The organism is Nodosilinea sp. FACHB-141, from assembly GCF_014696135.1.
Taxonomy (GTDB): Bacteria; Cyanobacteriota; Cyanobacteriia; order Phormidesmidales; family Phormidesmidaceae; genus Nodosilinea.
This window is the reverse complement of sequence record NZ_JACJPP010000013.1, coordinates 230075-287745: the sequence shown is the minus strand read 5'-3', so window position 1 is coordinate 287745 and position 57671 is coordinate 230075. Positions and strand designations below refer to the sequence as shown.

50 protein-coding genes (2 of these 50 running past the window's edge) are annotated in these 57671 nt (G+C 57.0%); 23 read left to right on the top strand and 27 right to left on the bottom strand.

Annotation, left to right across the window (positions count from 1 at the left end; translation table 11 throughout):
- The 4 genes from H6F59_RS15110 to H6F59_RS15095 all read right to left on the bottom strand — a co-directional run.
- Positions 1–644, bottom strand: partial view of a CHASE2 domain-containing protein gene (locus tag H6F59_RS15110; RefSeq protein ID WP_190701549.1) — the 5' portion only. It extends 2566 nt beyond the left edge of the window; 644 of the gene's 3210 nt are visible here — the first part of the coding sequence; the start codon lies at positions 642–644; its stop codon lies beyond the left edge, outside the window.
- Positions 645–646: 2 nt separating this feature from the next.
- Positions 647–2302 carry a ShlB/FhaC/HecB family hemolysin secretion/activation protein gene (locus H6F59_RS15105; RefSeq protein ID WP_190701546.1) on the bottom strand — a complete coding sequence of 552 codons (1656 nt, stop codon included), beginning with the start codon at positions 2300–2302 and terminating at the stop codon, positions 647–649.
- A 703-nt stretch (positions 2303–3005) separates the two neighbouring features.
- Positions 3006–3809: an ABC transporter permease gene (locus tag H6F59_RS15100; protein ID WP_190701542.1), complete on the bottom strand. Its 804-nt coding sequence runs from the start codon at positions 3807–3809 to the stop codon at positions 3006–3008.
- A gap of 68 nt (positions 3810–3877) precedes the next feature.
- The gene (locus tag H6F59_RS15095; protein ID WP_190701538.1) at positions 3878–4534 is read right to left on the bottom strand and encodes an ATP-binding cassette domain-containing protein; all 657 of its coding nucleotides are present in this window, start codon (positions 4532–4534) and stop codon (positions 3878–3880) included.
- Between the two features lie 95 nt (positions 4535–4629).
- Here H6F59_RS15095 and H6F59_RS27075 point away from each other — a divergent pair, with 95 nt between their 5' ends.
- Positions 4630–5523 carry a DMT family transporter gene (locus H6F59_RS27075; RefSeq protein ID WP_190701534.1) on the top strand — a complete coding sequence of 298 codons (894 nt, stop codon included), beginning with the start codon at positions 4630–4632 and terminating at the stop codon, positions 5521–5523.
- Between the two features lie 61 nt (positions 5524–5584).
- Here H6F59_RS27075 and lnt read toward each other — a convergent pair whose 3' ends face one another.
- From lnt to H6F59_RS15075, 3 genes are all read right to left on the bottom strand, one after another.
- On the bottom strand, positions 5585–7192 hold the full coding sequence (gene lnt / locus H6F59_RS15085) for an apolipoprotein N-acyltransferase (protein ID WP_190701530.1): 1608 nt from the start codon (positions 7190–7192) through the stop codon (positions 5585–5587).
- Positions 7193–7620: 428 nt separating this feature from the next.
- A complete protein-coding gene (locus H6F59_RS15080; protein WP_190701528.1) occupies positions 7621–8337 on the bottom strand; it encodes a heme oxygenase (biliverdin-producing) in 717 nt (238 codons plus the stop codon).
- Between the two features lie 268 nt (positions 8338–8605).
- Entirely contained in the window at positions 8606–9463 is an 858-nt protein-coding gene (locus tag H6F59_RS15075) for a universal stress protein (RefSeq protein ID WP_190701525.1), read from the bottom strand.
- Between the two features lie 232 nt (positions 9464–9695).
- On the opposite strand from H6F59_RS15075, the gene H6F59_RS15070 reads away from it, so the two are divergent.
- Complete coding sequence (locus H6F59_RS15070) at positions 9696–10115, top strand: thioesterase family protein (protein WP_190701522.1); 420 nt, start codon at positions 9696–9698, stop codon at positions 10113–10115.
- Positions 10116–10263: 148 nt separating this feature from the next.
- A complete protein-coding gene (locus H6F59_RS15065) occupies positions 10264–10770 on the top strand; it encodes a pentapeptide repeat-containing protein (RefSeq protein ID WP_190701518.1) in 507 nt (168 codons plus the stop codon).
- A 99-nt stretch (positions 10771–10869) separates the two neighbouring features.
- Here H6F59_RS15065 and H6F59_RS15060 read toward each other — a convergent pair whose 3' ends face one another.
- Positions 10870–12489, bottom strand: a complete 1620-nt coding sequence (locus tag H6F59_RS15060; RefSeq protein WP_313887220.1) for a radical SAM protein — start codon at positions 12487–12489, stop codon at positions 10870–10872.
- A 364-nt stretch (positions 12490–12853) separates the two neighbouring features.
- On the opposite strand from H6F59_RS15060, the gene H6F59_RS15055 reads away from it, so the two are divergent.
- Complete coding sequence (locus H6F59_RS15055; RefSeq protein ID WP_190701511.1) at positions 12854–13810, top strand: tetratricopeptide repeat protein; 957 nt, start codon at positions 12854–12856, stop codon at positions 13808–13810.
- 123 nt (positions 13811–13933) lie between these two features.
- Here the strand turns inward: H6F59_RS15055 and H6F59_RS15050 are convergent, their stop codons facing one another.
- Positions 13934–14947 (bottom strand): type I glyceraldehyde-3-phosphate dehydrogenase, encoded by a 1014-nt coding sequence (locus H6F59_RS15050; RefSeq protein ID WP_190514686.1) that lies wholly within the window; start codon positions 14945–14947, stop codon positions 13934–13936.
- A 533-nt stretch (positions 14948–15480) separates the two neighbouring features.
- Between H6F59_RS15050 and murC the strand changes: the two genes are divergently transcribed.
- Positions 15481–17010: a UDP-N-acetylmuramate--L-alanine ligase gene (gene murC, locus H6F59_RS15045; RefSeq protein WP_190701508.1), complete on the top strand. Its 1530-nt coding sequence runs from the start codon at positions 15481–15483 to the stop codon at positions 17008–17010.
- A gap of 59 nt (positions 17011–17069) precedes the next feature.
- Positions 17070–17981: a UDP-N-acetylmuramate dehydrogenase gene (gene murB / locus H6F59_RS15040; RefSeq protein ID WP_190701505.1), complete on the top strand. Its 912-nt coding sequence runs from the start codon at positions 17070–17072 to the stop codon at positions 17979–17981.
- Here murB and H6F59_RS15035 read toward each other — a convergent pair.
- The 3 genes from H6F59_RS15035 to H6F59_RS15025 form a co-directional block, all read right to left on the bottom strand.
- Positions 17978–19159 carry an FAD-binding oxidoreductase gene (locus H6F59_RS15035; RefSeq protein ID WP_190701502.1) on the bottom strand — a complete coding sequence of 394 codons (1182 nt, stop codon included), beginning with the start codon at positions 19157–19159 and terminating at the stop codon, positions 17978–17980. The genes murB and H6F59_RS15035 overlap by 4 nt on opposite strands.
- A gap of 88 nt (positions 19160–19247) precedes the next feature.
- A complete protein-coding gene (locus H6F59_RS15030) occupies positions 19248–19904 on the bottom strand; it encodes an HAS-barrel domain-containing protein (protein WP_190701500.1) in 657 nt (218 codons plus the stop codon).
- A gap of 8 nt (positions 19905–19912) precedes the next feature.
- The gene (locus H6F59_RS15025; RefSeq protein ID WP_190514691.1) at positions 19913–20098 is read right to left on the bottom strand and encodes an NAD(P)H dehydrogenase subunit NdhS; all 186 of its coding nucleotides are present in this window, start codon (positions 20096–20098) and stop codon (positions 19913–19915) included.
- A gap of 245 nt (positions 20099–20343) precedes the next feature.
- Here H6F59_RS15025 and recO point away from each other — a divergent pair, with 245 nt between their 5' ends.
- From recO to H6F59_RS15010, 3 genes are all read left to right on the top strand, one after another.
- The gene (recO, locus tag H6F59_RS15020; protein WP_190701497.1) at positions 20344–21183 is read left to right on the top strand and encodes a DNA repair protein RecO; all 840 of its coding nucleotides are present in this window, start codon (positions 20344–20346) and stop codon (positions 21181–21183) included.
- Between the two features lie 47 nt (positions 21184–21230).
- Positions 21231–22703 (top strand): MFS transporter, encoded by a 1473-nt coding sequence (locus tag H6F59_RS15015; RefSeq protein WP_190701495.1) that lies wholly within the window; start codon positions 21231–21233, stop codon positions 22701–22703.
- A 160-nt stretch (positions 22704–22863) separates the two neighbouring features.
- A complete protein-coding gene (locus H6F59_RS15010; protein ID WP_190701492.1) occupies positions 22864–24021 on the top strand; it encodes a glycosyltransferase family 4 protein in 1158 nt (385 codons plus the stop codon).
- Between the two features lie 243 nt (positions 24022–24264).
- On the opposite strand, the gene H6F59_RS15005 is transcribed toward H6F59_RS15010, so the two are convergent.
- The 3 genes from H6F59_RS15005 to uvrB all read right to left on the bottom strand — a co-directional run bounded on the left by H6F59_RS15005 (position 24265) and on the right by uvrB (position 27827).
- A complete protein-coding gene (locus H6F59_RS15005) occupies positions 24265–24570 on the bottom strand; it encodes a hypothetical protein (protein WP_190514695.1) in 306 nt (101 codons plus the stop codon).
- A gap of 240 nt (positions 24571–24810) precedes the next feature.
- Entirely contained in the window at positions 24811–25140 is a 330-nt protein-coding gene (locus H6F59_RS15000; RefSeq protein WP_190701488.1) for a hypothetical protein, read from the bottom strand.
- A 683-nt stretch (positions 25141–25823) separates the two neighbouring features.
- Positions 25824–27827 (bottom strand): excinuclease ABC subunit UvrB, encoded by a 2004-nt coding sequence (uvrB, locus tag H6F59_RS14995; RefSeq protein ID WP_190701484.1) that lies wholly within the window; start codon positions 27825–27827, stop codon positions 25824–25826.
- A 257-nt stretch (positions 27828–28084) separates the two neighbouring features.
- On the opposite strand from uvrB, the gene H6F59_RS14990 reads away from it, so the two are divergent.
- Together H6F59_RS14990 and H6F59_RS14985 are read left to right on the top strand one after the other, a co-directional pair.
- Complete coding sequence (locus tag H6F59_RS14990; protein WP_190514699.1) at positions 28085–28861, top strand: HipA family kinase; 777 nt, start codon at positions 28085–28087, stop codon at positions 28859–28861.
- The gene (locus tag H6F59_RS14985) at positions 28839–29249 is read left to right on the top strand and encodes a DUF3037 domain-containing protein (RefSeq protein WP_190701480.1); all 411 of its coding nucleotides are present in this window, start codon (positions 28839–28841) and stop codon (positions 29247–29249) included. Before H6F59_RS14990 ends, H6F59_RS14985 begins: the two co-directional genes overlap by 23 nt.
- Here H6F59_RS14985 and H6F59_RS14980 read toward each other — a convergent pair.
- A complete protein-coding gene (locus tag H6F59_RS14980) occupies positions 29235–29450 on the bottom strand; it encodes a hypothetical protein (protein WP_190701477.1) in 216 nt (71 codons plus the stop codon). The two genes, H6F59_RS14985 and H6F59_RS14980, sit on opposite strands and share 15 nt — an antisense overlap.
- Before the next feature lie 97 nt (positions 29451–29547).
- Here H6F59_RS14980 and H6F59_RS14975 point away from each other — a divergent pair, with 97 nt between their 5' ends.
- The 3 genes from H6F59_RS14975 (at position 29548) to H6F59_RS14965 (ending at position 33452) form a co-directional block, all read left to right on the top strand.
- Positions 29548–30993 (top strand): PepSY domain-containing protein, encoded by a 1446-nt coding sequence (locus H6F59_RS14975; RefSeq protein ID WP_190701474.1) that lies wholly within the window; start codon positions 29548–29550, stop codon positions 30991–30993.
- Between the two features lie 76 nt (positions 30994–31069).
- Complete coding sequence (locus tag H6F59_RS14970) at positions 31070–32599, top strand: cytochrome P450 (RefSeq protein WP_190701469.1); 1530 nt, start codon at positions 31070–31072, stop codon at positions 32597–32599.
- Positions 32600–32921: 322 nt separating this feature from the next.
- Positions 32922–33452, top strand: a complete 531-nt coding sequence (locus tag H6F59_RS14965) for a universal stress protein (RefSeq protein WP_190701456.1) — start codon at positions 32922–32924, stop codon at positions 33450–33452.
- Between the two features lie 9 nt (positions 33453–33461).
- Here H6F59_RS14965 and H6F59_RS14960 read toward each other — a convergent pair whose 3' ends face one another.
- The 3 genes from H6F59_RS14960 to H6F59_RS14950 all read right to left on the bottom strand — a co-directional run bounded on the left by H6F59_RS14960 (position 33462) and on the right by H6F59_RS14950 (position 35516).
- Positions 33462–33734: an HNH endonuclease gene (locus H6F59_RS14960; RefSeq protein ID WP_190701452.1), complete on the bottom strand. Its 273-nt coding sequence runs from the start codon at positions 33732–33734 to the stop codon at positions 33462–33464.
- A gap of 211 nt (positions 33735–33945) precedes the next feature.
- A complete protein-coding gene (rpsD, locus tag H6F59_RS14955) occupies positions 33946–34554 on the bottom strand; it encodes a 30S ribosomal protein S4 (RefSeq protein ID WP_073610655.1) in 609 nt (202 codons plus the stop codon).
- A gap of 188 nt (positions 34555–34742) precedes the next feature.
- Positions 34743–35516: an amino acid ABC transporter ATP-binding protein gene (locus tag H6F59_RS14950; protein ID WP_190701438.1), complete on the bottom strand. Its 774-nt coding sequence runs from the start codon at positions 35514–35516 to the stop codon at positions 34743–34745.
- A 170-nt stretch (positions 35517–35686) separates the two neighbouring features.
- Here H6F59_RS14950 and H6F59_RS14945 point away from each other — a divergent pair, with 170 nt between their 5' ends.
- On the top strand, positions 35687–37228 hold the full coding sequence (locus H6F59_RS14945; RefSeq protein WP_190701435.1) for an ABC transporter permease subunit: 1542 nt from the start codon (positions 35687–35689) through the stop codon (positions 37226–37228).
- A 78-nt stretch (positions 37229–37306) separates the two neighbouring features.
- On the opposite strand, the gene H6F59_RS14940 is transcribed toward H6F59_RS14945, so the two are convergent.
- Positions 37307–37498, bottom strand: a complete 192-nt coding sequence (locus tag H6F59_RS14940) for a hypothetical protein (RefSeq protein ID WP_190701432.1) — start codon at positions 37496–37498, stop codon at positions 37307–37309.
- 383 nt (positions 37499–37881) lie between these two features.
- Between H6F59_RS14940 and tsaB the strand changes: the two genes are divergently transcribed.
- From tsaB to H6F59_RS14920, 4 genes are all read left to right on the top strand, one after another.
- Complete coding sequence (gene tsaB, locus H6F59_RS14935; protein WP_242021485.1) at positions 37882–38526, top strand: tRNA (adenosine(37)-N6)-threonylcarbamoyltransferase complex dimerization subunit type 1 TsaB; 645 nt, start codon at positions 37882–37884, stop codon at positions 38524–38526.
- 140 nt (positions 38527–38666) lie between these two features.
- On the top strand, positions 38667–40328 hold the full coding sequence (locus H6F59_RS14930; RefSeq protein WP_190702133.1) for an FAD-dependent oxidoreductase: 1662 nt from the start codon (positions 38667–38669) through the stop codon (positions 40326–40328).
- The gene (locus tag H6F59_RS14925; RefSeq protein ID WP_190701429.1) at positions 40325–41752 is read left to right on the top strand and encodes a sensor histidine kinase; all 1428 of its coding nucleotides are present in this window, start codon (positions 40325–40327) and stop codon (positions 41750–41752) included. The genes H6F59_RS14930 and H6F59_RS14925 overlap by 4 nt, the downstream gene beginning before the upstream one ends.
- 94 nt (positions 41753–41846) lie before the next feature.
- A complete protein-coding gene (locus tag H6F59_RS14920) occupies positions 41847–42539 on the top strand; it encodes an SDR family oxidoreductase (RefSeq protein ID WP_190701426.1) in 693 nt (230 codons plus the stop codon).
- A gap of 5 nt (positions 42540–42544) precedes the next feature.
- Here H6F59_RS14920 and H6F59_RS26765 read toward each other — a convergent pair whose 3' ends face one another.
- The 3 genes from H6F59_RS26765 to H6F59_RS14905 form a co-directional block, all read right to left on the bottom strand.
- Positions 42545–42919 (bottom strand): DUF5615 family PIN-like protein, encoded by a 375-nt coding sequence (locus H6F59_RS26765; protein ID WP_190701423.1) that lies wholly within the window; start codon positions 42917–42919, stop codon positions 42545–42547.
- Positions 42916–43149 (bottom strand): DUF433 domain-containing protein, encoded by a 234-nt coding sequence (locus H6F59_RS14910; RefSeq protein ID WP_190701418.1) that lies wholly within the window; start codon positions 43147–43149, stop codon positions 42916–42918. The genes H6F59_RS26765 and H6F59_RS14910 overlap by 4 nt, the downstream gene beginning before the upstream one ends.
- 402 nt (positions 43150–43551) lie before the next feature.
- A complete protein-coding gene (locus H6F59_RS14905; protein WP_190701415.1) occupies positions 43552–44349 on the bottom strand; it encodes a phospholipase D-like domain-containing protein in 798 nt (265 codons plus the stop codon).
- Between the two features lie 495 nt (positions 44350–44844).
- Here H6F59_RS14905 and H6F59_RS14900 point away from each other — a divergent pair, with 495 nt between their 5' ends.
- Positions 44845–45132: a hypothetical protein gene (locus H6F59_RS14900; RefSeq protein WP_190701411.1), complete on the top strand. Its 288-nt coding sequence runs from the start codon at positions 44845–44847 to the stop codon at positions 45130–45132.
- 41 nt (positions 45133–45173) lie between these two features.
- On the opposite strand, the gene cobT is transcribed toward H6F59_RS14900, so the two are convergent.
- The 3 genes from cobT to H6F59_RS14885 all read right to left on the bottom strand — a co-directional run bounded on the left by cobT (position 45174) and on the right by H6F59_RS14885 (position 47928).
- The gene (gene cobT, locus H6F59_RS14895) at positions 45174–46295 is read right to left on the bottom strand and encodes a nicotinate mononucleotide-dependent phosphoribosyltransferase CobT (RefSeq protein WP_190702129.1); all 1122 of its coding nucleotides are present in this window, start codon (positions 46293–46295) and stop codon (positions 45174–45176) included.
- A 136-nt stretch (positions 46296–46431) separates the two neighbouring features.
- Positions 46432–47217, bottom strand: coding sequence for a DUF2232 domain-containing protein (locus H6F59_RS14890; RefSeq protein ID WP_190514715.1), 786 nt, complete (start codon positions 47215–47217; stop codon positions 46432–46434).
- A 6-nt stretch (positions 47218–47223) separates the two neighbouring features.
- On the bottom strand, positions 47224–47928 hold the full coding sequence (locus H6F59_RS14885) for a Crp/Fnr family transcriptional regulator (RefSeq protein ID WP_190514716.1): 705 nt from the start codon (positions 47926–47928) through the stop codon (positions 47224–47226).
- A gap of 335 nt (positions 47929–48263) precedes the next feature.
- On the opposite strand from H6F59_RS14885, the gene H6F59_RS14880 reads away from it, so the two are divergent.
- Both H6F59_RS14880 and H6F59_RS14875 read left to right on the top strand, forming a co-directional pair.
- Positions 48264–55262, top strand: coding sequence for a hypothetical protein (locus H6F59_RS14880; RefSeq protein ID WP_190701408.1), 6999 nt, complete (start codon positions 48264–48266; stop codon positions 55260–55262).
- Between the two features lie 85 nt (positions 55263–55347).
- The gene (locus H6F59_RS14875; RefSeq protein ID WP_190701405.1) at positions 55348–56007 is read left to right on the top strand and encodes a Uma2 family endonuclease; all 660 of its coding nucleotides are present in this window, start codon (positions 55348–55350) and stop codon (positions 56005–56007) included.
- 28 nt (positions 56008–56035) lie between these two features.
- Here H6F59_RS14875 and H6F59_RS14870 read toward each other — a convergent pair whose 3' ends face one another.
- The gene (locus H6F59_RS14870; RefSeq protein WP_190701402.1) at positions 56036–56317 is read right to left on the bottom strand and encodes a hypothetical protein; all 282 of its coding nucleotides are present in this window, start codon (positions 56315–56317) and stop codon (positions 56036–56038) included.
- 870 nt (positions 56318–57187) lie between these two features.
- Here H6F59_RS14870 and H6F59_RS26760 point away from each other — a divergent pair.
- Positions 57188–57671: the start of a calcium-binding protein gene (locus tag H6F59_RS26760; RefSeq protein ID WP_277882426.1), read on the top strand. 968 nt of this gene lie beyond the right edge of the window; only the first 484 of its 1452 coding nucleotides appear in the window; it begins with the start codon at positions 57188–57190; the stop codon falls past the right edge of the window.

The following is a 57671-nucleotide window of genomic DNA, read 5'->3' as shown; positions in this document are numbered from 1 at the left end:
GGTTGGCAAAAGGGCGGCTCGTCCTCAAAGGCCTGTTTGAGCCAGGCTTCGGCGGCCTCCCGAACTGCTCCAATCAGCAAATAGCGCGACTGCCGCTGGTTTTGCACCCAGGTCAGGGCCGCCATCAGGTACTGGGTATGCTGGTGAACAAGGACCTTGCGGTCTTCCAGGGTTTGCACTAGCTGGGCTAGGTACTGGTTGGGGTCATCTAGGCCGTCGCGGCAGCTGATGCGGTTGAGCTTGGCAATTCCGGGGTGAATGTTGCGGCTGGCAGAATGCAGCCCCTTGGTCTGGTAGTCGATCCAGTCGGCTTCAGTACCCTTTGGGTGACGCCGCTGCCAGGTCTCGCGGGAAATCTGCCCCACATGCATGAGGGGAATAATCCGCTTGTTGTAGCGCAGGGCCTGCTCAATCTCCTCGGTGCAGTAGGGCGAGTTGACCGAGTGAGGGCTGATGATAAAAATTAGGTTGTGGGATTTTTCAATGCTTCTGTCGATGTGGGTCTGGTAGTTGACCGCAAAGGGAATGTCGGTTTGATCCAGCCAAACCCGGTAGCCTAGGTCAATTAGCCGCTGGCATAGCGCCACCGCAAAGTCTTTGCTGTCGGGCCGCCCGTAGGAAATAAACGCATCTTGGAGCTGCATAGTTAAAACCGGTAGCGCACATCGAAGTAGACTCTGAGGCCCGAGGGGCGATCGCTGGCCAGCTCGTCCAGCGCAATTAGGGGAATGCCAAAATCAACTCGGGCATCCACGTTCTCCACGGGCGTCATCATCACCCCTAGCCCCGTGCCCAGCAGAAAGTTTTGGTTAGTAGCCCGAAAGTCTCGGTTATGGGCCCACACGTAGCCCAGGTCCAAAAATGGGCTGAGGCTGAGCAGCGCCGACTGATTCTCGTCGCGCAGCAGCGTGATTTGGTCTTCTACCGCCAGGCGCAGACCGTTGTCGCCAAAGCGCCCATTTTGGTAGTAGCCCCGCACCGACTGGGCCCCACCAATAAAAAACTGCTCTGAGCCCAGCAGGCTGCTGGAGGCAAGCTGCACCGCCCCCCGCACCAGCAGCTGGTGGTTGGGCCCCAGCACTTGCAAGCGCTGGACCTGCCCCTGCCAGCTAAAAAATTCGCCGCTGGGGCTGGGGTCTGGCAACAGGGTGGCCCCAAATAACCCCGTACCTAGGCGAAACTGAGACTGCAATCCCCAGGCGCCGCTAGGGTCGCGCCGCAGGTAGTCTTGGCCAAAGCTAACCACACTGGTTACCGTGGGCGGCGTAATTACGCCGCCCAGCAGAGTAGAGCCGTTGCGATAGCGAAACCCGGCAGACAGCGCCAGTTCTTCCCGGAGGGTGCGAATTAGGGGCTGGCGGTACTGGATTTCATAGCTATCGGTAGAGCCGCGGGGCTCCAGCCCAAAGGTGGGGTCGGTGGGGTCGGTGATGCTGTAGCTGCTGGGGGTGGCTCGCAGCAGCAGAGTGCCTTCCTTGGGGTTGAGGGGCACCAGATAAGACAGCTCGTAGGCGTAGGAGCCCCCGGTGGTAGAGCGATAGGCCGAGGCCACCAGGCGATCGCCCCACCCGGCCAAGTTGTTGTACTGCAATGTGCCGCCGGTGCGAAACTCACCGACGCTGCGGGGCGACAGGGTATCGATAGCCAAGCTGCCGCTGACTGGAGGCGCTTCGGTCACCTGCACCGTCAGAATGCTGCCATCGGCCTCCTGGCCCTGACGCAAGCTGGCTTCCACATTGTCAAACAGAGGGTCGCGCTGGAGTAGCTGAAGCTGACCTTCCAGCTGGTTTTGGTTCAGCGGGCGAGTGCCCGCTAGGGCGATGCGCTGCTGCACATAGCTCACCAGGCGATCGGTGCCCACGACGCGAATCTCCTCTAGCCCGCCCTCTACCACCTGAAGCCTGACCACTCCCTCCTGCACCGGCTGGGGCGGCAGCACCGCTTCAGAGGTAATGTAGCCAGCATTTAAATACAGCTGGGTAACGGCATTGGCAGCGGCTTGGAGTTCTTCTAGCGTTAGGGCACGCCCCTCAAAGGGGACCACGGCCTCGGCCAAAACCCTAGGGCTAAAAACTGTGCTGCCCTCTACCAAAATGGTTTTCACTTCAATGGGAGCGGTAGAAGAACCGGCTCCGGGGGCAGGACCGAGGGGGGCTGAATCTAAGCGATCGCCAGCTTCAGCTCGGATGACCGGTGGCCCCAAAGCCGATGGTTCTGGAGCGATCGCCGTCGCCAATCCAGCGCCTAAAATACTCTGAATTAGCCCGGCTACGACAGCAACACCTAAGCCTTGAAACCCCATAGCAGACCTGCAAGTTACTGATAGATGCACTAGCCCCACGCGGTATTAGCGGATTTCCCAGAGCCAGCTTCTCCTCTGGATATAGGCTAGGTTTATTAAACTACCCCGCAGGAGATTTAGGTAATTCTGTTCAGCTAATTCTAAGAATTGGAGCTATGGCTGTAGCCGCATTAGTAAGGAGATTAGGTAGCGCTGAAAATATTCATTTGAAACCTGAGTTCGACAGCTAAAAAGCAGCTGGTGGCAGGGCTGTATGGTTAGGGGGTTGGGGATTAGGCGGCGATCGCAGCCTAAATTACCTCTTTATACAAATCCTTCTAATTACTACCAATCGCGTTTGGCGAGTCTCGCTCACAGAGCCGCTCAAACTCGCGGTAGGAAGTCGTCAACGTTGTAAAAAATTTGGGTTGGGTGGAGGCGTACTAGTCTCAAAGATATGGCTGAGGTGCTTGAAACTCAACATTTTGAGCGTAACCCTCAAGATTGCCTTCAGAGCTTCACTCGTTGTCGAACTCAAATTTCATGTGGAGCATGGCGTTGGTGAGAATTACCAGGGCATCGCAGCCGGCCAGCGCGGCTTGGAGGCGATCGCTCTACATCCCCTAAGTAAAACCCTTCCGTTTTGCCAAACAGATTTTGCACATTTGCCTTGAAACGGGCAAAGCCCTTGGCTACAAACTGCTTGGGCGATCGCCTTTAGTGGCTACTGCTTAGCTTTTTCTAGATAGTCGAGCCGGAGCTGGTGGTCGGGGCTGAGCAGGCGGCGATAGGCCAGCAGCACTACGCCAAAGATCCCCAGGGCGGCTCCGGCGGCGATCATAAATATAATCACGATCTGGTAGCGCACGGCGTCGATGGGGTTGGCTCCAGCCAAAATTTGGCCGGTCATCATGCCCGGCAGGCTGACCAAGCCCATCACCATCATCGAGTTGATGGTGGGTATCATGCCGACGCGAATGGCGTTGCGAACTTGGGGATGGGCGGCTTCCCACCGGGTGGCCCCCAAGGCCAGCAGGGTCTCGACCTGGTCGCGCTGGGTCACCAGCCCTTCCATAAAGCGGTCTAGCCCTAGGGAAATGCCGTTGAGAGTGTTACCCAGCACCATGCCCAGTAACGGGATCAGGTACTGCGGGTCGTACCAGGGCTGTACCCGAATAATGCCGACCATCGCGAAGCCCGTCACCAAGGAGGAGGAGGCCAGCACCGACAGCAGGCTGTGCCAGTAGACGCCCACAAAGCGGCGCTGGGTGCGGTTGACGGCGGCGATACCCGCGATCGCCGTCATCACCAGCGCGATCGCCAAAATGACCAGGGCATTGTCTTGGGTAAACAGCCACTCCAGCACAAAGCCAATCAACAACAGCTGCACCACCATGCGCAGGGCAGCGATCAGCAGCGACTGACCCAGCCCGAGCCGCAACACCGCCGACAGCCCCACATTCACCACAATCAATAGAGCCGCCAGCGCCAGCTGCCCGTAACTAATGGCAATGTAATCGGTTTCCATAGGCCGGGAAGCGGGGTATAGGATTCAGGGCCGCACCTTGCACCTTGCACCTTACACCCTACAGCCGCTTACACAAATTCCCCTAGGTTGAGCTGGCGATCGGTAACTCGACGAATTTGCTCGATGTCGTGGCTGGTGAGTAGGCAGGCGCGGCCGGGATGCTGAAGCCAGTCGCGCAGTAGGGATTCAACCTGGGCTGTGGTCGCGGCATCGAGGGATGCTGTCGGTTCATCCAGCAAGAGCACCCGGGGACTGAGCTGTAAGGCGCGCAACAGGGCCATAATTTGCGCTTCGCCGCCGGAGAGCCGAGCGCCCTGCAAGTTTAGAAAGTCTGGGCCACGTCCAAGCTTTTGCAGCCAGGTCCGAAGGATAGTCGGGTCAAAGCGGCGCTGGCGATAAATGTCGAGGTCAAACACCTGAGTGAGGTTGTCTTGTACGGTGCCGTCGAGGGCGACCGCGCGCTGGGGCACCATCATCACCTGACTACGGTAGGCGGGTAGCCCCCACTCAGACGGAGTTTTGCCCTCAAACCTGACTTCCCCTTGTTGAATTGGGTCGAGCAGCGTCAGGTTGCGCATCAGCAATGTTTTGCCCGCGCCGGAAGGGGCAACCAGACCCACGCAATCGCCAGCTGTCAACTCGAAACTTACTCCGCGCCACAGCCGCCGCTCCAACAGTTGACGACTTAGATTTTTAACCGCCAACAGGGGTTGGTTTGGCTCCATCTTGGGCCTCGTGATCGACAACTTTTGCACTGAGGCTGTTTAGGGCAGCGGCCTCTCTACAATACACAGCTAAGGCTTAGGAAAAGGAGAGCATTGTGGAGCCAGCCCAAAACCAACGACAGCCGACCATCATCGGATTCTCGGCGGTGCTCATGTGGGCTACCCTGGCCCTGCTGACTGACCTGAGCGGCACGGTGCCGCCCTTTCAGCTGACGGCGATGGCGTTTACGATCGCATTCGTCATTGGCCTGGCCGCCTGGGCTCGGTCGGGGGGCAATGTGCTGCGCCACCTGCGGCTACCCTGGCAAGTTTGGGCCTTGGGCATTGGCGGGCTGTTTGGCTACCACTTCTTCTATTTCATGGCGCTGCGCCACGCCCCAGCGGTGGAGGCGAGCCTGATCGCCTACCTGTGGCCGCTGCTGATTGTGTTTTTTTCGGCGTTGCTGCCGGGTGAGCGGCTACGGTGGTTTCACGGGGCGGGGGCGATCGCAGGCTTTCTTGGCGCGGGTTTGCTCGTCACCAAGGGCCAGGGCTTCAGCTTTGATGCCCAATACACCACTGGGTATCTGGCGGCCTTGGTCTGCGCTCTCACCTGGTCGGGCTACTCCATTCTCTCTCGATACTTTGGGGCAATTCCGACCAATGCCGTAGGGGGCTTTTGCGGAGCCACAGCCCTGCTGGCTTGGATCTGCCACGCTCTATTTGAAACAACGGTGGCCCCGGCAGGGTGGGAATGGGTCGCCATCCTTGCCCTGGGGCTAGGGCCGGTGGGGCTGGCCTTCTTCACCTGGGATTATGGCGTGAAGCGCGGCAATATTCACGTGCTGGGGGCACTCTCCTATGCGGCTCCCTTGCTCTCGACACTGCTGCTGATCGCCTTCGGTCGAGCAGAGGCCACAGCGGTGGTGGGATTAGCCTGTGCGCTGATTGTCGGCGGGGCCTTATTAGCGACGCTCGATTTCTTTAGGCCTCAGGCCGGAAAGGTTTGAGTGTTGAATTTTGAGTGCTGAATTTTGAGTTAAGGGGATAATTCAAAACTCAAAATTGATATCAGCGGCGATCGCGCCATCCCAGCACCAGGGTCAAGCCCAACAGCAACGGCGTCAGCCAGTCGCCCCAGCGAATGTAGGGAGTGAGAGTTTGGCGGCGATCGAGGGTAGCGCGGTGAGTGAGATAGATGTGGGGCTCCCCCAGCCAGAGGGTGCGACCGTGGTTGTCGACCAGGCCAGAGAGTCCAGTGTTGGTGACGCGCAGCGCCCAGCGATCGCTCTCCACCGCCCGCAGCGCATCAAATCCGTGGTGCTGCTTCATCATCCACACCGGGTAGGGGTCGTTGTTAGAGGCGGTGACGATGAACTCGCCGCCGTTTCCCACCTGTGGGCGAAACAGACGGCTGTAGGCCGACTCATAACACACACCAACAATGCCCTGGCCAACGCTGGTTTCAAACCGCTGGTCAGATGCCCCTGGCACCAGGTAGCTATCGAGCGGCGACAGGCGACTGATGAGGCGGTCCAGCACCGCCTCAAAGGGCACATATTCTCCTAGGGGCACGAGCTGTACTTTGTTGTAGCGCCCGTAGGTTTGGCCGTCGGGGCGCAGCTCGAGCAGGGTCTGGGTGTACTGCGATCGCCCCTCCACCGGCACCGGCGCAAACGTACCCAACCACAGGGGCACCCCAGCTTGCTCCACCGTGCGAATGATGGCTGCAATTTGGGGCGTATTCGCATTCCACAGCTGCGGCAGCGCCCCTTCTGGTGTCACCACCGCATCTACCCCTTGGGCCACCAGGGAACGGTAGCCGCTGGTGTAGCCCTCTAGCGCCTGACTGACCCCCTGGGGCGTCAGCTTTTCGCGGGTAGGTACATTGCCCTGAATGAGTCCCAATGAGATGGACTGGCTGGTGGGAACGGCCTCTGTGCGGGCATAGAGGATAGCGCCGAGGGTATGACCTAGCAGTACCAGCGCGATTGCGGCGAGGGCAAGGGGGCGTCGGGTAGATGGGTGGATGGGTGGATGGGTGGATGGGGAAGGGCTGCCCAGTAGCTTGGGGACTGGGGAAAAGGCGAGGGCGAGGAGGCCGTTGGTGGCAACCAGAATGGCAGTGATGGCTCCCGGCCCCGACAGACGAGACAGGTGCACAATCCACAGGTTGTTGGGACTTTGGGTGAGGCTGAGGGGCGACCAGTCGAGGGGACTGTGGTTGCGCAGGGCTTCGAGAGCGCACCAGAGTGCAGTCCCAGCAAGCACCAGCCAGAATCGGCGGTGAGGCCAGCGATGGGCCGCCCAGGCAATCGCCCCACCCCAGACAGCAATGCAGACGGAACCCCAGAAGACGATAAAGAGCCAGGAGGAGAGGGCGATCGCCACGCTACTGCCCCAGGGCACCCCCATCCACATCAGCGGGTGCAGGTGGGTAATCCACGCCAGCGAAATGCCGTAGTACACCAACCCCCACAGCAGCCCGTAGGCTGTTGCCAACCCCATCTGCGGCGTTCTCAACACGACCCACCACAGCGGCACCAACCCTACCCAAGCCAGCGGCCAAAGGCTCCACGGCGGCAGCGCCAAAGCCATCAATACCCCGCTGAGAGCAACCAAACCAGCTTGCCCCCAGCTCCAGCCGTAGGCCAAGTTCCGTAAAAACGTTGCTGCCACCTTCATTGCCAACCTCAGCTACCTTCCTCTGCCCAGCTATAGGATTCTCTTAAAAATACCTTTTCAGAAGGTGGGCACTGCCCACCCTACAGTACTGACCAGAGCTGCGAATCAGCTGATTGGCAATACAGAGTTTTAAACCAATGACAAATCGATCCTTTCCGTTGGGTTCAGGGCGGCGGTACGGCCCTGGTCGACGGGGTCTGGGGGCAATCGAAACGCCCCCAGCGGTAGATCTAGCTTTAAGACCAATTGCTCTCCACCAACTTAATGGTGCATTGCTGCGCGTTGGCAAAGCCTCGCCTAGGCGTTATGCACCCTACAGCATATGCCCCAAAAAATTGAGGAAGCGACGGTGAGTCACTTCCTCAATACGGTAGTTGAAAACAGAAACCAACAGTTTGGAATAAACCGGAGATTCTACGATTCTACTCGGCGGTCGCCAGCTCAGTGCTGCCCCGACGACGACGGCTGGTCAGCGTATTAAACAGCATTTGACCGATCGCCTTGATCAAGTTACCTTCCAGCTCCTGGAACATCTGCATGTTGACGCCAAAGGCATCGTTGGCCTCTTCGACAATGCGGGCAACCATGGCATCATCCACCGGGGCCGCATCCATCGACTCACGATACTTGGCCTTAAACGCTTTCTCATCCGAAATTTCGGGGAACTCGTAGAACGCCGTACCCTCGCCCTCAGAGAGGTTCATCGCTCGCTGGGCAATACCCTTGAGAATTTGCCCACCCGACAAATCGCCAATGTAGCGAGTGTAGGAGTGGCTCACTAGCAGCTCAGGCGCGTTGTTGCCCACTTCACGGATGCGATCGACGTAGCGCTGGCCGCCAGGAGTCATCGAAATTTCATTTGCCCAGTTAGGGCCGTAGTAGTAGGCCAGGTCAGACTCTAAAGATGCCTTGCGGTGTAGCTCAGGGAAGTAAATCTTAGAGACAACCGGATGGTCTTTGTGACGCTCTAGCTCTTCTTCCATCGCCGCATAGGCGTAGTAGAAGTTGGCCACCAGCTTGCGGTAAGAGTTCTTCTCAACCACACCCCGCAAAAAGCAGCGCACAAAGCCCATGTTTTCGGCCATGGTGTGGGCTTTCTTGGTGCCTTCGCGCAGCTCGGTGGATAGGTTACTGCTCATGCTGACTGTCTCGCTCTAGGGTGAATTAAAAGGTGAGGTTTAAACGGAGTTTCGGTTAGACAATGCTTGGTCAGACAGATCGGCTTCTCACAATCAGAGCCGTAACATGCCATGACAAAGGGCACATTTGTTTAACTTAGACCCATTTGACAACTGTTTGCATTACGAATTTTTACAGGCAGTTACCCAAAGTTATGCCCTTCTCAGGATCAATCCGGGAATATACCCAAGTACCCCCGCCGCCAGGGCAGAGGCACAACGGTAACCGTTATTTGGCTGCCATCCGAGTTAATAGCACCGGACAAGGAGCGTACACCCGCACGAAGTCGGTCAACGATTCGCCCAGCACTTTGTCTAGGTCGGGCAGGCCCTTAGCAATGGTGGGACGGCGATCGGGAGAACCCAGAACGATCAGATCTACATTGCGCTCTTCGGCCAGCTGACAGATACGGCGACCCGGCTTGCCCTCGGGGGCCGACAGCTTGTAGGCAATACCGTACTTCTTCGCTTCAGCTGCCGCTGCTGTCAAAATGGGGTCTTGGTTGGGGTCGGTGCTGACCACGTCAAAGGGCTTGGTCTTGAGGCTAGACACCGTGTGCACCAGGGTAAGCTCACCGCCCTTAACATCGCGCAACAGGGAAATAGCGATGTTAAGCCCTTCGCGCGCCGAGTCAGATTTATCCATGGCGACCATGACCCGCTTCATGGGGCGAATGCTGTAGAGGTCGTCTTTGACCAGCAGCATGGGCCGCGACGATAGCTGAAACACATACTGGCTGACAGAATTTTCGAGAATCGCCTTGAGCCCTTGCAACCCGCGCGAGCCCATGATGATCAGATCGGCATTGACCTCATCAGCCACCTGGATGACCACGTCTTTGGGGTCGCCCTCCCGCAGCACGGCGTTGACTCGGCTGGGGTCAAGGTTGAGGTTGGTAATGGCGGTGGCCAAGGTGCGACCACCGGCCTCCCACTTCGAGGCCATGGCTTCGGCAGACACCTGCGATGGCACTACGTGGAGCACCGTTACTGAAGCTCGCTGCACTAAAGGAATCTCCATTAGGGCTTTCATCATGGCTTCGGTGTTGCCGGTGCCGGAGTTGGCCAAAAGAATTTTTTCGATCATGGTGTCCTCGTATGGTTGCGCTTAAGGGTTGAGAACGATGGGAACGTCATTCAGAGCCAAAGCCCCTTTAGAAATCTTGAGGTGAGGCCTTCTCCCACCCGTCTCAACCACCGGCTCAACGGGGTATAAAACTGAGCTAAGGTGTTCTCAATCATCATAGGCATCGGGTTTGAGCCTATTTTGGCGCGATTCATAATTTGTAGTAGAGTTTGCTCGCTGCTGGCGGCCCCTAATGGAACAGTCCCACTGGTATGAGCACCGGGTCATGGTGCAGCCCCACCACACCGACTACGCGGGCATTGTCTGGCACGGTACCTACATTGCCTGGATGGAGGAAGCCCGGGTGAACTACCTCAGCGACTGCGGGCTCACCTTTGCCGACTGGGTTAAGGCCGGGGTGGATTTGCCAGTGGTCGATTTGGGGTTAAAGTATCGGCGATCGCTCACCCTAGGCGACACCGCTCTGGTCAAGGCCCGCCTTGAACCTGCCAAGGGCGTCCGCATCCTCTGGCACTACGACATTCAAAACGCCGCCACTCAAGAGACCTGCATCGAGGGCACCGTAACGCTAGTTCCAGTAGACTTCAAAACCCGCCGAATTTTGCGCCGCCTGCCCGATCATCTACAGACGGCTTTGGATTCTATTCTTTGACAGCCTCAACTCCCCTGCGGCACAGCCCCAAAACTTTGCCTCAAAACTTTTGTAGGATGAGCAAAGCGCAGCGTGCCCATTAAGCCCTAGATCGCAGATCCGATGGGTACGATCTAGCGTCCTTTGCCCCCCTACGGTTGCCTCGGATATGTTCCTTCCCCTCCCCCAAGCCTTTGCTGTCGTTTGTGCCCTGCTCGTCATGCTCGCTGGGTGGCTCGGCGTCGTCCCTACTGCCCAGGCCCAAGAGAACACAGTCGATTACACCCTTACCGACCTCAGTTTTCGCGACTTCTCGGGCAAGAGTCTTTCGGGCACCTCCTTTGCGGCGGCAGAGATGCGGGAGGCCAACTTTGAGAAAGCCGACTTGAGTAAAACCATTCTCACTAAGGCGTCATTTTTACGGGCCAACCTGGCCGGAGCCAACCTGACGGGCACCTTTGCCGATCGCGTCATTTTTGACGGCGCTGATCTTTCCAATGCCCTCTTCATCGACGCGCTGCTCACCAGCAGCAGCTTTGGCGATGCCAATATCACCGGGGCCGATTTCTCCGGGGCGATTGTCGATCGCTTTCAGACCGCGCAGATGTGCAAGCACGCCGACGGGGTGAATGAAACCACTGGGGTGGCGACCAGGGATAGTTTGGGCTGCCGGTAGTAGATGAGTGGGCGGGTGGATGGGTGGATGGGTAGAGCGGAGTAGCCACCGTAGGGTGAGCAGTGCTTACCGTTGGGAAACAGTTTTTCAGAAATTGCCTTAGACCGCGATCGCGCCTACCCCGGCCGAGTCAAAGTGCTTTTGTAGAGTGGCCTTGGGCAAAGGTCCCAGCAGGTGATCCCACGGCAGGGGGCGATCGAGATCCCAGTCTTCGTGGACGTAGTATTCCAGCGGCGGAATCTGGCCCCGAAAGTCTTTGAAGGCGCGGCGGTAGCTGCCTAAGCTATCGCCATAGTGGCGCACGCGTTCGAGAATGGGGCCAAGGCGGCGATCGCCCCGCGAAATCAACGCCTGAATTACCGACCAGTTGTAGCTCTCAGGCCGAAATTCGATGCCTTTGGAGCGCAGGTGCTTTTGCAGATACTTGAGCCGCTTTTCGGCTTCGCGGTTGACCCCGCACCACTGAAACGGGGTATGGGCCTTGGGCACAAAGGTGCTGCACCCGAAGGTGAGCCGTAGACCAGGGGCAGCTTTCTTGAGTCGCAGCATCAGGGCAACGGTTTGCTCCAGGTCATCCATGGTCTCGCCGGGTATGCCCGCCATGCCATAGAGCTTCATGGCGCTGAGGCCACCAGCTTTGGCGTTGACGGCAGCGTGCTCGATGTCATCGGTTTCAAGCTTTTTGTTGACGATCTGGCGCACCCGCTCGGACCCACTCTCGATCGCGATGGTGATCGAGCGGCTGTCATGGCGAGTTAGGGTCTCAGCCAGCTTGGGGGTAACGGTGTTGGTGCGCACCGAGGAAAGACTCACCCGCACATCGTCAAACTGTGGTCGATTTAAATAGTCCAGCAGCGTGTCAAATTCTGGATGCTGAGTCACCGAAGCCCCCAGCAATCCCAGCCGGCTAGTGACAGCAAGCCCCCGCTCAATGGCGGGGATTAGGGATGCTTCCAGGCTGGCGGGGCGAAAGGGCAGTGTCAGGTAGCTGGCTAGGCAAAAGCGGCACATCTCCGGGCAGCTGCGCACCACCTCCACCATAAAAATGTTTTCCCAGGCGGCGTGGGGAGTAACCACGGTCGAAGCCGACAGCACATTGCCTCGGTAGGTCTGCTTTTGCACCGCAGCAGGAATATCGACATCGACGGGATGAATAGCCTGCACATCGCCGGTAGGGCCGTCATAGCTGACGGTGTAGAGCGATGGCACGTAGACCCCCGGTACCCTGGCTAAGCGCCGCAGAGTCTCAAAGCGGGAGGCAGATTTTAGCTCCACCAGGGCATCAAAAAAGTCATCTAATAGAGTCTCGCCATCCCCCAGCAAGATCACGTCAAAGAAATCGGCAAAGGGTTCGGGGTTGGCGGTGAGCACCGGGCCGCCGCCAAAGACCAGAGGGTGGTCAGCGGTGCGATCGCCCGCAAACAGCGGAATATCCAGCTGCTCTAGCAGCGTCAGCAGGTTGGCGTAATCCAATTCCCACGACAGTGAAAAACCTAGTACATCCACCACTGCAGGCAGCGGCTCATGACCATCGGTAAACAGCCGACTCACCTGAACATCGCTCCGATGGGCCAGAGTGGCCCACACCACCTGATAACCCAGACTGGTAATGCCCACGCTGTACTCGTTGGGAAAGGCAAACACCACCGCCAGCGCGTTCTCTTGGGGAGTGACGGGCTCAAACAGCAGAGTTTCATCCTGAAGGGGAAGGGAGGGCACGGGCAACGTTACACAAATTAAGGCTTCTCCAGTGTAATCAGTGGCAGACGTCTTCACCCACCTGGGAGGCATCGGCAGCAGTCCGTAGAATCACAGGCCGCACAACAACGCTTTATCAAAGCCTGGAGCCACACAGCCACCTATTGGCTAAGGGAGGTTAGAAAACGATACGTCTGCTCCCACAAACACAGCCTGGATTCAGTTGATTTGCGCAGGCGGTGAGGTTTTCCCTAGGCAAGATGTCGTAAAAGCACGGTGTCAACTCAGGATGTATAAACCTACGATTAAGACAACGCGATCTACCCGACTCTCCCACCGTGAAAACACTTCGTTAAACGCTACCGCAGCACTGCGGCTTCGGCCTATGACTTCCTCTATGCCTCCCATTCGCCCCACCTATATTCTCGTTGACGAGACCACGGTGAGCGTGCCCCGAGATCCATCTTTGCTAGCCCAGGCCGAGCGCATTGCTGAGGGCTACCACAAGTGCCAGGCGGCGGAAGCTTCGCAGTGGCTAAAGCAGGGGCTTGCCCATCTGCGGCAGGGGCAATACACTCCGGCCCTATCGCTGTTGCAGCAGGCGCTTCAGAGCTACCGCAACCTAGGCGACAAAGAGCGCCAGGCCAAGGTGTTGCTGACTCTAGCCAGTTTGTATTACCGAGTGGCCGATTACCTGTGGGCAGCAGACTACGGTCGGCAGTGCCTGCGCATTGCTCGCGATCTGGGCGACGACGCCATCATGCAGCAGACCTTGGGGCATCTGGGCAACTGCTACCGTCACATGGGCAATTTGCAGCGGGCGCTGGAGTATATGGGCCAAAGCCTTACCCTAGCGAAGAAAACTGGCGATCGCCCTGGCGAAATGCGATCGCTCAACAACCTGGCTATGATCTATCGCGCCAAGGGCCTCACCCGCCAGGCTGCGACCCTCTATGAAGCCAGCCTAATGATGGCTACTAGCCTGGGCGATCGCAGCACCAAGCTTCAGATTCTGCAGAACTTGGGCAACACCTATCTCACCCTGCGGGAGCATCCCCAGGCCATCGACTGCTACGAGCGCTTTTTGGCCATCAGCGAAAGCGGCGAGGGATCTACCGACAACCGCACCAACCGCCGCATTCTCACCCAGCTCACCCTGGCCAGCATTGCCATGGGCGACCACAACCGGGCGATCGTGCACCTTCAGCACCACCTGTCGATTGCCTGCTCCCTAGGCGACACCAAGGGAGCCGCTGTTCTACTCGACGACCTCAAGCGCAGCTATGTTGCTCTCAGCGAAGCGCGGGTGGCGGTGCTGCGGCCCGAACTAACCTCGGTGTAGTCCACCACGATTAAAATCTTCTCTCTAAGAAAACAAAAGGGGGACGCAAACCTGCGTCCCCCTTTTACTAACTACTGACTGAAACTATTTGGCGATGGCCTGGAGTAACAGGCCGTGGTTCGCCTATTTCCAGTTGGCAGCCACCATCTCAGCCAAGTCAACGACGCGCTGGCTATAGCCCCACTCGTTGTCGTACCAGGCCACCACTTTCACCATGTCGCCGCCCATCACCATGGTCAGGCTAGAGTCAACGATCGAAGACTCATCGGTCTTGCGATAGTCGATGGAAACTAGAGGCAGGTCGCTGTAGGCCAAAATTCCCTTCATGGGGCCTTCGGCAGCAGACTTCAGCGCCTGGTTGACCTGGTCAGCGATCGCAGGCTTCTCCACCTGAACCACTAGGTCGACCACCGACACGTTGGGGGTGGGCACGCGCAGGGCGATCCCGTTTAGCTTGCCTGCCATTTCAGGAATCACTAGGGCCACAGCCTGAGCTGCCCCGGTGGTGGTGGGCACAATGTTGAGTGCCGCAGCACGGGCCCGCCGCAAGTCACGGTGGCTAGCATCGAGCAGCCGCTGGTCGCCGGTGTAGCTGTGGGTAGTGGTCATGGTGCCTTTGATGATGCCGAAGTTCTCGTGCAGCACCTTGACCACGGGGGCCAGGCAGTTGGTGGTACAGCTAGCGTTGCTGACCACGTTGTGGCGATCGTGGGTGTACTCTTTGTCGTTGACGCCCATGACGTAGGTGCCAATGCCGCCGCCCTTGCCCGGTGCGGTGATCAGTACTTTTTTGGCACCCGCTTCGATGTGGCGAGAGGCACCCTCTTCGCTGACGAAGACCCCAGTGGACTCAATGACTAGATCGATATCCCAAGCGGCCCAGGGCAGGTTGTTGGGGTTGCGATCGGAGTAGCACTTAATAGTCTTGCCGTTGACGATCAAGGTGTCTTCGCCAGCGCTGACATCGGCATCTAGCCGACCCAGCATCGAGTCATACTTCAGCAGGTGGGAGTTAGTCTTAGGATCAGACGTATCGTTAATAGCGACCACCTCAAGCTGGCTGTTCTCGCGCGTCAACCAGCAGCGCAGAAAATTACGGCCAATGCGGCCAAAACCATTAATTGCTACTCTAACCACTGCGTTTAACCCTCTGTTGTAGTCGGACTAGGTATCTATTCTTAGACGACACCATAATATCGCAAAGCATGATCCACTTTATAGGGGTTAGCTATTGAACTGAATCTATTCTAGATTCAATACAGACCCTAATATCTCTATGGAATGGATGGGGCGATCGCCCCATCCATGGCCACCTGTGGGGATCAGTCTAGGCAATAGCATAAGTATTTCTACTTTAACCGCTCATTTCGCATAGAAAATTGATATGCCATCCTGATGAGCTCTTTATTAATAGGAGAAGATTAGTGGGCATTAGCCCGCTTTTGCCCAGCCCGCTCTTTCCCACCGATGGTCAGTAAACCTCTGATCAGGGGCATCCCAGGAGCCAGTCAAAGCATTGTTCGCGGCACATCCCCCTTAGGGATCAGAACTAAAAAAACGCTGGAACTGCCGTCCAGCTAGGCTAATACCGATGTTTAGGCCAATTCGGCAATTCTTGCTATGATTACGCCTGACACTTGGTGTGGTGTGGTGTTGTAAGGAGTGTAACGATGCCGATTTCCGTAGATTTTACCGGCAGACCCTTTCATTTCATTGGGATAGGGGGCATTGGCATGTCGGCACTGGCCTACATTTTGACTAAACGCAACCTGCCTGTATCGGGATCCGACCTGCGCTTAACCCACATTACCCGTCGCCTGCAAGAGGCCGGTGCCCATATTTTTTGGCAACAAGAAGCCGCTAACCTGAGCTACTTTCTCACTACCAACCAGCCAGTCCTCGCCACCGCAGCGAGTCGAACCGGAACTGGCTCAGTGGGGGCTAAGGTAGCTACGCCGGTTATCGCTCCAGACGCTACTCCCCAAGTGGTTTGTTCCACTGCGATCGACACCCGCAACCCTGAATACCAGGCAGCTCTAGAGCTGGGCTGCCCCATTCTGCACCGCTCTGACTTGCTGGCCGCACTGATTCGCGAGTACAGCAGCATTGCCGTTGCTGGCACCCACGGCAAAACCACCACCAGCAGCATGATTGGTCACCTGCTGCTGAATGCCAACCTCGATCCCACCATTGTGGTGGGCGGTGAGGTATCGAGCTGGGGCGGCAATGCCCGCCTCGGCCAAGGTCCCTACCTAGTTGCCGAGGCCGATGAGTCAGATGGCACCCTGTCAAAGCTATCGGCCAGCATTGGCGTAGTTACCAACATTGAGCTAGACCACACCGACCACTACCGCGACCTAGAAGATGTAGTGCAGATCTTTCAAACCTTTCAGCGCCAGTGCGGTCTGTTAGTCGCTAGCGCCGACTGTGAAGTGGTACGCACCAGCCTCAAGCCCGATGTCACCTATAGCCTCAGCCCTGATAACGGCGCGACCTACCACGTCACCGACTTGCAGTTTGGGGCGGAAGGCACCTCAGCTCTGGTTTGGGAACTGGGTCAGCCCATGGGTCGCCTCCGTCTGCGAGTGCTGGGCTGCCATAACCTCAGCAACGCCTTAGCTGCTGTGGCCGTCGGGCGGCACCTGGGCATTGCTTTTGACAAAATTGCCGAGGGGCTAGAGAAGTTTTGCGGCGCTCGCCGCCGATTTGAGCACCGGGGTAGCTACAACGGCATTCAGTTTTTTGACGACTATGCCCACCACCCCAGCGAGATTCGCGCTACCCTGGCGGCGGCTCGCATTAAGGCCGATCAGACTCTGCCAGTCGACAGCCGTCAGGATAACCGCCGCGTGGTGGCGGTGTTTCAGCCCCACCGATTTAGCCGTACGGCAGCGTTGCTGAACGACTTTACCGATGCCTTTGTAGATGCCGACCAGGTAATCATGGCCGACATCTACAGCGCGGGCGAGAAAAATACCTTTGGGGTTTCGGGTCGTCAATTGGCCGATGCTGTAGGCCACGCACATCCAAGGGTTTTGTACGGCCACACCCTAGACGATATTCAGGCGGCCCTGGCTCACAGCTTGCGGCCCGGCGATCTGGTGATGTTTATGGGGGCGGGCAACCTCAACCAGATTATTCCTCAGGTGATGGCTTACTATGCCGAGGCCGAGGTGCCCTCGCTGCAGGAGGCCTGTTAGGCACCGGCGATCGCGACGGAGTTGGCTAGCCTAGGGAACGACTGTTGAGAGCTGGGACCATGAACCAAACCCTTGGAGTCGCTCCTAATTTTGCCTGCTTGAAGCCGCAAGTATCGCTACAATCGTTGACCACCTTTCGAGTGGGTGGCCCAGCGGAGTGGTTGGCACTGCCGCGCAACCAGAGCGAGCTGGAGCAGGTTTTAGACTGGGCGATCGCCGCCAGCCTCAAGATTACCCCCCTGGGGGCAGGCTCAAATTTGCTTATCAGCGATCGCGGCATTCCTGGTCTGGTGGTCTGTACCCGTCGCTGGCGCGGCACTGAATTTGGCACCGCTGGTTGCGTTACCGCGGCTGCGGGTGAGCCATTACCTACGCTGGCCTGGAAGGCTGCCAAGCGCGGCTGCCGCGGCCTCGAATGGGCCGTTGGCATTCCCGGCACCGTAGGCGGCGCGGTAGTGATGAATGCCGGTGCCCACGGTGGCTGCGCGGCAGATGTGCTAACCTCAGCCACCGTGCTCGACCCAGAGACCGGCATTCTGACCATGACGCCCGCTGATTTAGCGTTTCAGTACCGCACCTCGATCCTTCAGGGAGGGCGACGGATGGTGCTGAATGCCACCTTTCAACTGGAGCCAGGGCATGACCCCGCAGTGGTGATGGCCGACACCCTAGCGGGTCTCAACCAGCGGCGGGCCACCCAGCCCTACGACATGCCCAACTGCGGCAGTGTGTTTCGCAACCCCTACCCTCACACAGCGGGGACGCTAATTGAGAAAACCGGATTGAAGGGCTACCGCATCGGCAACGCCCAGGTAGCTGAGCGCCACGCCAACTTTATTCTGAATTTAGGCGGTGCCACCGCCACGGATATTCAGCACTTGATTCACCATGTACAAGATGAGGTAGAAGCCCGCTGGGCCGTTCGTCTGCAAACCGAAGTGAAATTTATGGGCGAGTTTCCGAGTATTTAGACTTCCTGGGAAAAGCGATCGAGGGCTATCGCTGCGATCGCAGGATCCGCCTCCCCCACCACTGCCTGGGCAAAGCGCTGGGCGACCGGCGGCAGATACACAAAGGGAGCACTAAACCCAGCCATCACGTGCAGCCCCGCAACCCCAGGCACGGCTCCAACCAACGGCAACCCATCGCGGCTAAAGCTGACTCGGCAGCGCCGCCAGGTGCCCGGCACATCGGCCAGGGCGGGAATTTGAGCCGCCATAGCGGACCGCATGGTGCGATCGCTCTCCACTTCATCCAAATCTGCTTCCAGATCCGTCAGCGTGCGGCTAATCTGGCCCAGGCAGACATGGCCGTCTAAAAACTGAATCGCCCCGCTGTCGAGAATGGCGGGAGTGACCTCATGACCCGGCTCATCCCATTCTCCGTCGGTGTCCGGCTGACTCGCTTTGGCTTCCAGAGTAAAGCGCTGAGTCTGGGCGGGCATAACCAGCGATCGCAGCTGGAGATCGAGCGGCGGCGTCTCAATCAGCTCAGCGTGGGTGTAGTAGAGCGGAATTTTTACTTGGGCCTGGTGCAGCAGCGCTCGGCTAAAGGCCCCTGCCGCCACCAAAACATTCTTGGCGGGGCAGGCCTGCTCGGCGGTTAAAACGCCCGTGACGCGATCTTTGATCCGCACCACATCTACCACGGCCGCAATCATCCGGGTGCCGCCTAGGCGCTGAAAGGCCTGGTTGTAGGCGTTGACTAAGGCCACTGGAGAAACATGGCCGTGGCGTACGGTAAAGGCTCCAGCGATCGCATCCCGATTTAGCAGCGGCTCCAGCTCCTGGGCCTCGGTGGCCGATACAAACCGAGGCGGCGTCGCGCAGTGGGCATAGGCTGTGGCGGCGGCCTCAGGGTCGCCGTCTGCCGCTAAGGTTAGCACCAGATCCAGCTCGCGGAACTGGGTGTCGGCCTCTAGTTCTTCGCTGAGCTGGCGCTGCTTGGCAATGCCCTCCTGGCAGAGCTGCTGGGTGAGGGTCGTGCTGCCCGACCAGTAGGGAATGCCGCCGTAGCTGTAGCGGGTGGCGTTGCCGGGCTCTAAGGCGCGATCGATGAGTAGCACAGACAGCCCCTGACGAGCCAGTTCGTAGCTGACCGCTGCCCCCACCAGACCGTTGCCGACCACAATCCAGTCAAAGGTTTGCATAGTTAATGATCAAGGTTTAGGGGAGAGGGTTTAGGGTTTAAGGGAAGAGTAGGTGGTTCGCCTGAAACCATAAACCTTATACCTGACCCTAGGCGTAGATCTGACCCAGGATAATGCGCAGGCGATCGTAGTCATCCTTCAAAAAGATGCTGAGGGTGCGGCCAGATTGCACCAACCAGGCGCGATCGAGCTTGCGAAGTTGATAGCCCTGGCGCAATACTGCGGCCACTAGGCTGTCTACCGGGGCGCTACCCATGGCCAGCAGGGTTCTTAAAAAATCGAGCTGCTCGGTGAACTCAATCACTGCTTCAGGAGAGCAGGCATACACCCCCTGGTGCACCTGAGGCGGCCGGGGCGGCAGGTGTTGAAAGATTGGTCCCTGAGGTCGCCCGGCCAGATCAGGGGCGCGAAAGCCTACAATCGCCGCCTTAAACTCGGTCTTGAGCATGGCAAAAATCTGCGGCTGCTGCTGGCGCAGGTCTTCGAGGGACAGCCCCAGAGCTCGCGCCCGGTGTACCGAATCAATCGGGCTGGTGGTGGCGTGATACACCACCCCGTAGACGGTGTTGCCCGATTCCTCATCCAGGGCGGTGACCCAGCTGCCAAAGGGGGGCATGGCCGAAAACGCCAGCGCCTCAGGCTCTAGGCACTGGGCCAAAAATTCGGTGGTGGCGGTTTCAATCACCTCGGCAATGTGATTGGGCTGCCGCGCTGGAGCCGTGGTCTGGGGCAGAGGTAAACGCATGGCAGTACCTAACGCCGCTTGCCAGAGCTCACCGGCTCCAGCTCAGACATTTCAAAGGTGACCAGCTTATCCCAGTTGCCGCCCTCAAACAGCACCGCTACCTTGCCGTCGCTAATGCGCTGCACCAGACCCTGAAAACCGTAGTAGGTATCGTTGACGTTGATCACCGTAACCGGAGCCCCAGGAAAAATCATGATGACTAATGCTTTTGATCTGCCCCTACAGTTTAAGGCAATGTGCTGAACTGGCCCATTACTGTCAACGGATTTCGTGGTTAGAGCCGGCTGATGTCAAGGGATCAGCTCGTGGCCAGGGCAAGATTTTCCCTGAGTTTTAGCTTTGCTCTTCGAGCGATCGCCCTCTACGCTACCCACCCTGCGTCGGGCCGAGCCTTTCTTGGCCAGAGCGTTATGCTAAGGCTCTAGCCCTGTACTGCCCTATGAGCCAAACCTACAAAGCCACTGGCATCAACCTCAAGGCCATGCCCCTAGGGGAAACCGATCGCCTGCTCACCATTCTTACCCCTGAGATTGGGCTGGTGCGGGCGGTGGCACCGGGGTCGCGCAAGCACCAGTCGCGGCTGGGCGGCCGCAGCGATCTATTTGTCATCAACGAATGTCTGGTAGTAAAGGGCAAGCGTCTCGACAAGCTCATTCAGGCCGAAACCGTGCGCACCTTTCCTGGGCTGAGTCGACAATTAGCTCGGCTGACTGCCAGCCAGTATCTGGCGGAGGTCGTGCTGCTGATGGCCCTCAGCGACTCGCCTCAAAGCGATCTATTTCACGTCTTTGTAGAACATCTAGAACGACTTGAGACGGCGTCATCCGGGGCAGTGCTGGCGGCCCTGTGCCACGGGCTATATCACCTGCTGGCCCTGGACGGGGTAGCCCCAGAGGTGCATCGCTGTACCCTCAGCCGAGTCGAGATTGTGCCCAATCTGCTCGACCCTGCCTGGCGAGTAGAATTCAGTTCCGAAGCTGGGGGGCTAGTGCAGGCCGACGGAGCCACTCAGCTCGGTGAAGGGCAAGGCCGCTACGGTCAACCCCCCAAGCGACCCCTGCTGCTTACCGCCACCGATGTGGCTCTGCTCCAGCAGCTTACCAAGCCGGAGATTTTGTCTACCCTACCCATGGGGTTAGAGAGCCAAGATCCTCAACCCGGAAAAACCCAGCAGCTGTGGGCACGAGTCGAGCGGCTTCTGCGAGAATATACTGAGAACTACTTTGAACGTCCCATTCGGTCGGCGGCTTTAGTTGATGTCTGTTTAGCTACCCTTTAAACTGCTGGATATTGCGCCGCCCAGTGCCCAGGTTCGTTGGTTACCCCATGCTCCGTGAGTTTGAAGCTAATACAGAAGCTACCGAGGCAAACCATTTGCCTAAGAGAGAGGACCGAGGGTCTGGCCATGGCACCGACTTGGGCGATGGGGCAGACTCCACAACCCAAACCGCCACTTTGCCCGCTGCTCCTGTATCTGAGACCGCTGAGCCAGAGCGTGAGAATGGGTTTCGGGCCATTTTTCAGAACCGCAATTTTCTAATTTTGTGGACCGGACAGCTCTTTTCTCAGCTGGCCGACAAGGTTTATTTGGTGCTGATGATTGCCATCATCGCCGCCCGATTTGAGTCCCCTGGGCAGACCATCAGCGGCTGGGTATCGGCTGTAATGATTGCTTTTACCATCCCGGCGGTGCTGTTTGGCGCGCTGGCGGGGGTGTTTGTAGACCGTTGGCGCAAGCGCCCAGTGCTGGTGTGGTCTAACCTGCTGCGCGGCGGCCTAGTGATTGCGTTGCCCCTAGGAATTTGGCTGACGGCGAGCTGGGGGCCGGTGCTGGGGCTACCTGTGGCCTTTTTGCTGCTGCTGGTCGTGACCTTTTTGATCTCTACCCTGACCCAGTTTTTTGCGCCGGCAGAGCAGTCGATTATTCCCCTGATTGTGGCCGAGGGAGATTTACTCTCAGCCAACTCGCTTTATACCACCACCATGATGGCCTCCGTGATCGTAGGGTTTGCCGTGGGAGAACCGCTGCTGGCCCTAGCCGATCGCCTGATGCTGGCTTTAGGTGTAGCCAACAACGGCCCAGCTATTTTAGTTGGCTTGAGCTACATGGTGGCCGGGCTATGCCTGATGACTATGGATCCTGGAAAAGAGAATTTATCTGCTGCCCACGAAGATATATCTCAATTTTGGGCTGATATCAAAGACGGCTGGCGCTACCTAGGGGAGCAGGTGCAGGTGCGGGTGGCCATCATTCAGCTGGTGCTGCTGTCGTCAGTGTTCGCTGCCCTGGCGGTGCTGGCGGTGCGGCTGGCGGAGACCATTCCTGCTCTTAAGGCCTCGCAGTTTGGCTTTTTGTTGGCAGCAGGTGGCCTGGGCCTGGGCCTAGGAGCTGTGCTAGTGGGGAATTTTGGGCCGCGGTTTCCGAGGCGCTACCTGAGCTTGTGGGGTGCCCTAGGGATGGGTGTGTGCCTGATTGCCTTGGCCTGGACAACTCAGCAACTGTGGGCCTCTATGGCGATCATTGCCACCTTGGGGCTTTGTGGTGCCTTCGTCGGCATACCGATGCAGACCCTGATTCAAGAAAAAACGCCGGAAGCCATGCGCGGCAAGGTGTTTGGCTTACAGAACAACATGGTCAATATTGCCCTGAGCCTGCCCCTGGCCTTAGCCAGTGTGGTAGAAGCACACCTGGGTTTGGCCAACGTTTTTGTCGGTATGGGAACCCTGGTAGGCTTAGGGGGAGTAGTAACCTGGTATATTGCCGATACGGCAATGAGAAAGACCCAGGCCCCAGGCTAGATTTCATTTTTTTACCAAAGTACAGATCTGTGGGCTGATGCTATGGGCTGGGCGGTTCCGGAACGGATACTCGTTCCGAGTCGGTTCCCAAACGTTGCGCGAATCGCGGCGGCATTCTGCTGCCGCTGGTTTAGGTTGTTAACGGATAACGCTGGACAGCATGCACATCGCGTGGCTTGGCAAGAAATCGCCCTTTTGCGGCAACGTCACCTATGGCCGAGAGGTCACCAACGCGTTGCTTGAACGCGGCCATCGAGTGACTTTTCTCCATTTTGCCCAGTCTCAGGATGGCCATAGCCTGGGCAGTTATGCGGAGCGATCGCAGGAAGTGCCGCTGCCCTTTCTGTTCAAGTCGCAGATTCTCACCATTCCCTCGCTGAAGTCAGGCAAGCTGCTGGCAGAGGCACTAGAGCGAATTCGGCCCGACCTAGTGCATGCCTCGCTCACCCTGTCGCCGCTGGACTTTCGACTGCCCGAGATCTGTGCTGAGCTCAACATTCCCCTGGTGGCCACTTTTCACCCCGCCTTCGATCGCCGGGTGCGCAGCCTGACCTCGGGCACCCAGCACCTCACCTATCAGCTCTACGCCCCCTGTCTGGCCAACTACGATCGCGTCATCGTGTTTTCAGAACTCCAGCGCGATTTATTGACTAAGCTCGGGGTGCCCGACGCTACGCTGGTTGTGATTCCCAATGGGGTCGATACCCGTCGCTACTCGCCGGGGCCGTCGGCCGTCAAGGCTGATCTCTACGCCCGCCAGCTATTTGTTTACCAAGGGCGCATTTCGCTAGAGAAGAATGTGGAGGCCCTGCTGCGGGGCTGGCGGCAGGCCGATATGGGGCCTGACTGCAAGCTGGCGATCGTCGGCAGCGGCCCCCTAGAGGCGTCGCTGAAGCGCTACTACGGCGACGAAGACGACATTATCTGGCTGGGCTACCTGGCCAACGAGCAGCGCCGCATCGACATCCTGCGGGCGGCGGACGGGTTTATTTTGCCGTCTTTGGTAGAGGGGCTGTCGCTGTCGCTGCTAGAGGCGATGGCCTGTGGCGCCGCCTGCATTGCCACCGATGCCGGAGCCGATGGCGAAGTGCTGGCGGAGGGGGCGGGCATTGTGCTCGATACCCAGCGGGTGTCAACTCAGCTGCAAACTATCTTGCCGATTTTGCGTGACCACCCCGAAATTACTCAGCTTTTGGGGCATAAGGCCCGCGAACGGGTGCTCCAGCGCTACACCCTGAAGGACAACATTTCTGCCCTAGAAACTATGTACGGTCAGGTGACGGCGGAACAACGCCTCATGTGTGGACAGCGGGCCTAGGGGGGAGCGAGAAGCAGGTTGCAGAAGGGTGATTGGGCGATCGCCCTTCCACGCCACCTGCTGTCAACCTGTCGCTCCACCGTGCCCCCGCCCACCCACGGCAAGATGCTCTGTTTGGGTAGGTGCATCCATGACCATCCTTGGCTATCCGCACAAAGCTACTGTTCGGATGGTGCAGCATTGGCATGAACGGGGTGCTAAGCGATCGCCTGAACAAACCCATCATTACCGCTGGAACTCTACCTAGAAAGGGATTTCTGGGGTTGAGACAGCAACACCGCCACCGTAGACGTCATAGGTGATATCTGTGGTTTGAGACACTTTGACTTGCATTCTGGCGCGTGCGATCGAGCCAGTCCCAACTGACAATTGTTTATAGCCTAAGCCGTCAAGAGTCTGTTTTTGGCTATCGAATCCTAAAAAACCCACGCCATAACGAACTTTGATTGAAGCACCGACAGGAAGTTTGAAAAAGGCTTTTCCATTGGCATTCCAAAAGTTTTCAACGGTTCTCCAATCTCCTGCTTCAATGCGCTTGGTGCGAATCATAATCTTATTCTCCTTATAGTTGCGATCGGAAACGACAAGTAGTCTAAAACTTAGTAACTAAGACTTTCTGCTCATCTGCTCTATGGCAATGGTTGACCGAGAGCATGCCACTTTGAAAGAGAGTATTTTACTCATAGGCTGAAACGTTTGATATGTAAGCTTTCAGCCATCTCGTTGTACTAATACTCCAGCTATGCACCTTTCAAAGCGACATGCACCCTGGTCAACTGCATCCTGAAACTAGGGTTTCACGTCATAGGTAAGGACGTAGTCGGCACCGTCAAGCGTGAAACTGGCGGTGGAGTTTTGTACTGGAGTATTACGAATTACAACAGTACCGAGATGATCGTTGTAGTCGGGCCAGCGTCCCAAGTCCAAATCCCATAATTTAACCTTAGCTCGGACGGTGAACGGGAGTTCGTCATTAATTTCGAAGACCTCTCCGTTGTTCATAGTCTCTCGGTAAGTTTTGCGCCCGGCGTTGGTAAACACTTCCAAAAGGCACTCATCCGAGCCAAAAGTATCTTCGGTTTCGTTGCAGGTAAGCGATTTTATGAATAGAGATGCCATTGTATTTCTCCTAATTCTGGCAAGGGAGTTGTTGTAATGTTGAGTAGCCTTTGCCAACCCACTCGACATCACAGAAACAACCGAATGCTGTGAGTTCTCAGCAAGTAACTCTCTAGGCATCCAACGAGTTTGAAGCTCTTCGTTGGTTCGTTTCTATATCCAATATGGAACATGCTACTCAGCGGTGGTATTACCCTTGAGGGTACTCTTGGAGGCTTTGTGATTTCACTTCACCAATGACTCAGTAGACTGACTATGTAAGGAGCACAGAACCGATGTTTGAATACCTTCAACCCGACGCTAGCGGTACGTCTAGTTTGCCGCGGTTTCACTCCGCGAAACCTCAGCCCTAACCCCGATCAAGGCGTCACCTGCTCTACGGCAGCTTGGCCGACGTAGATCGCACCACAAAATCCTCCACGCGCTGCGCCGAGCCCAATGACGGTCGCGATCGCCCAGCGAAGATGAGACCGCTCAGCAAATCCCGACCTGGATGGTCATTTTGACCAAAACCCTGTTGATTGAGTAGGCCTATGTAGATCGGGAAGGCTTCTCTCGGCCCTGACTCAGCCCTCACCCCAAACCCCTCTCCCAAGCTTGGGAGAGGGGCTTTGACTTTTCCGCCAGCAACTCTGTTTCTGAGTGCGGGGCATTGAGCGAGGAGATCTTCCGTAGATGATTCTCTAAGCCCGCTTGCCCAAGAGCTGATCGCGTAGGGATTTGATGCGATCGCGAAACTTAGCCGCTTCCTCAAAGTCAAGATTCTTGGCGGCCTCTTTCATCTGCTTTTCAAACTGACCAATCAGTTCGGGAATTTCTTCCAGGGGCAGCTCTTCCTTGTGCTCGTAGACCTCCTCTAGTTCGTGGGCGTTGAGGCGGCGCGACACTTCGAGAAACGACAGAATCGAGTTGCTGTTGCGGCGAATAATCGAGGTGGGCGTGATGCCATTCGCCTCGTTGTAGGCGGTTTGAATAGCGCGGCGACGCTCGGTTTCGCTGATTGCCTTGGCCATGCTGTCGGTGAGGTTATCGGCGTAGAGAATGGCCTGACCACGCACATGGCGGGCGGCGCGACCGATAGTTTGAATCAGCGATCGCTCCGCCCGCAAGAACCCTTCCTTATCGGCGTCCAAAATCGCCACCAGGGAAACTTCGGGTAAATCGAGCCCCTCCCGCAGCAGGTTGACCCCCACCAGCACGTCGTAAAGCCCTTCTCGCAGGTCTTGGATAATTTCAATCCGTTCAATGGAGTGAATCTCGGAGTGCAGGTAGCGCACGCGGATGCCGTGCTCGTCGAAGTAGTCGGTGAGGTCTTCGGCCATGCGCTTGGTCAGGGTGGTGATCAGCACCCGCTCTTGGCGAGCGGCCCGCTCTTTGATTTCGCCCAGCAGGTCATCGACTTGGCCTTCAGTGGGGCGCACAAAAATTTCGGGGTCGAGCACGCCGGTGGGACGAATAATCTGCTCCACCACCTTATTTTGAGAAATCTCCATTTCCCAGTTGCCGGGGGTAGCGGAGACAAAGATGCACTGGTTCACCTTGTCCCAAAATTCTTCAGCTTTGAGGGGGCGGTTGTCGGCGGCGCTGGGCAGGCGGAAGCCGTGGTCGATCAGCACCATTTTGCGGCTACGATCGCCGTTATACATGCCGTGAATCTGAGGAATGGTGACGTGGGATTCGTCAATCACCAGCAGCCAGTCTTTGGGGAAATAGTCGAGCAGACATTCGGGCGGTGATCCGGCTTTGCGACCGGCCAAATGGCGGGCGTAGTTTTCCACGCCGTTGCAGTAGCCCACCTCGCGGATCATCTCCAGATCGTAGCGGGTGCGCTGCTCCAGACGTTGGGCTTCCAGCAGTTTGCCCTCTTTCTCTAGCTCCGCAAGACGCTCTAGCAACTCATCTTTAATCGCCTGGCAGGCTTCTTCGATGCGATCGTCGGGGGTAACAAAGTGCTTGGCTGGGTAGATGCTGAGTCCCTCCATGCTTTGCAGGGTGGCCCCGGTGATCGGGTCCACGTAGCGCACGGCGTCGATCTCGTCGCCAAAGAACTCGATGCGAATGATGCGGTCTTCGTAGGCGGGGCCGATCTCCAGCACGTCGCCCTTGACGCGAAACTTGCCTCGGCCTAGGTCTAAATCGTTGCGCTCGTACTGAATCGAAGCCAGATCGCGCAGCACCTGGCGCTGGTTAACCTCCATGCCCACGTGCAGCGGAATCGAGGCTCTCAGGTATTCCGACGGGATTCCTAGACCGTAGATGCAGCTAATTGAGGCGACCACAATCACGTCTTTGCGCTCAAACAGGGAGCGGGTAGCCGAGTGCCGCAGCATGTCGATCTCGTCGTTGATCGATGCGGTCTTGGCGATGTAGGTGTCGGTGGTGGGAATGTAGGCCTCGGGCTGGTAGTAGTCGTAATAGCTAATGAAATACTCGACGGCGTTGTCGGGGAAAAACTCGCGCAGCTCGTTGCAGAGCTGCGCGGCGAGGGTTTTGTTGTGGGCCAGCACCAGGGCGGGCTTGCCAATGTTGTCGATGACGCGGGCGATGGTGTGGGTTTTGCCCGTGCCCGTGGCCCCTAGCAGAGTTTGATACTTGGTGTTGTCTTGCAGAAACTTGGTTAGTCCCGCGATCGCCTTTGGCTGGTCTCCCGCAGGTTCAAAGGGAGCCTGAATGTTGAAGTCGCCCATGGGTCAACGGTACAAAGACACTACTACGCCTATTTATAATGACTGATTTTTCCCCAGATGGTGGTTACGGCAGTTACCCGACCGGGCGAGCTGGGTTAGGGATTAGAGCCAGCGGGCGATCGCCCTTAGCGCCTGCATTCGTTACCCCTTAAGCCTGAGCAAATCGCTCAATATCTTTTTGCGCCAGCCCTTGCCTCGGGCGATAGCGACCGTCGGTTCCACTAAAATGGGCTGAGGCTCTGTAACCGAGAATCCATTTGCGAACCGTTGTTGCCACCCGATACGTCACTCCCCTGCGGGAGGGAGGCTCTCTCCCCGCCATTGTGGAAGCTGACGATGATGGCATGTATGTGCTGAAGTTTCGGGGTGCCGGTCAGGGGGTCAAATCTCTGATTGCTGAACTCGTGGCTGGAGAAATTGCGCGGGCCGTCGGCTTGCTGGTGCCCGAAATTGTCCTGATCGAAGTCGATGCTGAACTGGCCCGTACCGAGCCCGACCCCGAAATTCAGGATTTGATTCGAGCCAGTGTAGGTCTCAACCTGGCCCTCGACTACCTGCCCAGCTCCATCACCTTTGACCCCGTTGCCCAACAGCCCGATGCCGCCCTGGCCTCGGCCATTGTCTGGCTCGATGCCTACGTCACCAATATCGATCGCACCGCCCGCAATACCAACATGCTGATGTGGCACCGCCGCCTCTGGCTGATTGATCACGGTGTTGCCCTCTATTTTCACCACAGCTGGAACAACTACTTAGAGCGCAGCCGCACCCCCTTCCCCGGCATCAAAGATCACGTTTTGCTGCGGTTTGCTAGTCAGCTAACAGAGGTCGATGCCACCATGACAGCCCAGCTAACGCCGGAGCTCATTACTGGCATCGTCAACCTAATTCCAGAGCCCTGGCTGCTGGAGGGTTCTCCGTTTACCGATAGCCAACACCATCGCGAGGCTTATATTGAGTATCTGCTGAAGCGGCTAGAGCCACCCCACGCTTTCTTAGAGGAGGCCATTCGTGCACGATCAGGTCACCTATGATTACGCCATTATTCGGGTGGTACCTAAGGTTGAGCGAGAAGAGTTTGTCAACGTAGGTGTGATTGTTTCATGCTCGACGCGCAAATTTCTCGAAGCCAAAATTGAACTCATTCCGCAACGGCTGTTGACCCTTGACCCTACCCTAGACTTAGAAACAGTCGAAGGTTATTTAAACACTATCCCGATCATTTGCGCTGGCGAAATCCAGGCGGGCGTCATTGGTCAACTGCCCCAGCGAGAACGGTTTGGCTGGCTGGTTGCCCCCCGCAGCACGATCATTCAAACCTCACGGGTGCATACCGGTCTGTGTAGAGATCTATCGGCTGTAATCGAACACCTTCTGGCCACTATGGTGCGTCCACTCCAGTTTCCCCTAGAGAAAAGCTAAACGGCTGATCTTTTGAATGCTTGGGTTTAGCATCCCCCCGGCTGGGGCTAAAGCAGTTTGGTGATAAGGTGCTGCTGAAAGAATAACAACGTGTAATACCGAATTCTGTTTGGCTAATCCTGTTTGGCTAACCGCTGATTGGTAGGGGCATTGCAGTGCAACGCCCCCACGGGCTACCTGTTTTGAAGCGGGGTTTTTCATGTCGGATGGCGTGCAAGGAGTTGACACCGTGTCTTTTGACAACATCTTTGCGCATCAGGCATGTTAATCGGAGTCTTGACTTTGGGCAAATACCGGCATGAATCCCTCCAACCTGGTTGTAAGGCAATCTCCAGCAGCTCTATCGCCTGGCAATCGGTTTTATCGCACGGTGTGGCGCTGGCACTTCTATGCTGGGTTGTTTGTGATTGCCTTCATGGTGATCCTGGCCGCGACGGGCATTGTTTATCTGTTTAAGCCCCAGCTAGATGCGGCCATGTACAACAACCTCATGTTTGTGCAGCCTGACCTGGTGACCCTGCCCTACGTTGAGCAGGTACAGTCCGTCGAAAGCGCGTATCCTGCAGCTGTAATTAATCAGGTTACGCCTCCTGCTGCCGCAAATCGCAGTACTGAAGTGTTGGTAACAACGGCGAATGAGCGCAATCTGATGGTATTCGTCGACCCTCACAGCGGCGAGATCTTGGGCGATCGCGATGAGGACAACAACCTCCAGGCGATCGCCCGAAAAATCCATGGCGAGTTACTGATTGGCAAGCTAGGCGACTATTTAGTTGAGCTAGCCGCCTGTTGGGGTTTAGTACTGTTAATTACAGGGCTGTATTTGTGGTGGCCGCGCCAAAAGCTTGCTGTTTTGGGCACATTCATCCCGCGCCTCTGGAGCCAGAACAAACGGATATTTTGGCGAGACTTACATGCCGTGCCCGGATTTTATGGCGTTCTCCTAATTGGTTTTCTGATTCTTACCGGCTTACCCTGGACGGGTTTTTGGGGAGACACCTTTGCCCAAGTATCAAGCCAGTTTCCGGTTCAAATGTGGGACGACATTCCCCAATCAGCTGTGTTGACGGGCTCGCTAAACCAGCGAGGTCAGGTGGTGCCCTGGGCCGTAGAACAGTTACCGATACCTCAATCTGCTCCCTTAGGCCAAACCGATCATTCGGGTCACCACGGCGAGTCGACACCGGCTCAGATGGGCCTGGCCTCTGGCACCCCCGTTAGCCTTGACGCTGTGATCGCCCTAGCCCAGGCCAAAGGTGCGCCCCCTGGCTTTAACGTGACGTTGCCGGCAGGAGAGACCGGAGTATTCACGATCTCGGCTTTTCCGCCTGATCCAACCCAAGAAGTGACTCTGCATGTTGATCAGTACAGCGGTGCCGTGCTGGCCGATGTGCGCTGGCAAGATTATGGTCTCGTTCCTAAAGCGGTGGAGATGGGAACGGCCATTCACATGGGGAGATATTTTGGGTTCGCCAATCAGTTGCTTATGCTGGTGGCAGCGTTGATTGTGATGCTGCTGGCCATCACCGGAGTTGTGATGTGGTGGCAGCGTCGGCCCCAGAGTGCTGGGCTAATCGGCGCTCCTGCTATGCCTGCCTATGTACAGAACTGGCGCATTCCATTGGCAATTGTTGCAGTTCTGGGGCTAGTGTTTCCTCTAGTTGGTCTTTCACTTGTCATTGTGCTGCTGCTGGACTACGTTTTGCTGAGCCGTATTCCTGCACTCAGACGCGTCTTCAATTAAGTGTGATCATCGTGTTTAGACAGTTAAACCTAGGCCTGTATAATCGGCGCATCTTTGTCCTCTGCGGATACTTCCTATGACTCAGTTGTTAGGTGCTCCGCTTTATTGGCTGCCACTGGGCTTGGGAGCGATCGCTCTGCTGGGATGGCAACGGTGGGCTAAGCAACAGCGCTTTAAGTCGCTGCGATCGCTCCCCTCTCCGCCCCAGCACTGGCTATTGGGCAACATTCCCCAACTGCTAGGGGCGGTCAAAAATCGGCAGCTCTTTCAGATCTTGTTCGACTGGTCTAAGGAACTTGGCCCCAAGTATGTCTACTGGGTCGGCTATCCGGTGCTGGTGCTCAGCCAGCCCAAGCTGATCGACAGCACCATTGTGCAGGGCACCCGCGACGGCAGCCTGGTGCGCACTGGCCAGTCGCAGCGCGCCTGGAACGATCTGATGGGGCCAATCATGATTGGCCAAGATGGGCCTGAGTGGCAGTGGCGACGCAAGGCCTGGAACCCAGAATTTAGCTCCAGCGGCGTGAGCCACTACATGACCCTAGTCGATCAAGCCTGCCAGCAGACTCTGGCCCAGCTGCAAGCCGCCCCGCCGGGGGAGCCGGTGCCGATGGATCCGCTATTTGTGGAGCTGACCATGCGGGTGATTGCGGCTTTGGTGTTGGGCATTCCCATCGACCCCAGCCAGCCCAGCTCTGAAGGCCCGCCCCTGGAGATTGAGCCGACCTACAACGCCATGGCGGTCTTAACCTACCGGTTCTTGCGGATGGCTGTCGGTGAAAAGGCCTGGAGAAAATATCTGCCCACCCAGGCCAGCAAAGACTACTGGGCTGCCCGCCGTTATCTGGAAAACTGCTTGCGATCGCGCCTCGACCTGGCCCTAGAGCTACGCTACGGCGACCCTGCTGCTTTAGAGAAGGCCAGCCCACTCTTCCAACAGTCGATGCTGGTCAAAATTGCCGCCAAAGAGCCCCACTACAGTCGCGCCACCCTGCTGCCCGAAATTGTGGAAATGTTGATTGCCGGTACAGACACCACCGCGCACACCTTGTCCTTTGCGGTGGGCGAGCTAGCCCTAAACCCCTCGGTGTTTCAAAAAGCTCAGGCCACCGTCGATCGCGTTTTTGACCATCACGATGCCATCACCCTGGCCAGCTTCAAAGAGCTGAGCTACCTGCAAGGAGTCGTCAAAGAAACCCTGCGGCTTTATTCTGTTGCCTCGGGTACCACATCGCTGCAAGCCACCCGGGACATGGTCGTCGACGACGTTAAATTGCCTGCTGGAGCACGCCTGTTTTGGTCAACCCTAGGGGCCGGGCGCGACCCGGAGGCTTACCCCCAGCCAGATAAGTTCTGGCCCGATCGCTGGCTCACCGAAGATCGCCAAACCCCAGCCCCACCCATGATCGACTTTGGTTCTGGTCCCCACCGCTGCCTGGGCGAGCACCTAGCGATGCTGGAATCAACCCTGATGCTGGCCCAGCTGCTGCGGCACTTTGACTGGGAGCTAGTCAATGGGCGATCTTCGGTGGAAAACCTGAAACAGAATTTGCTGATCTACCCCGTAGATAGAATGCCGGTCTATCTACAACGCCGTAGCCATTAGGCGAGGAGTTCTCGAGCCGCTAAAGGGTTGGTAGCCTCTAAAGAGGCTTTGGCGTGATGGTCAAAGACCGGCCTAGAGGGGCGTTGGCGCAGCCTCTCCAAAGGAGAATCGCACCTTAAGAACAGTGAAGCCCTCGACCCGATTCCGCCGTTCACCGTAAGGCATTGTTACGGCTAACCCTGCTGGGTTACAGGGCTTTTTATAATGGAGGCGTAGCCGCATCGCCCCTGGCCTGGCTCCATCACTGTCTCTATCGCTGCATCCCAAAAACGTGAAATAGAGAGCCTAAAACGCGGGCCTGTAGAACAGGAGACTCGCCGCCATGTTTAAGAAAATTCTGGTTGCTCTCGACAATTCTGCCCGCCGCCACGAGGTATTTCAAAAAGCCCTTGACCTGGCCGAAGCCACTCGGGCCAATCTCATGCTCGTGCACGTGCTTTCGGCCTACGAAGAAGGCAGCCCCGGCATTCCCATTCGCTCGTACCAGGCCTATTACCCCGTGCTGGAAGACTCGACCTGGAGACTCTACCAAAAACGTTGGGAAGAATTTGAGGCCCAGGGCATTGCCCAACTGCGACAAGAACTCGATCGCGCCCAGTCGGCGGGCGTCAGCGCCGAATTCACTCAGATATCTGGGGAACCTGCCGCTACCATTTGCAGCGTGGCTAGCTCTTGGGGCGCTGATTTGATTATGGTGGGCAGCCATGGTCGCCGGGGCCTGAGCGAACTGCTGCTGGGTAGCGTGAGCAACTACGTCATGCACCATGCCGACTGCTCAGTGCTGGTGGTGCACCACAACAATGGCAAACTAACCACCCCTGCTGAGACCACTACGGCCAGGGCTAGAACCTAGCATCGCTCGCTATCGATAGCTTCTCACCCGCTTATGGGGCTGCTGTTTGCGAACCCAGGCGACAAACTTCTGGATCCTGGGTTCTGCCTGTAGCTGCTCTAACGTATTCAGATCGCGGGCCAGGGTGTGGTTGTCAAACAGGGTATGAATCTGTTTGTGGCAGGGGCGGCACAGCAGCACCGTCTCGCTAGTGGGCAGTTGCCGACGCTTGGTGTATTGGCGCGGCATCAAGTGGTGTTCGGTGAGATCGTCTACGGGACGCTGGCACAACTGGCAGGGCATAGGCGCAGCCGCAATAGGGAGTAGTTATATTCTTACGAATTTGCCCGAGAGACGCAAAACCGGGGTCGCAAAACTTGGAGGCACAAAAAAATGGCTCCTAGCTGACGGGCCAGGAGCCAAACTACAAATTAATTGAGTAAGAGTAATGCGTTATGGGCGGTAAGCGATGACCGTTCGGCCAGCAAACAAACTCCAGTAATGACCAGCAGCCTTAGGCCTTACGGGAGTAGTACTCAACCACAAGCAGTTCGTTGACGTTGAGGGCCACCCACTCGCGCTCAATGATGCCATTGACCTTGGCGGTGAGCTTGGCTTTGTCAAGCTCGAGGTGGGCAGGCACATTGGCCAAACCGGGGAACTCTAGGTTGGCTTCGACCAATTTTTTAGAAGCTTCGCGATCGCGTACGGTGATCACATCGCCAGCCCGGCACTGATAGCTAGGAATCGACACCACACGGCCATTCACGCAGATGTGGCCATGGTTGACCACCTGGCGAGCCGAAGGAATGGTCGGCCCAAAGCCAAGGCGAAACACGGTGTTGTCAAGCCGCATTTCAAGCAGCTGTAGAATCACCAAACCAGTCGAACCACCGGCCCGACGAGCTTTCTTCACGTAGCGAAGCAGCTGCTTTTCGGTCAAACCGTAGTTAAACCGCAGCTTCTGCTTTTCTTCAAGCCGAACTGCGTACTCAGATTTTTTCTTGCGGTCTTGACCGTGCTGCCCCGGCGGATAAGCCTTACGGGGGGATTTGCGGGACAGACCCGGTAGCTCACCCAAGCGGCGTACAACCCGCAGGCGAGCGCCTCTATATCGCGCCATAAACGTTTACTCTCCGAACAATGTCCAACGTTGGAAGCAATTTCCAAAGATTCTAATCTTAGCGTTGATCAACGCTAAGATCAATCTTTGGAGATGGAATTTTGCTGAGATGGGTGAAAGCGGAGAGAAGGATCGGGGGTATAGGGTTTAGGGCAACCCCTTAGACCCTATACCCGATGCCTTAAACCCTACTGATGCTGACTCAGGCGGCTGAGGAAGGATCTCAGGCGATCGCTACGGGGGTTGCTAAACACCTCGGCGGGGATGCCCTCTTCTTCAATGACGCCGTTGTTGAAGAACAGCACTCGGTTGGAGACTTCGCGGGCGAACTGCATTTCGTGGGTGACCACAATCATGGTCATGCCCTCTTCGGCCAGCTGGCGCATGACGCCCAGCACCTCGCCCACCAGTTCGGGGTCGAGGGCGCTAGTGGGCTCGTCAAACAGAATGGCTTCGGGCTGCATGCAGAGGCTACGGGCGATCGCCACCCGCTGCTTTTGCCCACCCGAGAGCTGCTCGGGATAGGCGTCGGCGCGATCGCCCAAGCCCACCTTCGCCAGGTACTGGCTGGCCAGGTCGCGACAGTCGGCATCAGAGTGCTTCAGCACCTTACGGGGCGAGAGCATCAGATTCTCAATCACCGTTAGGTGGGGGAACAGATTGAAATGCTGAAACACCATGCTGACCTGGCTGCGCAGGTGGTAGAGCGCCTTCCAGGGCAGTTTTGGGGCCGACATGTCTTGGCCCATCACCTCTAGGTGGCCCTGGTTGATGGCCTCTAGCCGGTTGAGGCAGCGCAGAAATGTACTTTTGCCGCAGCCCGAAGGGCCAATAATCGACACCACATCGCCCTTGGTAAAGGTGGTGCTTACCCCTTTCAAAACATCCAGCGAGCCGTAGCTTTTGTACAAGTTTTCGCAGGCAATTACGGGGGTGGCGATCGCGGTCATGGTGGTCGTCATGGGCGGGCGCAATAACAGGGCTTAATCTCTATCAGAGAATCACTGGCAACCAGAGACATCTGTATCCTGAAATACATTTTATCTCGAAGGGAATTGACTATGGTGCAACACAACCCGGATTGCGATCGCCCGGAAGCTTCCGGAAGCTTTTGTCGTAGAGTGTCGCCGACATGGTTTTTCGTCTGTTTAGCTCACGCTGGTTGAAGCGCTGTTTAGCTTTGGTGCTAGGACTGCTGCTCGGGATCGGGGCAGCTCAGCTGACCGGTCTGGCTCAAGATGCTCCAACGGTGTGGGAGGTGGGCACTGAACCTGCCTTTCCGCCCTTTGAGATGAAGGACGACAGTGGCAACTTGGTCGGCTTTGACATTGAGCTGATGACAGCGATGGGGGAAGCCGCTGGGCGAGAGGTGAGGTTTATCACCTTGCCCTTTGATGGTTTGATCCCGGCGTTACAGTCGAGAACCATTGATGCGGCGATCAGCGGCATGACCGTTACCGCCGAACGGGCTCAAACCATTGATTTCACCCGGCCCTACTTTAAGGCGGGTCTGGCGATCGCCGTTCGCCAGGACAACAACGACATCACAACCCTAGAAGATTTAGAGGGTAAGCGCATTGCGGTGGCCATTGGCACTACCGGAGCCGATCAGGCTGGCCAGGTCGAAGGGGCTACCGTCAGCACCTTTGACAACTCGCCCCTGGCTCTGCAAGAGCTGCTCAACGGTCGGGTAGACGCCGTGGTCAACGACCTGCCCGTCACCCTTTACGCCATCCGCGAGGCCAATCTCGAGGGCCTCAAAATCGTCGGCGAGCTGGTCACTGAGGAGTACTACGGGATTGCTATCCCCAAAAACTCTGAAGAACTGACGGCGATGAATGACGCCCTCGGCACCCTGCTGCAAGACGGCACCTACGCCGAGATCTACCAGCGCTGGTTTTCCGGCGAGCCGCCAGAGCTGCCAGGAGTCGCTCCGTCTTTAGCCAACGCCGGCACGGCCTCGGGTCTGGCTTGGGGGCGGCTGTTCCAAAACTTGATACGCGGCGCGTGGATCACCATTCTGCTGACCGCATCCTCGTTCTTCCTGGGGCTGATTGGCGGGTCGCTGGTGGCCTTTGCGATGATTTCGCCCATTAAACCCCTGCGCTGGCTGTGCCGCATCTACGTCGACTTCTTTCGCGGCACGCCCATGCTGGTGCAGCTGTTTATGATCTACTTCGGCCTGCCCGCTTTGTTCCAAAGCCTGGGCTTTGACCTCAGCTTTAACCGCATCTTTGCCGCCGTGCTGGCCCTCAGCCTCAACGTAGCCGCCTACCTGGCGGAGATTCTGCGCGGCGGCATTCAGTCCATCGATCGCGGCCAGTGGGAGGCGGGCGAATCCCTCGCAATGAACCCGGTCGAGACTATGCGCTACGTCGTCTTTCCTCAAGCTTTTCGGCGCATTTTGCCTCCCCTAGGCAACGAGTTCATCACCCTGATTAAAGACACCAGCTTGGCGGCGGTAATCGGCTTTGAAGAACTGTTCCGTCAGGGGCAGCTGACGGTGGCGACCACCTACCGCGCCTTTGAGGTGTATCTGGCAGTGGCGATCGTCTATTTGGTGATGACCTCCCTGGCGTCCTTTGTCTTCAAGCGCCTAGAGGCCTACATGGACCCAATCAATCGGCCCAGGAAAGCGAAGAAAGACCCGGTGCCCTCTGCGATCGGGGTTTAGGGAGGCACTCTAGGGCCAATTCAGCAGCATGAATTTCGTAGGGGCGCAGCAGGCTGCGCCCCTACCTTCGTTTGATGCTTACTCCTGTTTTTGCTCTGCACTCAACAAGATTTGGTAGACAAACAGCTGCTTTAGGGCTGTCGTCTGCTGCTCTTGCTGGTTGGCTGAAGCGTGGATGTCTGCCGCTATCAGTACGCCTCCGGCAACCAGGGTCAAGATTACACACAAGTTGCGGAGAATAAGGCAGTTGGGGAGGCAGCGATTTTTCATGGGGGCGACCGTAGCAATACCAGATATCAAGACCGACAGCCGGATACCTTCATTATTGAGAGCATCTGGTGATTTTTCTGTGTAAAGAAAAAGGCTTTATAAAAGTTACCGAAAGTTGACTCGGTACTGGGCAGAACCCTGACTTTAGGTAGTGACGTTGGTTGCCCCTGCAATGCTCCAGATGTTGTGATGCGAGTAGCTGATTTGGGTTGAGCACCGGCACCAGGGTAGTCCTCACGTAAGGGTAGGGAGCGGGCGATCGCATCCTGGCTATCGGTCTGCCAGCACCAGAACTGTTAGGGAAGTCGGTGGTCAGGACATTCGAAGATGCAGCGGTGGGTCTACCCTGCTCCTGGCTCCTGTATTCTTAAACTCCTAGTCTTTTGGATACCCAATTTACGTTCATGCTAGGTCTAGCGATTCATACCTGCGGCCCTGACTTGGGGCTGGCCCTGAGTAACTTTGACGGCGAAATTTGTCACCAGACCTGGCCTCTAGGGCGTGACCTCTCCAGCCAGTTGCACACCATTTTGATGGAATTTATCGCGCCCTACGCCTGGACGGATCTCTCGTTCTTGGCGGTGGCCCAGGGGCCGGGGGGCTTTACTGGTACCCGGATCGGAGTGGTGACAGCGCGCACCCTGGCTCAGCAGCTAGAAATACCGCTGTTTGGCGTGTCAAGTTTGGCCGCAGTGGCCCAACAGGCCCTAGATAATTCCCCGGCTGGGTCTATTTCAGATATTGCCGTGGAGATGCAGGCTCGGCGGGAGCAGTTGTTTACCGCTATTTATAAATTGACTGCTAATGGCTTAGAGCCATCCCACCCTGATCAGGTGCTCAAAGCAGCAGCTTGGGAGCAGGTGCTGGCCAGCTATCCCCAGTCTCTGCATCGCGCGATCGCTGGGGATGACCTGGCAGCGACGGTGGTGCAAGTTTTGGCCCTGGCCCATGGGCGCTGGCTAAGGGGCGATCGCCCCGATTGGTCATCGGTAATGCCCTACTACGGCCAGCACCCAGTGGATCTGTAGACGCCTGCGAGCAGTGGCTGAGGTATAGCCCCACGCAGATTTTTGAAAGGTCGGTCGGCTACACTGGGCAGCAACGCCTTTGGCTGTCATCTCTTCACCGTCAAGGGCTGAACCGAATTGCCCCCCTTCAGGTGTTTGCCGTGGCCAAACCGATTATTTTCACCGTCGATGACGACCTAGATGTGCTGCAAGCGATCGCCCGCGACTTGCGGCGACACTACGGCGAGCACTACCGCGTCATGCGGGCCAGTTCTGGGGCAGTGGCCTTTGAATCCTTGCAACAAGTCGTTCAGCGCGGCGACCCGGTAGCGCTGCTGCTGGTCGATCAGCGCATGCCCGAGATGAGTGGGGTGGAGTTTTTAGAGCAGGCCATAAAGCTGGTGCCCGACGTCAAGCGGGCCTTGCTCACCGCCTACAGCGATACCGATGCCGCCATTCGCGCTATCAATGAGGTCGGCCTTGACTACTACCTGATGAAGCCCTGGGACCCGCCGGAGGAAAACCTGTACCCGGTAATTGATGACTTGCTGGCCGATTGGCAGGCCAACTTTCGGCCCCCCTTCGAGGGCATTCGGGTGGTGGGCGATCGCTGGAATCCCCAGAGTCACGAAATCAAAGACTTTCTGGCCCGTAACCAGATCCCCTACCGCTGGCTGGATGTGGAGCGCAGCGAGGAGGCTCGCACCTTGGCGGGCTGCGTGACCCAGGCCAAGCTGCCCCTGGTGCTGTTTCCCGATGGAGACCCCCTGCGCCAGCCCACCACCGCCGAGCTGGCGGCTCGCATTGGTCTGCAAACCACGGCGGCCAAGCCCTTCTACGACTTAGTGATTGTCGGGGGCGGCCCCGCTGGGCTGGCGGCGGCGGTCTACGGCGCTTCTGAAGGGCTGCATACGGTACTAATCGAGCGCGAGGCCCCCGGTGGCCAGGCGGGCACCAGCTCCCGCATTGAAAACTACCTGGGCTTTCCGGTGGGGCTGAGCGGCAGCGACCTGGCTCGCCGCGCCGTCAGCCAGGCCCGCCGCTTTGGGGTTGAAATTCTCACCCCTCAGTCGGTGCAGTCATTGCGAACTGACAACGACTACCGGCTGCTGACCCTCAGTGACGGCAGTGAAATCAGCGCCCATGCGGTGATTTTGGCTCTGGGGGTCTCGTGGCGGCGGCTCGACACGACGGGGCTGGAGCAGTTTACCGGGGCGGGGGTCTACTACGGCGCGGCCCAAACCGAAGCCCTGGCCTGCGAAGGGGAAGATGTGTACATCATTGGCGGGGCCAACTCCGCCGGGCAAGCGGCGATGAACTTCGCCAAGTACGCCAAGTCGGTGACGATGCTAGTACGGGGCGACTCGCTGACCAAGAGCATGTCGCAGTACCTAATTGACCAAATTGCCGCGACAGATAACATCACCGTGCAGACCCACACCAGCGTGATCGAAGCCAAGGGCGGTACACAGCTAGAGGCGCTAGTGCTGCAAAACGTCATCACTGGGGCCACCGAAACCGTGCCCGCCCAGTCGCTATTCATCTTTATTGGGGCCACTCCCCATACCGATTGGCTAGAAGATTTGGTGCAGCGTGATGCTCGGGGCTACCTGCTCACCGGGCCAGACTTGGGCAGCTCTGGCGTGCCGCCCCATCAGGTGTGGTCGCAGGAGCGGCCTCCCTTTCTGCTGGAGACCAGCCTACCCGGCGTGTTTGCGGTGGGCGACGTGCGCTGCGGCTCGATCAAACGGGTGGCCTCTGGCGTGGGCGAAGGGTCGATCTGCGTGCAGTTTGTTCACCAGTATTTGGGGGCGGTGCGATGAGCGCGTCGGCACTTTGTCTAGAACATCTGAAGGCGATTGAGCCCTTCAACCACCTACCCCAGGAGCGGCTGGAGTGGGTGTGCGATCGCGCCACCTCCCTCCAGCTGTCTAAGGGCGACTACCTGGTCAAAGAGGGTGACTTGACCACCACGATCTACGTCATTGCCTCGGGTCGCCTGGGCATTACCCGCCAGAGCGAAGGCATCGCCATGCCCATTGGCCAGCACGAAGGCCCTGGCTATATTGGCGAAATTCCGGTGCTGACGGATGAGCCCGCGCCGGTGACGTTACAGGCAATGTCAAATTGTCAGGTTCACAGCATTGCCGGGGCCGACTTTCTCACCCTGCTGCACGAGTGTCGTGACTTTGAGCGCGTGGTGTTTCGCTTAATGCAGCAGCGGGTGCGGGGGCTAGAGTCGTTTCTGCGCGGGCGCGAGAAGATGGCGGCCTTAGGGACGCTGTCGGCGGGGCTAGCCCACGAGTTGAATAACCCAGCGGCGGCTCTGGTGCGATCGCTTAGTGAAATGGTGCCCGCCATTCGCGAGCTAGAGAAAATGAATATGCTCTATGGCCAGACCAACGCCACCGAAGCGGAATCGGCGGAGTGGCAGCGGGTGCGCGATGCGGGCTACGAGACCATTCTCAAGTGCGGGGCCGATGCGGTAACGGTAAGCGATCGCGAGGAGGAACTGCTCGACTGGCTCGAAGACTATGGCGCTACCGAAGCTTGGAAACTGGCGGAACCCCTGGCCCAGGCAGGGATCGATATCCCCACATTAGAAAGGCTGATGGCCCCCTGGCGGGACAATCCCACGCAGTTACACGACATGGGCATTCGCTGGTTGGCCCTCTCCTTTGAGATGATGTCGATGATTCAGAGTGGCCAGCACGGAGCCGAGCGCATCGCCACCCTGGTCAAGTCGATGAAGTCTTACAGCTATATGGATCAGGGCGCGCAGCAGATGGTTGACCTGCACCAGGGGCTAGAAGACACCCTGCGGCTGTTTGCCTTCAAGCTGAAGCAGGGCATTAAGGTGGAGCGCGACTACGATGCGACGTTGCCCAAGCTGATGGCCCACGGCAGCGAGCTCAACCAGGTATGGACAAATTTGATTGACAATGCGATCGATGCGATGGGTGAGAAGGGCACCCTCACCCTGCGCACCTGTCATTTCCAGGGCGACGCTCGGGTAGAAATCATCGACACCGGGCCGGGCATTCCGCCGGAGATTAAGTCGCGCATTTATGAGCCGTTTTTTACCACTAAGGGCGTCGGCAAAGGCTCAGGGCTAGGTCTCGAAACGGTGCTTCGCATTGTAGAAAACCGCCACCACGGCACCATCTCTGTGGAGTCTGCACCGGGGCATACCTGTTTTGCGGTGTGTTTGCCCCTGGGAGAGGCGAGAACGACACATCGACCGTGATTTGATCTAGCTCCCCAAACCCTAGCCGCTCTTGCCCAATCGGCATCTGTGGCAAGATAACCATGGAGATTCGTGGCAGAGTGGGAGACTTAACATGGCGAGTTCTAGAACTCTACTGATTACCGGCGCATCTACAGGTATCGGTGCCGCCACTGCCCGACAGGCGGCAGCGCAAAATTTTAACCTTGTCTTAGCCGCCCGCTCTACTGAGAAGCTGGAACAGTTGGCGCAAGAACTGGATGCCGATAGAGTCCGGACTTTTGCGTGTGATGTCACTGACTATGCGGCTCAAGAAGAGTTGGTAGCCAACGCAGTAGAGGCGTTTGGCAGCCTAGATGCGGTGTTTGCTAATGCTGGTTGTGGCGGTGAGCCGGGTGGGTTTTCGGGGGCTCCAGTTGAGTCTTGGCAGCGCATCGTCAATACCAACATTTTGGGCGTCGCTTATACGCTGCGGGCTAGCCTAGAAGAGCTAAAGAAAGCCAAAGGTCACGTCATCATTACCGGCTCGATCGCAGGGCGCACAGTGCTGAAAGGTTCTATGTATGCAGCCTCGAAATGGGCTGTCTCAGCGATCGGCTATAACTTGCGAGAGGAGATGCGAGGCACGGGGGTGCGCGTCACTTTGATTGAACCGGGGATGGTGGACACACCGTTCTTTGATGACCCGAAGCCCGATGCCCTGCGCCCTGATGATGTAGCTCGGACAGTGCTCTTTGCGCTCTCGCAACCGCCCAATGTTGATATTGGTGAGCTTGTGGTTTTGCCCACACCACCGACTGAAGGGTAAGTGTTTCACCGCATTGGAAGCTTGCGAATGCGCACAGTGTCGTCGTTGATAGTCACTGCTACGCCTTCGGTTAGTTCTGACTCAAGAGTGGGTAAAACCTCTAGAAGCTTCTGAGTGACTACGTCAGGCTTGGCAGAAGATAACCGTAATGTGATCAGACTTGGCTGACTTTGCTTACTGAGCGCTACCAGCATAGAAAAGTCTAGGTCTTGCGTTACAACAATGCGACCGTCTACTCTCGCAAACTCTAAAATCTCGGCATCAGCGGCAGTTGCGGGTAATAGATCTGTCGAACGTACTATGTCGTAGCGCTGTAACTTTAGGGCTGTGACGGTTAGAGGAGAAACGTGAACGTCAGCAATGAAGCGTAAATTGCTCATGCCGACGTGAAACTAATCGTGCGATCGGATACCGCCCAAGCCGCATAGTTGAGAGCCTGGCGAATATCTTCTTCCTCTAGTTCTGGGTATGACTCTAGAATCTCTTGCACAGATAGTTGGCTAGCCAGCAGCTTTAGGAGAAAGCTTACCGTGATGCGCATACCCCGTATGGTCGGCTGACCAAGACACACCGCTGGATCGACTGTAATGCGGTCAAATTCGCTGAGCACTAAAGTAGTCCTTATCAAGTGCGTGTCCTCAGTTTAATAGTATGTCGATGGTTTAACCAGTCTGGCTTAAGCTGCTCGTTCTTATCAAAAGATTTAAGGTTAGAGATCTGGCGATATTGTACTTACGGTAGTTCAATCAGTATGTTGGCTGAATGTTCTTTCGGTTGGGAGCCAAGAGTTAGTTAGAGATTTAAGAACACGCGTCAATATTGATGGAGCTGAAGCGATCGCGCTTGCTGTCAAGGTGCAAGAGACGTGCTTGATAATCGATGAGCGGCTTAGCAGGTAAGCTGCAAATAGATTGGGTATAAAGGTCATTAGAGCGTTGGGAATTCTTCCGTCGGAAAATGCCAAAAGCTAATCGCAAATGTTAGGCCTATTATGAATCAAAAGCCATTGAATCTACTGAATTCCGTTGATTGACTGAAGCTTCAGTCTCATAAACTCTTGGGAAAATTTTTCGGCTTTATTGTACCCTGATGAAATCTCTATAGTTTCACCATTGAATCTTGCAGTTTTAGTCCAGTTATAAGAGCCGTGAATAACAGTCTTAAAATCTACAACGCAAAATTTATGATGCATCCTATTTATTGAGCGAGAACCTAGAGCGGGCAGCTTATAAACTTCGAGCTGGCTGTAATCTAAACCAGATTTATTGTTAATTTCGTCGTCATTTATAATGACTTGAATATTCAACCCCTGAGTTTTCTTGGCCAGCAGGCAGTTGAATAAAAAAGGATCGGTAAACCACGCTACTGCAATCCAGATTGTGAAGTTAGCATTTTCTAGTTCGCTTAGAATCTGTTCACGAATTTTTTCGAAATAAGCTTTTCCGGCAGAATCATCACTTTCGATTGTGCTATTTTGTGTTAGCTTATTTGCTAGCTCTATGATTTCACTAAATTGTATTTTAGGAGAATGATATGCATCCGGTAAAGTCTGCTGATACTCTGCTAGGGCTAGCAATAATTTTCCCACTATGTGCTCAGGCTCTTTGTCAAAAAAAGATCGTAGGCGATTCGCTTTAGAAGCCCCATAATCGTCATATTTTCCTTCCTCATAAATGTTGATTCCAGTCACAGAACCTATGAACCTTTGGAAGGTGGTATTAGAAAAGTTTAAAGCATAACCTTTGCTAACAGATGGTGGAGCCAAGAAGTCTTCTATTTTTATCCAATCAAAAAAAGAAATTGTTGCCATTTCTTGCTCGCCAATTCCTCTCAGCCGCGACACTAATGGGCGCTAAACGCTTTAATAAGAATAACTAAATACCCGTAAAGGCAGCTTGGCAATCTATTGATCGCTTTGATCTGACTACTTCTCCCTACAAGATAGATAGTTGGTGGATGGTTTGCATAATAGCTTTCTCTAAAGACAGATAGGCAAAACTGTTCTGTCTATTTATTGGCTAGAGCATCGCATCATCCTTAACCCTCACGGTTGACAGGGAGCTTTTGTACCAATACACTCATTCATTAAGCCGTTTGAGCAGAACGGTGGCCATGCAGAACTCGAAAATCTTGGCGCTGTCTGAAGGTGTTCCAGCACCAACAGACAGCTAACCCCGCAAATCTCCGAAGCAGATTGCGAGGCTAGGCTCATCGTACCCTAGCCCCCTCAGTTTGCACTTCAACTGCGGGTGGCTAGGGTTTTCGCGTTCTGTCTTCCTCAACCACAAAAAGGAAAACAGAACTGATGTTTGAATATCTCGAACCAGACGCCAACGACAACCCAGAGGCCGGTTCCCTACCGCTGCCGCCCAGCGGGGACAGCAAAGGCACCCGACCCCTAACCCCCGAAAAAGTGCGCCACATGCTCTACGGCAGCCTCGCCGCCCTAGACCGCACCATCAAAATTCTCCATGCCCTCGGCTACGCCGACCCCAACGCCTGGAGCGACCCCATCCCCGTGCCGCCCAGCACTGAAGCGGCCACCCCCGCCCAGTGGATGGTGATTATGACCAAAACCATTCTGCTGGAGTAGCCTACAGCCTCAGATCCCAGGGTTCTAGCAGGGGCGTTTGCTTAAGGCAAAGCAACGGAGCCAGAACCCTGGGAGCTATCTTGCTGAGACTTCTGCTCTAGCAACGCTTCGATCGCCGCCAAAAGCTCCGGCTGACCCCAGTTTTGGTAGAGCGAGGCGGCGATCGCACACCCCCCCGCCCCCACGCCCTCCTTCACAAACCCCCGCTCGTAGGCCCGCAACGCCTCAAACCGCGACTCTGCAAAGCTCAGTCGAGTCGCCATCAAACAGGCCCCCGTCAGCTCCGCCAGCCCCACCGTATCCCCAGTGGCATCCTCCGCTACCCAGCGCGTGGTGCCCACCACCACGTTTGCAGGGTTCCAGTCGCAGCCTTCCGCCGCCGCGATCGCCACCATCAGCGCATAGACCGCCAGCATTTGCGTGCCCCCCGCCAGCAGCACCGGCCGAGTGCGACTAGCTGCGATCGCCATTCCCGCCACCACCGGCTGCATCGGGTCGCCCACTGCCGTCACCACCTCAAGGGGATGGGGCCGCTCTGGCAATCCTGCTGAAGATAATCCCTTAGCAACCAAAGCTTGTTTCTGATCATGGTTGCAGGTCGGGTGGCTACTATTTACTCGCTCCGCTGCATCCAGACCTAGCCCAGTCAAAATCCCCAGTGCTGTAGTCGTACCCCCCACCACACACTCCGCCAGCAACAAATAGTCGCTCTCAGCTCCCAGCAATTCCCCTTGCTCTAACCCCTGCCGCCAGAGGTGACGAACCACATCTAATGGCAAAGCCGCCCCTGTACTCAGACATTGCGCAGGCTTACCCCCCAAATCCACACAGGGTACAGTCGGCGGCTGGGGCAATCCAGCATTGAGAACGATGAGGGGAATTCCTTGCTCTGCAATTACTGCTCTAGAGATCAGCGCTGGAGAAGCTCCAGCCTGAAGTGGTGGCAGCGGAAACTTCGGCGTTGGCGTCAGGCCATTGACCATAAACTCGGCATCGGCTAGAGCTGTGTAGCGGCGATCGCTCGGAGTTGCCCCCGCCGCCGAAATTCCCTCCACCAGTCCCGTCTCCGTAAACCCCAACGTCAGCACTAGCCCCGGCCGCAACCCCCCCACCCCCCCCAGCCAATCCTCCCCCCGCCGACCCTGCGTATAAACCTTAATCAACGGCTCATCCACAGAACTTACGACTCCACAAACAGCGATTTTAGAAAAGGGTTTAAGGTGCAGGGTATAGGGTTTAGGGCTGATTCCGCCTTGAACCCTATACCGTTTACCTTGCACCCTCTGACCTTGTTCCCTGTTATTCCTTCAACAAATCCTGCACCCACCCCGGCGGCTCCGGAATCTTCGCTCCCAGCCGCCCCAGCAGTAGCCAGGCCGCCAGATGCACCGTAAACAGATACACCACATTGCTCGCCAGCACCGACACCAGAGCTAAAATCTGCACCGCTTCCACATTGGCCTGGCCCAGCACGCCCACATCCAGCACGCCTAAGCCCACTAGGCGCTCTAGACCCCAGTTCAGCATTTGAGTGACCTGGGTGGTCAAATACACCCACAGGTCTTCGCCCACCAGCACCGACGACAGCCACAGCCGAAAGAAAAACCCAATGGTGCCCAGCAGCGACCCCATTGCGATGGACACATACCAGTTGGTTCGCCGCACCCAAAAAAAGCCCAGCTGCACCCCCAACAGCGCATAGGGGATCAGAAACAGCAGACTGCGGGGTGGCCCCATCAGCACCGACAGCAGCAGCCCCGACACGAGAGCCGACATCCATGCGGCCCGCGGTCCCCAGCGCAGGTAGACCAGAGCCATCGGCAGAGGAAACAAAATTCGGAGAATCGGCCCCGGCGGAAAGTAAGTATTCACCAGCCAGATCAGCGCGGCGGTGCTGGCCAAAAAGGCCGTTTCGACCATGGCTAAGGGGCCAGATTTGAGGCGGTGCGACAGGTCAGGCCCATCGGCCTCGTCCTCTGAGGTGCGGTACTCCAGGTAGGTGTCTAGCCCATCGAAATCGCTCGCAGCGTCGTCAACCGGGGGCACAAACTTAGCCCCAGGGGCGGGGTCAGGGGGGTGACTCATGAATGGCTAAACCAGCAGACGTTCTAGGGCGTTGATGTCGGGAATGCTCATGAGGTCTTTGTCCCGCACAATTAGCCCTTTCTTTTCTAGCTTACTCAGTACGCGAGTCACCGTCTCCCGAGCCAGACCGCTGAGGCTGCTCAACTCCCGATGGGGCAGGTTGGGAATTTCGATGCCGCTGGTGCTGCGATGCCCCTGCCCATCGGCCAAAAAGAGAATGATGTCGGCCACCCGCGAGGTGCTGTCAGACTCGCGCAGCCGCAGGCGACGGTTGACCTGTCTGAGCCGCCGAGCCATCAGCTGCGACAGGCGAATGCCGGCCAGGGGCTGGGTGTTGAGCAGCTTGACAAAGTCGCTGGCGGGCATGCTGCCAATGACTGTGGGCACCAGGGTAATCACGTCAGTAGAGCGGGGCACCTCTTCGAGGGGGGCCATTTCGCCAAACAGCTCGCCCTTGCCCAAAATGTTGAGGGTGACTTCCTTGCCGTCGAGGTTGTAGGTGCGGATTTTGACCCAGCCTTCCAGAATGAAGTAGACCGAGCTGCCCCAGTCGTTTTCAAGCAAAATCACCTGGTTGGCCGGGTGGCGACGAGAGACCACGTGGCTGGTGGCTTCGGCTACAGCCTCCTCCGGCAGGTCCTGAAATAGCAGCGCCGAACGAATTAATTTGAGATCGGCGTCCGTATCTCGAGGATTGTAGCGGGCATCCATTTATTACCCCAACATTAATTTTTTTGTTTAAGTTAGTGATATTAAATCGCTTCAACCCATCCTATCCCAGGCTAGGGGTAGAATTTCTCCCTGGTAGCCTAGCGGCGGAATCCAAAGTCTTAGCACTATATCATTCCTCCACTACTCGACCGGGGCGATCACCCATAGGGCTGGCTCCATCAGAGGTATCTCTAACGGCCCTTCTAGTGACTTCGCAGGGTAGAGGCGCATCCATTGAAATCAGCGGCGCTAAGGTATGGTTTCGTGTGATTTTTACAGTCGCCTGACATACACTTTGGCAATCGCTGGGGTAAAGGTAAACACAAGGGGTAGCCGTGCAGCAGGACGAACTGGAAGCTCTGGTAGCCGAAATTGACTCAATCTTGGGGGAAGCCGCGCCACGGCTGCCCTGGGTGATGTCGAATGATGCCAATCAGCGCCAGCTGCTGGCCCGAGCGCGGGCCTACCTGGCCGAGGTGAAAGCTGCCCCCGAGGCCCAAGCTGCGCCCACCAGCGGCTTGCCCAATGACCCTACTACCGCTGCCGCCAGCCAGGTGCTCAAGGCGCTGCTGCAGGAAATGCAGTACCTGCGCGGGCAGACCATGCAGATTCTAGACCCCCTGCGCAATGAGGTGGCGACCCTCAGGCAGCAGCGGGAGCTGTTGCTGCAAGAGGTGCAGCAGCTTCAGCAGCAGCGCGTGCAGATCGACCAGGGAGCCAATCTTCACCAGCTGCCCCCCAGCTGGGAGGCGGCTCTACAGCAGATGACCCAGCAGCTTGAGGCCCGCCTTAGTGCCCAGGTGAACCAGTCGGTGCAGCGGCTGGAGTCGGCCACGGCCAACGCTTATGGGCTAATGCAGTCTCCCCAAGGGTTTGCCGATGGCGACGCCCCTGGCCTCACTCCAATGCAGCGGCTTGAGTTTCTCAAGCAGCTACAGGCCCAGTCTGATCAGCTCATGCTGGGGCTCGATCAATCGCTGCGATCGGTGTTTGACACGCTACAACAGAGCATTTATAGCTACCAAGATTCGCTCAACCAGGGGCTTAACCAGATGCACACCCTGGGTCAGCAGGGCGAGCTGATGTTTAGTGCTCTGGTGACCCATCTGGGTCAGCAAATCAACGCCGAGACCCTAACGTATTTAGAGTCGGGTCAGCGCCGCGAACTGCCCCAGCCTCGGCCTGAGACCTCCACCCCCGAAACCTTGGGTGGGGATGCCTTTGCCGAGAGGGGCGACCAGTCGGCTGAGTTGGAGCTAGAGGCTTTAGACCTTGGCTTTGACGATTTAGATGATTTAGGTAATGACGAGTTCACTCTGCTGCAAATTGAAGATGAAATTAGCGAACTCCAGCTCGATGACAACCTAGAGGCCGATCTAGACTCCGCCGAGGCCAGCGAATCTTCGCCCCTTGATTTGCAGTTGCTCAACAGCCTCGATGCCGCTGCTCCCGATCCATCGTCGGCGGTGTTGCTGCCTGACGGTGCTGACCCTGCTACTGAGGTGGCGGCGGCTGGGGTCGAGGCTGAATCGGCTTTAGATGATCTCTACCAGAGCTTGTTTGGCGGCGGATTTTCTGCTGAACCTGCTGGGGCCTCGCCTGCCGCTGACTCAGGGGATGCTGTAGATGATTTTTTGGCGATCGACCGTTTGAGCGAGGCAGTGACCCCCGTAGATGAGCCCTATGCGATCGCCTCACCAGAGCCAGCTGATGATCTGCCCCGTCCTGACGACCTAACCCTGCTCACCCAGGCAGCCGAGATGGCCGAGGCCGATGCGGCTACTGACCTCACTAGCGTTGACCTGAGCAGCCTACTGGGGGAGAACTCGGGCGATCGCCTAGATCTCAGCCTTGGCTCCATAGCACCCGCCGATGCTGGGTTCGACCTTCCTGACACTATTAAATCCTTCGACGATTTACTGCCCGCCAGCCCCGGAGAGGTGGGGAATTCAGAGACCGCCACTAGCGATGGCGAAGACCTGCTGGGTGGGTTCATGGCTGCTTCCCCCGAAGAAGACCTGCTCGCTCAAGACGCTCTGCCCACCACTGGCGCCTATGACCTAGCAATGGATGACGCCATGGTTGACCAGCTCCAGGAAGACCTGGAGAATCTAGAGACCGAGGTGGCCTCTGACAGCCTGTCACCAATCAACTTAGAGCTTGACCTGACTGATTCTCCAGAGCTATTCAACCCGCCTGCCGAGGTGCCCCCTTCCTCCATTGCTAGCGTTGATCTTTTCGCCGATCAAGAGCCTGCCCCTGACAATGCCTCGCCCCCTGCCTTCGATCGCCTCACTGAGGCAGCCATACCAGAGGAACCCGGCTTCGATTTGTTTGACGATGAGCCCATCGCTGCAGAGCCAGCCCCAGACCTTGACCTATTTGGCACAGAGACCTACACCCCTTCTAATGCCGCTTTAGATCAGGTGACGTTGGGCGATCTAGAGATTGACTCCCCTGAACAATCTCCGGCGGCAGAGCCATCTGCAGCGGAGCCACCCGAAGACTGGTCCAGCCTCGATCGCTTAGAACTTGAGACGCTAGAGCCAGAGCCGACTTTCTCTGAGGAGGTGCCCAGCATCGATCTGTTCAGCGACGCAGCGTTGGCAGACCTCAGCCTAGGCCAGTCTGAGACAATTGATCAGCAGTCGCCCATCTTCGATTCGCCTGCCCTTGAGAACGTCAGCCTTGACTCTGATCCGCCGACCTCTAGCGTTGATGAGGCCGTGAGTGACCTAGGCGCAAATGACCTGGGCATTGATCTATTCGCGTCGCCGGCCTCGGATGACGCTGCCGAGGAGAATGTAGTTGATCTGTTTGGTCAGAGTGATCAGCCGTCGCCTGGTTTGGATGAACTCGCTGTGGAGACCCCTGGTATTGATCTGTTTGACAGCCCCATAGCCGACGCCAGGGATGAGCCCCTCGATGCGCCCGCCCCTGCGGCAGAGCCCTCAGGCCTTGATCTATTTGGCGAGCCAGAGCCGGAGACGGCCGCCCCTAGGGATGGCGGCTTGAATCTGTTTGATATCTCAGCGCTTACCCTAGATGACCCTGAGCTAGGCGAAGCTGGTCTTGACTTGTTTGGGGATACGGTTGGGCCAGGAGCACCTGCACCGGGAGCACCTGCGCCAGAAGCACCCGCAGAACCTGCGATCGACCTGTTTGGCGAAGCGACCCCGCCCCAGCCACCTGAGTCCAGCACCAGCGATCTGTTTGGTGCCATGGATCAGGCCCCTACGGCTGCAACTGCTAGCGATTCTTTGGCCTCTATCCTGGCAGAGCTCAATTTAAGCCTAGAGCCCGAGCAACCTGCTCTAGGCGAATCGGGCCTGACCCTTGACGATCTCACCGGGTTCTCTCCGCCAGCGCCAGCTCAACCCTCCCCCGCACCTTCTACCTTCACAGGGGCCACGGGTCCATCCCTGACCCTAGAGAATTTGCTAGGAGAGCTGACGATCGATCCGCTGACGCCGCTGGCTCCCGACCCAAAACTGAAAGAAACCACTTTAGACGATTTAGCCTCCACTGGGTTTGGAGAAACCTCTGACCCTGTGGCTCCTACGTCGCCCCCAGCTGAGTTTACGCTGACTGATTTTGACTTGGGCACTGGCACCAGCGGCCCCCTCGACTCGGCCCTCCAACCCGACGCGCCGGGCGACACCATGGCCGATTTGTTCTCACTGGGTTCCGCTGCCCAGTCGCCCTCAGAAAATCTCACCTTGGAGGAGCTCGATCTAGACGGTGAGTTGCCTGACGCCTTCGCTCCGCTAGAGGCTGGGCCAACGGAGTCAGCGCTCATCCCAGACTGGGAACTATCGGCTGCACCTTTGGAGCCCACAGCGCCAGATCTCTCGATTACTTTGGATGACTTGAACCTGAGTCTAGACGAGCCCGTCACCGATGAGCCTGGCTTAGGCGATTCGCTAGGTGCTGTTGAGCCAACGGAGCCAGCGCCCATCCTGGAAGCCTGGGGACTACCTGCCACGCCTTTGGAGCCTGCTGCATCAGATCTCTCGATTACTCTAGATGACTTGAACCTAAGCCTAGACGAGCCCGCTGGGGATGAACCTGATCTAAGCGATTCGCTAGGTGCTGAGCCAACGGAGCCCGCGCTCACCCTTGAAACCTGGGGGCTATCCGCAACGCCTTCGGAGCCTGCGGCGTCAAATCTCTCGTTCACTCTAGATGACTTAAATCTGAGCCTAGACGAGCCCGTTGGGGATGAGCCCAGTTTGAGTGATTTGACGGCCCTGGGCGATGGGGGCAACGACGATCCTATGCCTGCCGACGCTCCGGTAGAGACAGCTACCGACTGGCAACGAGAAATCAGCCTCGACAATATTTTGAATGCCGCTGGGGCCAACTTTGAAGAAACCCCGGAGGAACCGCTAACGGTTCCTCTGCCAGAGCCTGCTGGCCCTACTCAATCGGCGGCAGCAGATACGCCCGATTCGATGGAGGCAATGATTGACTTCATCAATCTCGATGCGTTGCTGGGAGAACCCCTAACCCCGGTTTCCTCAGAGCCGAGCCTTGAGTTGGACCTCGACCTCAACCTTGGGCTTGACACCCTAGATTCCGAACCCCAAGACTTTGGCAATCTAGACCTTGGTGCCTTCGATCTAGGGCCGCTGGATGGCGGCGAGGCGATCGCCGAACCAGAACCTCGCTCCCCCCTCGATTCCCTACTACTGGCTGATGACTTAGAGAGCGATCGCCCTTCGGTAGACGCTCCAACGAGTTTAGATCTGAATCTAGACCTGAGCCTCGAGCCAGAAATCGTCGCTGACCCCCGTGCTGATCTAGATTTTTCTGTAGAAGACTGGCTGGGAGAATCTACTCCTGCCCAAGATGAGGCCGCTGGGGCAGAGGCTAGCCCGAGCAGTTTAGACGATTCCCTAGAGCCACCCCTTACCCCAGCGCTGGGCGCGGACTGGCCCCTGAATGCAGAACCCAACTTAGATGAACCCGCAAATGACCTCTTTGATGAGCCCATTGAGGACGTAGAAGAGGTCTCCGTTGAATCAGCGGCCATTGATAATCTTGATTTCGACAGCTTTTTTGATCTTGAAACCGCTGCCCCTGAGCCGGTTGCTGCTGAGCTGGATGCGATCGCCTCAATCTCTGAGCCAGACTTCCCAGACGTAGCGGCCTCAGAAGTCGAGACCCAGGAGCCCGAGATCCAGGAACCAGAAACTCCGCCAGACTTCCCCGAGCTGGACCAATTGCTGGCAGAAACGGAATTTGGCGCTGAATCTGCCCTGGCCGCAGTCCCCATTGACTTAGTTGCGCCCGTCGCAGAGCCTCCGACAGCCCTAGTGCCCGAGATTGCCGAACCCGCAACCGTTGCGCCTGCAACTGTTGAACCTGAAGCCGTCGAACCCGATCTCCTCGCCGATCTGGACATCGATCAATCCGACGCCGTTGTCCCAGGGCCGCCAGTGGATGCTGAGCCAGCGCCTGCTGCACCTACCCCGCTGTGGTTTTTGGGATTGGATGTGGGGACTACCGGCCTATCGGCGGTACTTCTGGAACGTCGGGGTGGCCAGGTTTACCCCCTCTACTGGGTCGATAACGCCATTTCTGGGGTGACCGCCGACAAGTTCTTTCGGCTACCATCGCTGGCTTCGGTAGAGGCCCACGACGAGGGTTACCAAGTGCAGTCAGTAGGCTCGTCGGCCCTGACCGTGAACTGGAGCGATGGCGATACTACCGACCAGGGCGCAGTGTTGCTCAAAGCGCTAAAGCCCTATCTCAAGCTGGGCATTCCGCTTACAGGGGCAGATGGCCCCGAGCCTCAGGTGCAGTGGTCCGATCGCGATCGCATTCCCCTGCCTGTGTTCCAAGACGGCCTAACCCGGTTGTTGGCCACCCTGCCCGTGGGGTTGACCTCAGAGGCTGCCTTCACCGTTGGTGCCGTTGGTCTTGATGCGGCGGCGATCGCCGCCGCTCTGCAAGCTCTCAATGGGGTTGTCGTTAGCTACCCGGCCAACTGGCCCGATACCTATACCTTTAACCTGCGAGAGGCAGTGCTAGGGGCAAGGCTCACCGCCAACCCCGACGATATCTATTTTGTAGAAGATGCGATCGCCGCCGTGCTCTCGGGCCTGCCCGACCCCTCAACCCCGCTGCCCGAGGGCAACGGCCAGCCCATACAGCAGCAGGCTCTCTACGCCTGCCCCTGGACTGGAGGCACGGTGGTGCTCTCCGCTGGGGCCAGCGTGACCGAGGTGGGCATTGTCGATTTGCCCAGAGCCTTGGGTGAACTCTCCTACAGCGACTTTGCCCTGCACTCGATGAGCTATGCAGGCGACGCCATTGACCTCGACATTATTTGCCACCTGCTGCACCCAGCCGAACGTCGCCAAAGTCGCCCCGCCGAGGGCTCTGGGCGATCGCCGCAATCTACCGGCTGGGGCTGGCAGGCCGCCATGCCCGAGCTAGACGGCGCCCACTGGAGCGATCTCGATCTCGACGGCTGTGAAATGCCCCGCCCCGCCGAGCCCGACACAGCCCGTCGCCAGCGCCTTTACCAGCGGCTAGAAACCTCCCTGCTGGGCCAGAGTGCGCTAGAAGCGGCGCGACACCTAAAGATTATTCTTCAGCACCAGCCCCAGTTTGAGCTAGAGCTGGCTGACCAGCGCTGGGTAGTGCGCAGCAAAGACCTGGAAGACCGGATTATTCTGCCCTATATTCAGCGCATCAACGGTCACGTCAACCGGTTGCTGAGCGAGGTCGGGCTCAATACCCAAGGTATTAACCAGGTAATCTGCACCGGCGGTAGCGCCTCGTTGCCCAAGATTGCCCGCTGGCTGCGGCAGAAGTTCCCCAATGCCACCATTGTGCAGGATACGTACCACAGCGATCGCCCCCCCAGCTGTAGCCGGGTCACCTACGGGCTGGTCAACCTGGTGCGCTATCCCCAGGTGCTCGACCTCACTCGCCACCAGTACAGCGACATGTTCTTGCTGATGGAGGTGCTGCGTACCCTGCCCGAGCAGCCCATGCCCCTCAGCGGCATTCTGCACCTGCTTAAAGAGCGGGGTCTGAACGTTGATGCCTGTCAGGCTCACCTTATGGCGCTGCTAGAAGGTCGCCTGCCGCCCGGTCTGCTACCCAGCACCACCGGTGGCCCATCGGCACTGGTGCCCGCCAGCGACGAGCTGGCGACTCTGGCCACTACGCCACTGTTCACCCGACCCAATGGTCAGGTCTATGTGCCTAACCTGGAGCAGGGCCAGCGGCTGATCAGTTATATGGAGCTGCTGCTAGCCAATAAGCACCAAACTCTGGTCGACCCCTTGCTGAGCCAGCTCACGGTACTGAATGTGTGAGCTGCGCTCTCCTTGCAGTAAGGGTCTTAGAGCCGTTGCTTAGGGCTGAGCTTACAATAGGGATACCTGGCACTGAGGATGGGCGATGGTAATGACCGCGCAACAGCTGGCAGATCTAATGCCAGATGCAACCAAGCTGGAGAGCAATGAGCCAGAGATGGAAAGTTCGCTGCACTACGCTCAACTGGCGCTGCTGGTGGCTTGTTTGGAGTGGCTGTGGCGCGATCGCACTGACTTTTTCATTGGCGCTAATCTCACTGTCTACTTCAGCCGCGAACAGCTTAAAACCCGAGACTTTAGAGGCCCCGAATTCTTTTTGGTGAACCAAACCCAGCGCCGTCCCCGAAAATCTTGGGTGGTGTGGGAGGAAGGCGGGCAGTACCCCGATCTGATTATCGAACTGTTGTCTCCGGCTACCGCAAAAACTGACCGTAGTCTCAAAAAAGTGCTCTATCAAGACCGCTTTAGAGCCCCAGAATATTTTTGGTTTTCGCCAGAAACGTTGGAGTTTGAAGGCTACCGACTAGTGGGGCAACACTATGATGCGATCGCCCCCAATGAAGCTGGTCAGCGATGGAGCGAGGTCTTGGGCCTATTTTTGGGTGTTCAGGACGAGACCCTGCGCTACTTTCACTCCTCAGGTGAGCTGGTGCCCACCCCAGAGGAAGCCGCTGCTGTTGCCCAAGAACGAGCCGATCGCCTAGCTGAGCAGCTAAAAGCGCTAGGGGTGGAGCCAGAGGCGTAGGCAGGCTCAACCCCCAGTGGTGTTCTGCTTACTCAATGAGCAAGGTTTTCGTCAGAATGACCATCCATGTCATTCCTTCTGGAAGGGCTGCGCTCGATGCACTGCTATTGGGCGGCACGGGGATGGGGTCGCTCCAGTCGTTGGGGTCGGCGTAGCCGTAGGCGTGGAGGATTTTGATAGTGCAATCGATTCCGACGAGACTGCCGTAGAGCAGGTGGCGCACTCGCTCGGGGCGAGGCTGGGGTTGTGCAGAGTGAGACGGCGGAATGTGCGACGCGCCAGTGGCGTCGGGTTCGAGATATTCAAACATCGGTTCTGTATTCCTTCTATGGGTTTGAGGAAGACAGAACGCGAAAACCCTAGCTAACCGCAGCTGAGGTGCAAACTGGGAGAGCTAGGGTACGATCGACCTTAGCCCGGCAATCTGCGTGCTAGATTTGCGGGGTTAGCTGTCTGTTGGTGTTGGTAGCACCTTCAGGCAGCGCCAAAGTTTTCGAGTCCTGCATGGTCGCCGGTCGGGTTGAACGGCTTAGTGTAAGAGAATACTGGTACAGACGCTCGACGTCAACCGTGGAGTGGATGAAGACTCTACCTGGAAAAAATATGGAAAGTTTTTTATGGTCTAGCGAAATTGGCATATATACGGAAACTTTCTCGCAATTTACCGGTTTTGGAAAGATAAGCTGCAACGCTCTAGCCTTGTCTTTGGTAGTTCAATCATGGCCGAGGCCCAAGCAACGACGAAGCTTGAAGCGATGAACGTACTAAGTACTAACTTTAAAGCATGTATAAAGAATAAATATATTTGGCTGTGATCATCCGTAAAACCCCATAGGTTTAGTGAAAAAACTTTAAGCAGGTTTAAAGAGCGTTGGTTCTAGCCAAAAGCAGTATTAGCGGCGGGGCGCTCGCACATCTCTTGGTTATCTATGAGGCTGGAGCGATCCTCCCTCTTAAGCCTGCCTGAGGTTAGTTCCGAGATGCATGGTTCTGATTCCAGCCTGCACTGCTTCGTTTCAATCTGCAACAGGCTAACTGGCGATTGGTTTGCCCAGCGTGTCACTCAGTTGCACAATGCCAACCTCAAAGTAGCAAAGGGTTAACGCCCAATGCCTACTGGCGGGGGGGGTACCCCACGCATTTACTTGTACACCGTTTATACACCCATCGAAGGAAAAACATGGCTCAAATTTCTCCTAACCCCAATACAGGCACCGTCACCGTTTCTGGAACTGATGAAAATACACAGGAATTTTTTAATAGGGGAACCATTGATATTTCAAGTAGTGGCACCCTCATCAATGACGGCATCCTCAAAAATTTCGGCTTCCTCTTCAATTTAGGCTTCCTCAACAATCTCGGCTTCCTCTTCAATGACTTTGGAAGTACTCTCACCAATGACGGCACCCTTACCAATGACGGTACCTTTACCAATGACAGTACCTTCAACAATTACGGCACCTTCAACAACGATGGCACTCTCAACAATGGATTGTTTTTCATCAATTTCGGCGTCGGCATCCTCACCAATACCGGCATCCTTACCAATGACAGCAGCCTCTCCAATGACGGCACCCTCTTCAATGACGGTGCCCTCACCAATAACGGCAACCTCACCAATTTCGGCAGCCTCACCAATAACGGCAACCTCACCAATTTCAACA

Coding starts and splice junctions, on each gene's coding strand:
- murC (WP_190701508.1), top strand. CDS start 15,481: ATGCCGATTTCCGTAGATTTTACCGGCAGACCCTTTCATTTCATTGGG.
- H6F59_RS15105 (WP_190701546.1), bottom strand. CDS start 2,302: ATGGGGTTTCAAGGCTTAGGTGTTGCTGTCGTAGCCGGGCTAATTCAG.
- H6F59_RS14890 (WP_190514715.1), bottom strand. CDS start 47,217: ATGAGTCACCCCCCTGACCCCGCCCCTGGGGCTAAGTTTGTGCCCCCG.
- H6F59_RS15000 (WP_190701488.1), bottom strand. CDS start 25,140: ATGGCATCTCTATTCATAAAATCGCTTACCTGCAACGAAACCGAAGAT.
- H6F59_RS14940 (WP_190701432.1), bottom strand. CDS start 37,498: ATGAAAAATCGCTGCCTCCCCAACTGCCTTATTCTCCGCAACTTGTGT.
- H6F59_RS15065 (WP_190701518.1), top strand. CDS start 10,264: ATGTTCCTTCCCCTCCCCCAAGCCTTTGCTGTCGTTTGTGCCCTGCTC.
- H6F59_RS15015 (WP_190701495.1), top strand. CDS start 21,231: ATGCTCCGTGAGTTTGAAGCTAATACAGAAGCTACCGAGGCAAACCAT.
- H6F59_RS14920 (WP_190701426.1), top strand. CDS start 41,847: ATGGCGAGTTCTAGAACTCTACTGATTACCGGCGCATCTACAGGTATC.
- H6F59_RS15055 (WP_190701511.1), top strand. CDS start 12,854: ATGACTTCCTCTATGCCTCCCATTCGCCCCACCTATATTCTCGTTGAC.
- murB (WP_190701505.1), top strand. CDS start 17,070: ATGAACCAAACCCTTGGAGTCGCTCCTAATTTTGCCTGCTTGAAGCCG.
- H6F59_RS15075 (WP_190701525.1), bottom strand. CDS start 9,463: ATGATCGAAAAAATTCTTTTGGCCAACTCCGGCACCGGCAACACCGAA.
- H6F59_RS15030 (WP_190701500.1), bottom strand. CDS start 19,904: ATGCGTTTACCTCTGCCCCAGACCACGGCTCCAGCGCGGCAGCCCAAT.
- H6F59_RS14905 (WP_190701415.1), bottom strand. CDS start 44,349: ATGGCAACAATTTCTTTTTTTGATTGGATAAAAATAGAAGACTTCTTG.
- uvrB (WP_190701484.1), bottom strand. CDS start 27,827: ATGGGCGACTTCAACATTCAGGCTCCCTTTGAACCTGCGGGAGACCAG.
- H6F59_RS14900 (WP_190701411.1), top strand. CDS start 44,845: ATGTTTGAATATCTCGAACCAGACGCCAACGACAACCCAGAGGCCGGT.
- H6F59_RS15025 (WP_190514691.1), bottom strand. CDS start 20,098: ATGATTTTTCCTGGGGCTCCGGTTACGGTGATCAACGTCAACGATACC.
- H6F59_RS14970 (WP_190701469.1), top strand. CDS start 31,070: ATGACTCAGTTGTTAGGTGCTCCGCTTTATTGGCTGCCACTGGGCTTG.
- H6F59_RS14875 (WP_190701405.1), top strand. CDS start 55,348: ATGGTAATGACCGCGCAACAGCTGGCAGATCTAATGCCAGATGCAACC.
- recO (WP_190701497.1), top strand. CDS start 20,344: ATGAGCCAAACCTACAAAGCCACTGGCATCAACCTCAAGGCCATGCCC.
- H6F59_RS14960 (WP_190701452.1), bottom strand. CDS start 33,734: ATGCCCTGCCAGTTGTGCCAGCGTCCCGTAGACGATCTCACCGAACAC.
- H6F59_RS14950 (WP_190701438.1), bottom strand. CDS start 35,516: ATGACGACCACCATGACCGCGATCGCCACCCCCGTAATTGCCTGCGAA.
- H6F59_RS15010 (WP_190701492.1), top strand. CDS start 22,864: ATGCACATCGCGTGGCTTGGCAAGAAATCGCCCTTTTGCGGCAACGTC.
- H6F59_RS14945 (WP_190701435.1), top strand. CDS start 35,687: ATGGTTTTTCGTCTGTTTAGCTCACGCTGGTTGAAGCGCTGTTTAGCT.
- H6F59_RS14885 (WP_190514716.1), bottom strand. CDS start 47,928: ATGGATGCCCGCTACAATCCTCGAGATACGGACGCCGATCTCAAATTA.
- H6F59_RS15080 (WP_190701528.1), bottom strand. CDS start 8,337: ATGAGCAGTAACCTATCCACCGAGCTGCGCGAAGGCACCAAGAAAGCC.
- H6F59_RS14975 (WP_190701474.1), top strand. CDS start 29,548: ATGAATCCCTCCAACCTGGTTGTAAGGCAATCTCCAGCAGCTCTATCG.
- H6F59_RS14870 (WP_190701402.1), bottom strand. CDS start 56,317: ATGTTTGAATATCTCGAACCCGACGCCACTGGCGCGTCGCACATTCCG.
- H6F59_RS14965 (WP_190701456.1), top strand. CDS start 32,922: ATGTTTAAGAAAATTCTGGTTGCTCTCGACAATTCTGCCCGCCGCCAC.
- H6F59_RS15035 (WP_190701502.1), bottom strand. CDS start 19,159: ATGCAAACCTTTGACTGGATTGTGGTCGGCAACGGTCTGGTGGGGGCA.
- H6F59_RS26765 (WP_190701423.1), bottom strand. CDS start 42,919: ATGAGCAATTTACGCTTCATTGCTGACGTTCACGTTTCTCCTCTAACC.
- rpsD (WP_073610655.1), bottom strand. CDS start 34,554: ATGGCGCGATATAGAGGCGCTCGCCTGCGGGTTGTACGCCGCTTGGGT.
- H6F59_RS15005 (WP_190514695.1), bottom strand. CDS start 24,570: ATGATTCGCACCAAGCGCATTGAAGCAGGAGATTGGAGAACCGTTGAA.
- H6F59_RS15070 (WP_190701522.1), top strand. CDS start 9,696: ATGGAACAGTCCCACTGGTATGAGCACCGGGTCATGGTGCAGCCCCAC.
- H6F59_RS14980 (WP_190701477.1), bottom strand. CDS start 29,450: ATGAAAAACCCCGCTTCAAAACAGGTAGCCCGTGGGGGCGTTGCACTG.
- H6F59_RS15095 (WP_190701538.1), bottom strand. CDS start 4,534: ATGGAGCCAAACCAACCCCTGTTGGCGGTTAAAAATCTAAGTCGTCAA.
- H6F59_RS14925 (WP_190701429.1), top strand. CDS start 40,325: ATGAGCGCGTCGGCACTTTGTCTAGAACATCTGAAGGCGATTGAGCCC.
- H6F59_RS15100 (WP_190701542.1), bottom strand. CDS start 3,809: ATGGAAACCGATTACATTGCCATTAGTTACGGGCAGCTGGCGCTGGCG.